This is a genomic window from Micromonospora cabrerizensis, from assembly GCF_022230955.1.
Classification (GTDB): domain Bacteria; phylum Actinomycetota; class Actinomycetes; order Mycobacteriales; family Micromonosporaceae; genus Micromonospora; species Micromonospora cabrerizensis.
The window spans coordinates 1-43,942 of sequence record NZ_JAKKFI010000061.1 but is presented as its reverse complement, the minus strand read 5'-3'; the positions used below and the strand labels follow the sequence as shown (position 1 = coordinate 43,942).

Below are 43,942 nucleotides of genomic sequence, written 5' to 3'. Positions count from 1 at the left end.
CCATCGGCTACGACTGGTACTCCATGTTCTCCCTCACCGGCAGCGGCACCAACCTCAACCTGACCATCCGCAACACCAGCGGCGCCGACCGGATCCGCTACGCCTGGGGCGACACCATCGGCGGCGACCCGACCACGCCCCCACCCACGACGGGCACGTTCTACCGCATCACCGTGCGGCACAGCGGCAAGACCATGGACGTCCAATCACCCAACACCAACAACGGCACGCGCGTCGGCCAGTACACCTACAGCGGCAACGCCTGGCAACAATGGCAGTTCCAGGACGCCGGCAGCGGCTACTGGCAGATCATCAGCCGGCACAGCGGGAAGTGCCTCGACGTGGTGAGCGCCTCCACCGCCGACGGCGCCGAACTCGTCCAATACACCTGCGGCACCGGCACCAACCAGCAGTTCCAGATCGTCACCAGCGGCAGCTACTTCCAGCTGCGCGCACGCCACAGCGGCAAGTGCGTGGACGTACCAGCGGCATCGACCGCGGACGGCGTGGTACTCAAGCAATATCCCTGCAACACCGGCACCAACCAACAGTGGTCCCGCACGGCCGTCTGACCGTGCGGATGGACCATCCGGCGCGCGATGACGGCGGGCGTCGGCGATGCTGTGGGCGTGGAATACGTGTCCAGAGTGCCGCGACCACCGCTGGACGGGCTGATCGACGACCTCTACTACCTGGAGGGTGCGCCGCCGTACGCCCGGCTGACGCTGCCGGCGAGTCCGGCGGCGTTCCTCATCGTCAACCTCGGGGCACCGTTCCGCATCCGCGCCGGCACCGACATCGAGGCGGCCGAGTACGTCGACGGCTGCGTGGTCACCATGCCCACCCGCGCCTTCGAGTTCGGCTATCCGCCGAAGACCCGGTCCGTCGGCGTGCACTTCAAGCCGTGGGGGCCGGCGCCGTTCCTGCCGATGCCCGCGGTCGAGTTGTGTGACCGGCCGGTGACGGTGGAGCAGGTGTGGGGCCGGCCCGCCGTTGCTGAGCTGCGGGACCGGCTGAACACGGCGGGCGGACCGCACGAGATGCTGACGCTGCTCGAGGAGGAGCTGACGCGGCGGCTGGGCGACGCGGCCGGCCTGGGGCTGGTCCGCCACACGAGCCGTATCATCGCGGCGACCAGCGGGGCGGTGGCTGTCGGCGACCTCAGGGTGGCGGCCGGTGTCAGCAGCACTCATCTGGCACAGCGGTTCAAGGAGCTCATCGGCGTCACGCCCAAGCGGATGGCCCGCAGCTACCGCTTCACCGCCACCGTGTTGTCGATCAACCCGGCTGATCCGATCGACTGGGCCGACCTCGCCAGGAGCGCGGGCTACTTCGACCAGGCCCACTTCGGCCACGAGTTCCGGGCCTTCACCGGGCTCACCCCGACACGGTACGTCGAAGTCCGGCGGCGGTTCCTGCGCGAACATCCCGGCCACGTGCTGGACGGCTGGCCGCTGCCGGCCGATTGATTCCTTACAAGACCGGCAGCCCGCGCAACTCTAATCTGAGGGCATCCCCCACGCAGAGGAGTGCCCATGGGCAGAGTGGTGATGTACGGCTCGGTGTCGGTGGACGGCTTCATCGCGGACGAGAAGGACCAGCCCGGGCCACTGTTCGACTGGTTGACCAGCGGTGACGTCCCGTTGGACGAGAGCGGCGCGCTGAAGGTGTCCCGAGAGTCCTTCGACCACACCCGGTCGTACTGGGACCAGATCGGGGTGACGATCGCCGGCCGCCACGTCTTCGACCTGACCGACGGCTGGGACGGGAAGCCTCCGAGCGGGATCGACCACGTGGTCGTCGTGACGCACCGGCCGCCGCCCGAGGGCTGGGACCCGGCCGCGCCGTTTCACTTCGTGGACGGTGTCGAGGCAGCCGTTGCCAGGGCGCAGGAGCTTGCGGGTGACCGCATCGTCGAGGTCGCCGCTGGCGACGTCGGTGGCCAGGTGCTGGCCGCGGGCCTCGTCGACGAGGTGCGCATGGACGTCGTACCCGTCGTGTTCGGGTCCGGCAAGCGCTACTTCGGGTCGGTCGACGCACAGCACCTGTTGGCGGATCCTGACGTGGTGATCCAGGGCAAGCGGGTGCTTCACCTGCGCTACCGGGTGCGCCGATGACCCCCGGTGTGTTTCCGGCCCCCGGGTTCGGGTAGCAAGCGGGACCTGCTTGTGGGAGGTACGCATGAGCGACACCGCACCTGACTATTTCAAGCCCGAGGGCGGGATCTTTCTTGCCACCCTGTTGATCGTCCGCGATATCGAACGGTCGCGGGAATACTACGAAAGGGTTTTCGGTGCGACCTGCGTACACGAGAGTGCGCCGTTGATCATGCGGTTCCACAACAGTTACATCATCATCAACGTCGAAGGCGGCCCGACCGACGACAAGCCCACCGTGCAGGCCAAGGCGCCGGTCGACTCCAACACGTTGAGCTGCGCGATGAACGTGCGCGTGACCGATATCCACGCCCTCTATGCGGAGTGGACGTCGCGCGGCGCGGAGTTCCTCACCGAGCCGAAGGACCACGGCACGGAGATTCGATGCTATCTGCGTGACCCCGACGGCTATCTGGTGGAGATCGGCCAGGGCCTGTGAGCGCTGCCCCCGAAGACGGGCGGCACGGCCTGTGGTCCGCGGCCCGTCACTCGTACCGGTACTTCAGCGCGTCCGCCTCCCTCTGCTCGATGTCGGCGATCGTCAGGTCCGGCATCCGCAGTTGGGCCAGCGTCACCTCGGCCGAGGTCGGCTGGGCGTCCGCCGGCAGCCACTGTTCCGGCTTCCAGGCCCCGCTGCGCAGCAGCGCCTTCGGGCAGTGCGGGTAGACCTCCTCGATCCCCAGCACCAGCGCACTGGCCGGTGGCTTGCCCACGGCGGTCAGCTGGGACAGCAGGTCGGGGCGGGTGGAGACGCAGGCCCGGCCGTTCACCCGGAGCGTCGTGGTGCGCCCAGGGATGACGAACATCAGCCCGGCCCGCCCGGTGGCGATGACGTTCTGCAGGGTGTCCAGGCGCTTGTTGCCGGTCGCGTCCGGTATCGCCAGCGTCCGTTCGTCCAGGACGGAGACGAACCCGGCGGGGCCGCCGCGCGGGGTGACGTCACAGTTGCCGTCGGCGTCCACGCTGGCCACCAGGACCAGCGACGAGCAGGCGATCAACCGCCGGGTCTGCTCGGTGAGTTCGGTCATCTGCTTTCGCACGGCCGCGTCGGTGGGGAGTTCGTAGACCTGACGCAGCGCCTCCTGGTCGGGCACGGCGTCGAGGCGTAGCGAGTCGAAGGCGGTGGTGGCCGGGGCTGACGTCATACCGCCCGATCCTAGGGCGTGCATCGACGTGAGCGCTGACTGATGAGTCTCCGGCCGGCCGTCCTTACCTAGACTGACCCCATGCGGCAGGCACTGAAGGACCTGACCTTCTCCGAGCACTCCGAGTGGTTCGGCCTGGGCCCACTGGCGGTCGCCGTCCTGGCCGGCATCCGTGCGAACGTGGCCGACGAGCCTTTCGCCCGCTGGGCCTGGGCCGCCATCGCCGTCCTCATGCTGATCGCCTGCGCCGTCCACGTGATCTGGACCAGGAAGAGGCGCTCCTGAGCCCGACCGGCGCCGTGCCCAGGGCGGGGTGAACCGGCCAACATACTGGCGCGCACGGGGGAGTGGGTCGCGCCAGTACTGGTCCCCGCCGCCAGACTGATCGACCCGGTCGGGTCTGCGTCTCGACAGACCCGGGCGAGGACGTGACACGCACCGGCAGCGAAGAAGGCCTAATCCGCGCGGGCCAGGCGACCCGCTGATCTGCTCGCTCGATCGCCGTCCGGCGGTGGCATCCCGCTGCGACTGCTGCCATCACCCCATCCCCTCAGACCGGACGCGGGGTTTCGAAAGGTCAGATCAGGATCGCGGCGAGAGCGCGGAACGCGTCGGCGGGAAACGCCGTGGCGTCACCGCCGTTGAGCACCTGGACCGCCACCTCGTCCGCGCCAGCCTGGTAGTGCTTCTCCAGCCCGGCCGCGACCTGCTCAGCCGTGCCCCAGGGGATCAGGGCGTCGACGAGGCGGTCGCTGCCGCCGCCGGCGAAGTCCTCGTCGGTCCAGCCGAATCGCCGCAGGTTGTTGGTGTAGTTCGGCAGTGCGAGATATCCGCTCGTGTACTGCCGCGCCGTGGCGCGCGCGGTGCCGGGGTCCGCGTCGAGGACCACCGCGACCTCCGGAGCGAGCAGCCGGTCCGGCCCGAGTGCCGCCCGGGCCTCGGCGGTGTGCTCGGCAGGGACGAAGTACGGGTGTGCCCCGGCCGAACGGTCGCGGGAGAGTTCGAGCATCCGCGGGCCGAGCGCGGCCAGGACCCGCCGCTCGGGTGAAAGCCCGGCGGCGTCGAGGCCGTCGAGGTAGCTCACCATCTTCGAGTACGGCTTGCGGTAGGCGGTGCCGCTGCCCTCCAACAGCACCGCGTGGCTGGCGCCGAGACCGAGCAGGAACCGGCCGGGATGGGCCCGCTCCGCGTCCTGGGCGAACGCCGCCACCTCCGGGGGCGACGAGTGCCAGATGCTCACGATCCCCGACGCGACGCCGATACGCGTGGTCCCGTCCAGGATCTCCCGGAAGCGTGGGGCGACGTTCTCCCCGAAGCCGCCCGAGAACCAGAGCCGTGCGTAGCCGAGCTCCTCCAACTCGGCCGCGGCGTCGACGGCCGCGCCCCGACTCTCGCTGACGAGGAAGAACGGTTGCCACACGCTGACGAGTCGTTGTGCCATAGCGAAAGACTAGCCATGCCGAGCGCCGTCGGTGGTGTTGTCCTCCGTGCCCCCCGGGTTCCCACCGCAGGAGCAGTCCTCCTGATCCTCCGGCAACGCCGTCACCGCCTCGCCGATCAGGCCCCGCAGGCGATCGACGTTTCGGGCGAAGACCGCGAACACCTCCTGCTGGGTCACGCCGTGACCCACCTCGACGCCCGAGTCGAGGTCGGTCACCAGTGACAGCGCGGTGTAACACAGTGCCAGTTCGCGTGCCAGTACCGCTTCGGGATGGCCGGTCATGCCGACGACCGACCAGCCCTCTCGGCCGTACCAGCGTGACTCGGCGCGGGTGGAGAACCGGGGCCCCTCGATGACGACCATGGTGCCGCCGTCGACCGGCTGCCAGTTGGCGCAGCGGGCGGCGTCGAGGACCGTGGCGCGTCCGACCGGACAGTAGGGGTCGGCGAACGGGGCATGGACCACCCCGGGCAGGTGCCCGTCGGTGCCGGGTGTTCCGTCGTAGTAGGTCTGCTCGCGGCCGCTGGTCCGGTCGACCAGTTGGTCCGGTACGACGAGGGTCCCGGGGCCCAGATCCGGTCGCAGGCCGCCCACGGCGCCCGCTGCGAGCACCTGGCGGACACCGACCGCTCGCAGCGCCCAGAGATTGGCCCGGTAGTTGATGCGGTGCGGCGCGAGGGTGTGACGGCGCCCGTGGCGGGGCAGGAACGCCACCGGACGCCCGGCGAGTCTCCCGATGGACAGCCCGTCGCTTGGTGGTCCGTACGGGGTGTCGACCGTGACGTCGGCGACGTCGTCGAGGAACTCGTAGAGACCCGACCCGCCGATCACGCCGATCGGCGGGCGGTCGGTCGTGCGGACCGGTCCTTCAGACATGCGAACTTCTCCTCAGAGTGGAACGGGGTGGAGTGCGGAGCGCTGGGGACCCGGTCAGGGACGGCTGACCCGTCGGTCCCTGACGCGGCGGCCGACCGTGCCGACGACCAGAGCCACCGCGACGACGGCCCAGACGACGGTCAGCCCGGCGGCGAGCCCCAGCGGATAGTTGCGGTCCGGTAGGCCCGGGTTCGGAGGTGCCGAGGGTGGTCGCCACAGCAGTGGCACCGCGATCAGCAGCAGTGTGGCGCTGGCCAGCAGGCCCGCAGTGATCCAGGCCCGGCGTGGCCGGTCTGTCACCAGTCGACCCAGCACCAGCCCGACCAGCCCGACCAGCGGTGCCACCAGGACGTCGTGCAGCAGCGGGCCGGCGATCAGCCAGGGCAGGGTGGCGCCGAGCTGGGGGAGGAGCAGCCAACCGCCGTACGTCGCCGCCGTGGCACCGAGTGCGAGCAGGAGCAGACGGACGGTTCTCACCGCAGCACCTCCAGTCGGGCCACCCACTTGGTCTGGAGGACACCCGGCCGGCTCGGAGCGATGAGACGGCAGGGGTATCCGTGGTCGGGGGACAGCTCTTCGCCGTTGATCCTCAGTGCCAGCAGGGTCAGCGGGTCGCCGGCATGGGCGGCCGGGAGGGTGCTCGCCGCGTAGAGGCCGTCGGTCTCCAACGAGGTGATCCGAACAGGTCGGTCGGTCGGGGCCCCGAGCCGTCGGAGCAGCTGGACGACGGGCACGCCGGTCCAGGAGGCGGAGGCGCTCCAACCCTCGACGCAGGCGATCGGTAACTCCGCCGTGCGTTGTGGCAGGGCGGTCAGTTCGGCCAGGGACAGGGTGCCCCGCCCGCCCGGCCAGATGATCTCCAGCCGCCAGTCCGGTGGAACGGCGATGCGAGCGGCTGCCGCCGTACGGTTGATCGGTACGCCCTGCGGTCCGGACGCCGAACGCCAGGCCAGCGGGGAGACCCGACGAAGCCACGGCACGGTGACCCCGGCGGTGGCCAGCACGGCGACGCCAGCGACGCCAGCCGAGGTGCGCAGGAACACGCGCCGTTCGGACGAGTCTCGACCGTCGCGCCCGGTGGTCGCAGCCTCACCACCATCCTGCTGGCGCCGCAGCGGCGTTCGCAGCGCCGCGCGGGCGACCGGGAGCTTCACCGCGACGTGCAGCAGCAACGCGCCCACCACCAGCCAGGCGACCGCGTAGTGCGCCGTCGGGAAGAAGAATCCCCACGGGTACGACTGCGCGACGTTGAACAGGCCCGTGACCAGTTCGAAGAAGGCGGCGCAGACCAGGACCAGGACGGAGACCCGTTCGAGGACGTGCGCGGTCAACCGGATCGGCTGGCGCAGGGGCGGACGGACGAACAGCCGGGGGTAGACGCTCCACAGTTTGCCGAGCAGCAACGGGACCGCCGCGATCCCGGAGAGCACGTGCACGCCCTGGGTGACCCGGTAGAGGTTGACCGGTCGGGTCGGCCAGGTGAACCAGCCCGGCGGGTGCTGGATGAAGTGGCTGAGCAGTCCGGTGACGAAACACAGCCCGAACGCCACCCCGAGCCAGAGGCCGAGCCGGGCGGCGACCAGTGGCGAGTGGGACGGCCCCGGAAAGTCCTCCGGGGTGGGAACCCGTGGTTCGAGGTTCATCGGCGTGCCAACTCGACAAACCAGCGCGGGCCGGACCGGAAGCCGTCGACGACCCGCAGACCGGCGGCGGCCGCGGCGCGGTCCATCGCCTCCACTCCGACTCGTGCCCAGCTGAACGCCGATCCCCGGCGCGAGCAGGACAGGACGTAGGCCTGTCCCTGCCACAGGCCGGCGCCGGGCGGGTCCACCTCGACCACCAGCGTCCCGTCGGCCGCGATCAGGTCGCCGCAGCGGCGCAGCAGTCGGACCGGGTCCCCGCCGATGCCGATGTTGCCGTCGGCGAGTACGGCGTGCGCCCACCGCCCCTCTCCGGGAAGCGGTCCGAGGATGTCGCGTCGCAGGGCTACCACTCCCCGGCCCTGGGTCAGGCGTACCGCCTCGGCGGAGATGTCCACCCCCAGTGCGACGAGGCCGCGCTGGGCGAGCGCCATGGTCAGCCGGCCGGGGCCGCAGCCGAGGTCGATCGTGGGCCCGCTGCACCGGGCGGCGACGGATTCGATGGCCGGTTCGGGCGGGCCGTGCCAGCGCCGTACCGGTAACAGGTCACGTCGCCCGTCGGCGTGCACCAGCCAGTGTTCGGGTTGCGCCGGGGGCAACGTGGCAGCCGGCCTGCGGCGTGCGTCCTGTTCCGCCGGCCACGCGTCGGGTCTGCCCAGCACCACATCGAAGCCGTCGAGACTGATCGTCGACGTCACCGCAGGTGTCCGTTCACCAGTTGGCCGCCTACCGACGCGACGGCATCCGCGAACCGGGTACCGGGCAGGTCGGCCGCGACCGTCAGCGCTGTCGGCCAGTCGTCGACGTCCCGCAGGACGGGCAGGATCGCCGGGTGTACGCCGTGTTCGCGGAGAGCGGCGAGGGTGCGTCGACCGGTCTCGTCGGTCGACATGGGTACGTCGCGCAACACGCCTGCGGACGCCGGATCGCGTAATCCGAGTGCCCACCAGCCGCCGTCGAGCGCCCGTCCGAACACCGCGTCGTGCTCGGCGAGTCGCCGCAGCGCTGCGGTGAGCAGGGCCGGCGTGACCTGCGGGGTGTCCATGCCGATCTGCAGCACCGGTCGGCCGGGGAAGGCCGCGCCGGTGTCGGCGTGCGCATTGGCGAGGCGGTCGGCGAACGTGTCGCCGCGCTGCGGGATCAGGTGCCAACCTGCCAGCGCGGCGGTCAGCTCCGCGCCGTACTCGGCGTCGGCGAAACGACCGGTGTGGGCCAGTACGGGAATGGTGGACGCGGTGGCGCGTACCGCCGCGAGGGTGTCCAACAGTGCCGCCGCGGCGATCCGGGCCGCCTGTGTGGGATCAGCGGGCGGGCAGAGCCGGGTCTTGGCCAGCCCCGGGACCGGTGCTTTCGCGACCAGGAGCAGCACATTCATCGGGCACCGCCGACGCCGGTACGCAGCACTCCGGCGAAGTCCCGGGTCGCCCGCACGGTGCCCCGGACCGACCCGGAAACCTTCGACCTGGTGCCGGCGGCCCGGGGCGCGTACGCGACGTCCAGCTCGACCATCCGCCAGCCCGCCCCGGCCGCGCGGAGCAGCAGTTCCAACGGGTAGCCGAACGCGCGGTCGGTGACACCGAGTTCCAGCAACGCCGCCCGGCGGGCCACCCGGATCGGGCTGATGTCGTACACCGGCACCCCACGGCGTCGGAGCAGCGCCGAGACCAGCGCGTTGCCCGCGCGGGCGTGCCACGGCCAGGCGTCCGCCGAGACCGGTCGCCGCCGCCCGACGGCGAGATCCGCCCGACCGTCGAGCACCGCCGCGACGAGCCTGGGCAGCTCGGCTGGGTCGAACGAGCCGTCCGCGTCGAGGACGCAGACCAGATCAGCGTCCGCCGCCAGCAGGCCGGTGTGCACTGCCGCGCCGTACCCGCGTCTCGGCTCGTGCACGACGCGGGCGCCGTACTCGGCGGCGACGACCGGCGAACCATCTGTGGAGCCGTTGTCGACCACGAGGGCGCGGTAGCCCGGCGGTAGCCCGCTCAGTACGGCAGGCAGTGCGGCCGCCTCGTCCAGACACGGCAGCACCACGTCGATCGTTGTGTGCATACCGGCGACGCTAGGCCTGCCACGCGCCGATCCGACCGCCGTACCGCCTTACGAATCGCTTACGCGGCAACGGGTCTTACGAGTCCCTGACGTCTCACCGTCGGGCCGTCGGATCCCTGGTCGGAGGTCGTATCGTCGGCCGTCACCATGACCACGATGACCCGGCCGGGACGATCCCGGCGCGCCGACCTGATCGTCCTCGGTGCCGAGGTGGCCCTGCTCGCCGCCGCCGTCACCGTCGGGGCACTGCTCAACCATCGGGGTGTGCGGCTGCACGCCGACGCTGCGCCGCTCTACGCCAGTTGGCAGCCCCATCTGGGTGTGGGCACCCCCGCCGCCCTTCTCGTCGCGGCACTGGTCGTCTGGCGGGGCGTGCGCTGGGCGACCGACACGCGGTGGCCGTGGCTGCTGGCGGTCGGCTACCTCGCCTCGGTGCTCTGGACACTGTCGCTGGCCCTGGTGGACGGCTGGTCCGCCGGGTTGACCGAGCGGCTCACCGTGCAGGCCGAATACCTGCACGAGGTGCCCCGGGTGACGGATGTCGGCGCCATGGTGTCCGGTTTCGCCGCCCGGATCCTCGACTTCCAGCCCGATTCGTGGTCCACCCACACCGCTGGTCATCCGCCGGGAGCGTTGCTGTTCTTCGTCGCGTTGGAGCGGATCGGCCTGGGCGGCGGGGCTGCCGCCGGGTTCGCCTGTGTGCTGCTCGGAGCAACGGTCTCGGTGTCGATCCCGGTGACGTTGCGGGCGCTCGGCGCCGAGGACGCGGCACGGGCGGTGTGGCCGTTCCTGATCCTCTTCCCGGGGGCGGTCTGGGTGGGCGCGTCCGCGGACGGGTTCTTCGCCGCGGTGGTCGCGGCCGGGCTGGCGCTGCTGGCCGTGGGTGGCCGAGCGGGTGCCGTACCCGGCGGGTTGCTGCTCGGTTTCGCGCTCTACCTGTCGTACGGGTTCGTCCTGGTCGGGGTGCTCGCCGTGACCGTGGTGCTGCTCCGGGCCCGGAATCGCCTCGGCGTGCTACTGCTGGTCGCGGCGGCGGTCGCGGCGGTTGTCGCCGGGTTCACCCTGGCCGGCTTCTGGTGGCTGGACGGCTACCACCTGGTGGCACGTCGCTACTACCAGGGCTGGGCGGCGGAACGCCCCTTCGGTTACTGGGTCTGGGCGAACCTGGCCGCTCTGCTGCTCTCGGCCGGCCCGGTGCTCGGGCCAGCGGTGCGGCGGGCGGTGGCCGCCGTACCGATCCGACCGCCGAGCCACCCGCTCACGGCGACCCTCCGGCAGCGGTTGGCCAGCGCCGGACCCGCGGTGTGGCTGCCCATCGCGGCGGCGGTGGCCGTGCTCGCGGCGGACCTGTCCGCTCTGAGCAAGGCCGAGGTGGAGCGCATCTGGTTACCGTTCACCGTCTGGCTGCTGGTCGCCACCGCGCACCTGCCCGCCAACCACCGTCGGTGGTGGCTGGCAGGACAGGCCGCCACCGCGCTTCTCGTCAACCACCTGTTGTGGACGGTGTCCTGACCGTCGCCGGTGCCCGCATCACCGCACTGGTGAAGTCGGCGATCCCAGCGGCGAAACCGGTCCGGGCCGTGAAACCCAGCAGCCGGGTCGCGCGGCCCGGATCGGCCACCACGTGCCGGACGTCCGCTGCCCGTCCGCCCCCGACCGTGACCGGCGTCGGCCCGCGCATCGCCGTGGCCAACTCGTGGGCCAACTCGCCGACGGTGTGCGGCTCACCCGAGCAGACGTTGACCGGGACCAGCGGATCCGGTGCCGGTGTCGTCAGCGCCAGCAGGTTCGCCGCGGCGACGTCGGTGACGTGCACGAAGTCGCGCCGCTGCCGGCCGTCCTCCAGGACGCGGGGCGGTTGCCCGGCGGCCAGCGCCGACCGGAAGATCGACGCGACCCCGGCGTACGGGGTGTCGCGGGGCATCCGCGGACCGTAGACGTTGTGGTAGCGCAGTGCCCAGACCGAGCCGCCGGTCTGCCGGGCCCAGGCACCGGCGAGGTGTTCCTGCGCCAGCTTGGTGGCGGCGTACGTGCTGTGCGGTTCCAGCGGTGCGTCCTCCGGCACGAGCCCGGGGGAGAGCGCCCGGTCACAGCGGGGGCAGGTCGGCTCGTACCGGCCCGCCGCGAGGTCGGCAGCGCGGCGGGCGGCGGGCCGGACGATGTCGTGCGTCGGGCAGTGGTAGCGGCCCTCGCCGTAGACCACCATCGAGCTGGCCAGCACGAGGCGGCGTACCCCGGTGGTGTGCATCGCCGCGAGCAGGGTGGCCGTGCCGAGGTCGTTGTGCGCGGCGTACCGGGGGGCGTCGCCGGGGTCGATGCCGTGGCCGACCATGGCCGCCTGGTGGCACACCGCGTCGACCCCGGCGAGCAGCCCGGTCAGTAGTTCCAGGTCACGGACGTCGCCGACCACGAGATCGTGTCGCTCGGCCCAGGGTGGTGGTGTGGCACCGTGCGCCTCCGGCAGGAGCGCGTCAACGGCCACCACCTCGTGCCCGTGGTCGGCGAGCAGATCGGCGACGTGCGAGCCGATGAATCCGGCCGCACCGGTGACAAGTATCCGCATTCCGGTCACCGTATGACCTCGTCCACGCCCGGGAGGGCCTGCTCGCGCAGCCGTAAGAACCTCGCAAGCTTTTGCGGGTTCGGGCGGACCGCACTGCGTGGCTACGCTGGGCCGATGGACGTGCGGGCAATGACGGGCCGGAACGGGGGAGGTTCGTGACACAGCGCGTGCTGGTGGTCGACGACGACCAGACCGTGAGCGACGTCATTCGTCGTTACCTGGAGAACGACGGCTTCCAGGTGAGCCTCGCCGCGGACGGGGAGGCGGCCCTGGCGGCGGTGCAGCGGCAGGCGCCCCACCTGGTCGTGCTCGACCTGATGCTGCCCCGGATCAACGGCCTACAGGTGTGCCGGGAGCTGCGAGCCCGTCCGGACGGCGTACCGATCATCATGCTGACCGCACGCGGTGACGAGTCGGACCGGATCCTCGGGCTGCAACTCGGCGCCGACGACTACCTGACGAAGCCCTTCTCTCCCCGGGAACTGGTGCTGCGGGTCCGTTCGGTGCTGCGTCGTGCCGGCAGCGAACCTCCCCCTGAGCGACCGGAGGCGCTGACCGACGGTGAGTTGGTGGTGCACCCCGGGTCCCGAACCGCCCGCCTCGGCGGGACCGAACTGGCCCTGACGCTGCGCGAATTCGACCTGCTTGTCCACCTTCTGCGGCACCCGTCCCAGGTGTTCGGGCGGGCCGAACTGCTGGAGCAGGTCTGGGGCTGGAACTTCGGCGACCACTCGACCGTGACCGTGCACGTACGCCGGCTGCGGGAGAAGATCGAGGCCAACCCGGCCGATCCGCGACGGATCGTGACCGTCTGGGGCGTCGGCTACCGGTACGAGCCCGCCCGTGCGTGACCTCCTGCTGATCTTTGCGATCTCTCTCGGCGCGGCGCTTGCCATCGGGTTCGTCGGCGCGGTGCTGCTCCGTGCGCTTCGGCGCAGTTCGATCACCGTGCACCTCAGCGTGCTGCTCACCACCACGGTGGTCGCCGTCACTGTCGGGGTGATGGCTGTCGCGGAGGCGATGTTCCTCTCTCCACACGATCTTGAAGTGGTGCTGATCACCGTCGCGGCGGCCGCGGTGGTCAGCCTCGCCGTCGGCGGGCACTTCGGCCGCCGACTGGCACTCGCCGCGGTCTGGCGGGATCAGGCCCGCGAGCGGGAACGACAGCTGGAGAAGGGGCGGCGTGACCTGGTCGCGTGGGTCTCGCACGACCTGCGTACGCCGCTGGCCGGGCTGCGGGCCATGGCCGAGGCGCTCGAGGACCGGGTGGTCCGTGACCCGGACACGGTCGACGAGTACCACCGACGGATCCGGCTGGAAACCGACCGGATGACGCGACTCGTCGACGACCTGTTCGAGCTGTCCCGGATCAACGCGGGAGCGCTGCGGTTGTCGTTGACGGCGGTGCCGCTCGGCGAGGTGGTCTCGGACGCGCTGGCCAGCACCGCCCCGTTGGCCGACGCTCGCCGGATCAAGCTGGTGGCCAGTGAGTCGGGGTGGCCGACGGTCGCCGCGAGCGAACCGGAGCTGGCCCGGGTCGTGGCCAACCTGCTGCTCAATGCGGTCCGCTACACCCCGGAGGACGGCACGGTCCGCATCGAGGCCGGTCGCGAGGGGGACCACGCCTGGCTGTCGGTTGCCGACACCTGTGGCGGCATCCCCCCGGCCGACCTTCCCCAGCTGTTCGACATCGCGTTTCGCGGCGAACCGGCCCGCACCCCCAGCCCTGGCAACGGTGGGGCGTCCGGAGGCCTCGGTCTCGCCATCGTCCGTGGCCTTGTGGAGGCGCACGGAGGTCGGGTCGACGTGCGCAACACCGCCGACGGCTGCCAGTTCATGGTTCGACTGGGCGCTGCCTGACGAGGTGGACGAGTCGGCCGCGGGGTACCGGACATGGGGGTGCAGCAGTCGGGCTGTGTGGGATCGGGCGGCCCGCGTTCAGAGATGGAGGGGACCGTCAGATCACTGGTCCCCGTGATTGCCCTCCCAGTAACCACCCCCGGGGGGAGTGTCTGCCTGGATGGCGACCTGATTGCCGTCGAGGTCGTTCTCCACGACACGGCAGTTGACGCAGCCACCCCGACCGGTGATCAGAATTCCGTGGGTCTGGGTGTGGGACTTGGTGTCGCGGATCAGGTTGCCACGGATGGTGACCGAGTCGGCGGCGGCGTTGATGGTGATACCGGCCCGGCTGCTGGGAGCGGCCGGCAGTTCGTACGCTGTCCCGGGCGGCGGCGTGTCCGCGCTCCAACTGTTGGCGCTGCCAGGGCGAATCGGGGTGAGGGTGAGGGTGGTGGCGTCGTTGGCGGCCACGACGGCATACCGGTGGCCGACGCGTAGCACCTTGCCGCGATGGCCGTCGGCCGGCCAGCTCATACGCTGGTCGACCAGGGTGGTTCGGCTGTAGCGGACCGATTCGCCGCCCCCCTCGGCTGCCTCGGCACACTGGCGGCCGTTGTTGCGGATCCGGTTGTTGATGATGACGGCGTCGGTCAGTGGCCGGTCGAAGCGGATCCCGTCGAGACTGTTGCCCCAGATGTCGTTGCTCTCGATGACGATCTCCTCGGCGGCGGCGGCCTGGTCACCGTCGCCGAGGTCCTGGTGGTGGTAGCCGTAGCGGCCGTTGCCGGTGATCCGGTTGCCCCGCACCGTGTAGGGCCCGGCGGTGTTACCGATGCTGACCCCGTCGCGCAGATTGCCGTCGAGGACACAGTCGGTGAGCAGGCCGCCCTTGCCGGGGATGCCGGTGGTGCCCTTCGCCGAGACCTGGAAGCCGGCCTCCAGGTTCCCGGTCATGGTGCACCCGGTGACGATGAGACCGTCGGCGCCCCAGTCGGAGATGCCGAACCGGTTGGCCTCGGCGTGGCAGCCGACGATCCTGATCCCGCGGGGCTGGGGACGATCGGGGTGCTGCATCTCCAGGAAGATGCCGTTGGTCGCGTTGCCGACCGCGACGCAGTTGGCGATGGTCAGCCGCTCAATCGCCCCCCACCCGCCGACGCCGATGCCGATGCCGGCGCCGCCCATCTCCATGCCGTTGTCCATCCGGCCGCACTCGAGCACCCGGACCGCCTGGATCAGGGTGTCCTGGAGGAAATCGCAGCCGAAGCCGGTGGCGGCGGTGTGGTGGATGAACAGGTTCCGGAACAGCCCGCCGGTCACGTACTGCAACCCGAGCCCCTTGGCCAGTGGGTCGTACGCCGACTGCGCAACCCCCGACCCGTCGATCTCGAAGTCCGCGAAGGTGCAGTACGCGAGATGACGGTCCGGACTCGCCCCGTGCAGTTGGGCGGTGTAGAAAGCCAGTGGTACCGCCTGAGACCGGTTGCCCTCGTTACTCAGCACGAACCGGGTGGCACCGGGTCCCGCGCCCATCAGCGACACCCCGCTGCGCCACACCGTGGCGGCGTCGCGGATGGCGTACACCCCGGGCGGGCAGTAGATCACTCGCGCTCGCCCGTCCGCGGCGAACGCGTCGCCCAGTTGGTCGACCAGCGCGGCGAGCGCGGGCTGGTCGTTGGTCGTGCCGTTGCCGGTCAGGCCGTGGTCCTGGGCGTCACACAGCAGCGGTGCCCCGGCCACGGGGTACGGACGCACTCCCGGGCTGGCCGGGGTCACCTGGCTCGGCACCGAAATCTCTCCCCTCGTGACCACCGGTCGTCGACCGGTCCCTCAGCCCGCAGAAGACCGCCGTGCGGCGTCATTCGAGAGCGTCCTTGACCTTCTTCACGACGTTGGTGAGTCCCTGCTGGTGGGCGCCGGCGGCGTTGCCGGGCTTGCCCGGCCCCTGCGAGCCGTCGTAGGTGACGAACAGTCATGCCCCCGATGACGGCCGCAAGCACCGGGTTGGCGGCCACGGCCTTCTCGGTGGTCTCGGCGGGGGCGCCTTCGAGCAGCCGGGCCAGCATCGTGGTGAGCATCTCGACGTGACCGATCTCCTCGGTCCCGATGTCCATGATCATGTCTTTGTACTTGCCGGGCACGCGGCAGGTCCAGCCCTGCCACAGGTACTGCATCATCACGGTCATCTCGCCGAACTGTCCGCCGAGAATCTCCTGGAGTTTCATCGCGAACAGGGCGTCGGGCTTCTCGGGCCTGGCCTGGAACTGCAGGTGCGGGTCGTGGCGGAACACTGCGTTCTCCGATCGTGCGCCGCGCCGCCCGGTGCGGCGTTGGGCTTCGTGTTCCTCAACCGGTGGCCCTTAGGTGCCGCTCGTGGCCTCACCGGGTCAGCACCGCTGTCCCGCACATTCGAGATCGGCTCCGCCGGGGCTGCCGGACCGAACGGTCAGACCCAGCGCCCGCTCCGGTTGGCGCGGTACCGATGTCGCGGGTGTGGCGAGTGGGTGAGCGGCGGTTCGGCCGAGCCCGCCCCCAGGTCCTGAGATGGGGTGGGGTGCGTGCCGGCCAGGCGTGACCAGAAGAGCGCCAGGGTGGCGGCACCGGCCAGTAGCACGTCCACGGCCACGCTCTCGTCGCTGTCGTGCCAACGGTCCTCGGGCAGGCTGGTGCCGAAGAACAGCACCGGTGCGTCGAGCTTGCGGGCCAGCAGCTCGGCGGGCCCGCCGCCGGCGTTATGGCGTCGGAGGTGCCTCGGCCGTAGACGCGCCCGCCGCGCTCGGCGGGCTCGAACGGGGGAGTCTCCTCCCACTGCTCGTCCTTGGCCGCGCGCACGTCGTGGTGGCTGTAGACCAGCACGGTGGGCATGGATGTCAGACGTCATGACCATGGCGCTCCCGCTGTCCATCGACTGCCTCCGTGCCGCACGAGGCGCGGCCGGAACGGCGGTGGAGGGCACATGTCTTGACCCGTGATCTGTCCCTACCCTACGAAGCTGATCTCACACCTGGGCTTCAGCGGGGCCGGCCGGAGATCGGGGAGGCGGCGGTCAGGCGCACGTCGGTCACGGCGAACCGGCTGCGGGGCAGCGCGGGGATGCGGCGCAGCGAGATGGTCAGGTCCTGCTCGGGCACCGTGTAGTCCAGCCGTGCCAACCAGCCCGCGAAGGCCGCGAGCAGGGCCACGGTGACATCCTCACCCGGGCAGCGGTGCCCGGTGCGCCGGTCGGCGCCGCCCTGGGGAACCAGCTCGTACGGGTCGGGGGTGCGCCCGACGAATCGCTGTGGGTCGAAGCGGTACGGATCCGGCCACAGCGCCGGGTCGTGGTTCTGGCCGTAGATGTCGAGCAGGACCAGTGACCCTTCGGGAACGTGCTGGCCCTGCCAGGTCAGGTCGGTGACGGCCCGGCCGCCCACGAACGGGGCGAACGGGTAGAAGCGGCGTACCTCGTGGGCGAAGGCGACCGCATAGGCGACGTCGCCGGCGCGCAGGTGGTCGCGCTGCTCGGGCCAGCGGTGCAACGCGTGTGCTGTGAACGCCACGAACCAGGACACCGCGACGGTGGGGCGGATGACGTTGAGCAACTCGACCGCGGCGAGCTGGGGGTCCAGGGGCTGGTCGTCGCGGTCGCGGTGTCCGGCGACCGCTTCGAGGACGGACCCGGCAGGTGCGATGACGACATCTGCGCGGACCTGCTCGACGAGCCCGGCCAGCCAGTCCTCCCGACGCCCACGGGCGCGCCGTGCCCGCCAGTGTCGCGGGCCCAGGGTGGCGAAGCCGTCGACCATGGCGGTCAGGTCGCGGGCCACCGGCGCGATGTCCGCGTCGTCGAGCGGAACTCCGGCCCAGCCGCAGACGCCCTTGGTGAGCACGCGGCTCGCCTCGTCGAAGAGCACGATCCGCCGCCCGTCGCCGCCTTTCGCGATCGCCTCGTTCCAGGCCGTGCCGACGTGGTCGACCAGGTCGGCGACGCCTGTCGGGTCGGTGAGCAGGGACAGGAACATCGCCTTGCGATGACGGTGGTCCGCACCGTCGAGCGTGTGTACGGCCCGGTGGCCGAACAACGTTCCCTGTACCGGTTCCGGAATGGCCCCGTGTCGACGCACATGCCGTTCGTCGTAGAAGAACCGCACCGCGTCGGGCCCGCGCAGCGTGAGTGCCGGCTGGCCCAGTATCCGGGTCCGTACGGCGGACCGACCGTCGCGTCGCGCCAGCGCGGGTAGCCAGGCGTAGCCGTTGAGCGGCAACCCGAGTGAGTCGTCCAGGTGTCGTCCGCGCTGGTCGGTCATGAGCGGGCAGTGCCCACTGTGTCCGGCCCGAAACCTCACCCCGACCGAGCCACCCGCCCGGCACCTCCGACGCGATGCCGACGGGTCCTGCGTTCAATGTGCCGGGGAGGGGGCGGGTGAGGGTGTGGTGACGACAGCTCGGGGGTAGCGGTAGGTAGGCAGGCAGGAACCCCGAGGAGGACGAGATGACCGATCCCAGGTACGTACCGATCGCACTCGCCGGCTCTGAACAGCTCATCGACGACGACGGCGTGGGCGCCGACGGCGGCGGGGAGATCGTCGGCGCGGACGACGCGGCGGCCGACGCCGCCCGGACCGGTGCCGACGTGGACCTGTCCCACGCGGCCCGCGACGGCGACGGCGTGCCGACCGGCGCGGCGGATGTCGAGGCCGACCGTGAGCGCGCCGCCGGCGACAGGTGACCCTGACGAGGTGCCGACGCCCGCCCCGCCGTCCCTGAGGGCGGCGGGGCGGCTTCGGGAGGTCAGCGGCGGACTAGCTCCGGGGCGGCGGTGTCCAGCGGCACGGCGGCGTCGGGGACGAGCCCGAGTTGCACGCTCGGCCGGGAGCCGACCGCCGCGAACAGCCAGTCGGCGGCGGTGCGGGCGCGGTTGGCGGGTAGGGACAGCAGGTGGTAGCCACGGGCCACGACCCGCGCTGGAAGCCCGGACAGGGGTACGTGCAGGGGGTTGGCGGTCGCCTGCCACCCGCCCAGGTCCACGACGAAGCCCAGGTCGCGGTGCCGGTACGGGCGGCGCCGGCCGACCCCGTAGGACGCGGCGATGTTGTCGGCGGCCAGCCGGCCCTGCCGTACGGCGTGCTGGGCGGTCATCGGGGTGATCTCACCGGGTCGGGCCGGGTCGGGCACGGCGGCGGCGTCGCCGCAGGCCAGGATCTCCGGGTGGCCGGGGACGGTCAGGTACTCGTCGACGGTGACCCGGCCGCGGGTCGTCGGCAGTCCGGTGGCCTCGACGAGCGGGTCGGGGCGTACGCCGACGCACCACACCAGCGTCCGGGACGGCACGAACCGGCCGTCGGAGAGGTGGACTCCGTCGGCGGCGGCCTCGGCGACGGAGGTGCCCAGGCAGACCTCGATCCCGCGCTCGCGCAGCACCCGCTCGGCCACCCGCGACATCCGGTCGGCGAGGCCGGGCAGGACCCGGTCGGCGGTGTCCAGCAGCAACCAGCGTGGGCGGATCCCGTCGAGCCGTGGATGGTGGCGGACGATCTCGTCGGTGAACAGTTGCCCCTGGGCGGCGACCTCGGTGCCGGTGTAGCCCGCGCCGACCACGACGAACGTGCAGCGCGCCTCCCGTTCGGCCGGGTCGTCGGTGGCGTCGGCCAGCTCGATCTGCTGGATCAGGCGCTCCCGCAGGTACACCGCCTCCGGGATTCCGCGGAAGCCGTGTGCGTGGTCGGCGACCCCGGGAATCGGCAGCAGTTTGTTGACGCTGCCGGCGGCCAGGACGAGCCGGTGGTACGACAGGCGGCTGGAGCGCCCTTCGGGGTCCACGTAGGAGAGGGTCCTGCCGTCGACGTCGATGCCGTCGACCTCACCGAGGATCACCTGCACGCCGGGCAGGGTGTCGGCCAGCGGCACGGTGACCCGGCGCGGGTCGAGCACCCCGCCGGAGACCTCCGGCAGCAGTGGCAGGTACAGGAAGTAGTCGGTCGGGTTGACCAGCACCACGTCGGCGGCGCCGCGCGAGACGCGGGCCAGGCGGCGGGCAGCGTGGAAGCCGGCGAATCCCGCGCCGACGATGACGATCCTGGGTCGGGCCATGACGTTCCCCTCGATGCTCGACTGTCGTGCGCGTCTCGTTCAGGAGGTAACCCCACGCCCACGGGGGAAACGTCCGAATGCGGTACGAGGTCCGGCCGAGGGTGGGGCCTGGGCCAACGCCACCAGGCAGCGGGCGCCCGTCGATCCAGGGGAGTGCCGACGACCGGGCGCTCGGGGTCGTTCGGGCGACGGCATTCGCGCAGGTGAGCCCGCTTGGTCCACAGATGGCGGTGATGGAAGATAGGCGAATGCGCGTTCGGAACCGCAACAACGTGGTGCTGGCCGGCCGTGAGGACGGCCCTACCGTGGTGCTCGCCCACGGCTTCGGTTGTGATCAGCACATGTGGCGTCACGTGGTCACCGAAATCGGACAGTGGGCCCGGCTGGTGCTGTTCGATCACGTCGGATCGGGCAAGGCCGACCCGGCGGCCTGGGACGCCGACCGGTACGCCTCCCTGGACGGCTACGCCGACGATGTGCTGGGCATCTGCCAGGATCTCGACCTCCAGCAGCCGATCTTCGTCGGGCATTCGGTCAGTTCGAGCATCGGGGTCCTCGCCGCCAACCGCGAGCCGGACCGCTTCTCCGCGCTCGTCCTGGTCACCCCGTCACCGTGCTACATCGACGACGGAGACTACCGAGGCGGTTTCACTCGCGACGACATCGACGACCTGCTCGATTCGCTGGAGAGCAACTACCTCGGCTGGTCGTCGAGCATGGCACCTCTGATCATGGGCAATCCCGAGCGGCCGGAGCTGGGTGAAGAGCTGACGGAGAGCTTCTGCCGGACGGATCCCGCGATGGCGCAGGTGTTCGCCCGGGCGACGTTCCTGTCCGACAACCGTGCGGATCTCGCCGCGGTGAGCGTTCCCACCCTGATCCTGCAGTGCGCCCAGGACGCCATCGCGCCGCCCGAGGTCGGCGCGTTCGTGCACGCCCAGATCCCCGGAAGTCGGCTCGTCACCCTGGATGCGACCGGGCACTGCCCGCAGCTGAGCGCGCCGGAGGCGACGGCCGCCGCGATCACGTCGTTCGTCAGGGCCGCCTACCGATGACCGCCACCGCGGGGCGTGACCCGGACGGCCAGGGTCGAGGCGACGACGGGAGTGCCCAGCCGGGTGAGGTCGGGTTCCCTGCCCTGCTCGAAGACGACCTCGAAGACCTGTACGAGAACGCGCCCTGCGGGCACCTGTCCACCCTGCTGGACGGCACCATCGCGAAGATCAACGGCACTCTGCTGGCCTGGCTCGGCTACCGCCGCGAGGAACTCGTCGGCCGGCGCCGCTTCAGCGATCTGCTCACCGGCGGAGGCCGGATCTACCACGAGACCCACTTCGCGCCGATGCTGGCCATGCAGGGCGAGATCGGCGGCGTCTCCCTCGAACTCCGTGCCAGGGACGGCTCCCGGATGCCGGTCCTCGTCACGTCGATCGTCAAGGCCGGCAGCGAGGGTCAACCCCAACTCATCCGGACGGCCATCTTCGACGCCAAGATGCGCCGCGCCTACGAACGAGAGCTCCTCAACGCCCGCAAGGCCGCGGAGCGCGAGGACGAACGGCTACGGCATCTCGTCAGCAAACTGCAGCGCAGTCTCCTCCCCGCCGTGCTGCAAACCCCACCCGGGTTGGAGAGCGCCGCGTACTACCGGGCGGCCTCCACCGACCAGGTCGGCGGTGACTTCTACGACCTGTTCCCCCTGGTCGACGGCCGGTGGGGGTTCTTCCTCGGCGACGTCAGCGGCAAGGGCGTCGAGGCGGCCGCCGTCACGGCCCTGGCCCGCTACACGTTGCGCGCCGCAACCGTCTACCACCCCGACCCCGCTGCCGCGCTGTACAACCTCAACACCGTGCTGTGGCAGGAATACCGCGAGGATGCGCGCTACTGCACCGTCGTGTTCGGCATCCTCACACCCACCTCGGCCGTCGGCGGTTTCACCGCGGTCATCGCCAGCGGCGGGCACCCGGAACCACTGCTGCTGCGGGCCGACGGCTCGGTTGACTACCACCCCACCAGGGGCCGCATCGTGGGGGCCTTCCCGAACACCCGGTACACCAACACCACCATCGTGGCGAACCCCGGCGACACGCTGCTGCTCTACAGCGACGGGCTCACCGAGGCTCGTACCACCGGGAGTGGGACCGCCGACGGCCGTTACGGAGCGGCGGCCCTCGCCCGGTTCGCCCGCTCTCTCGCACCCACGACCGCCGCCACCGCCGTCACGGCCGTCACCGATCTGCTCGGCACCTTCGGCGACGGGCTCACCGACGACACCGCTGTCCTGGCCATCGGCGCCCCGCCCGAGCGACGCTGACGGCTCCGACCGTCATCCGGTCGCCTTGTCCGCCGCCGCGAGGAAGTCGTCCACCAGGTCGGCGGTGTCCTCGATGCCGGTGGAGACCCGCACCAGGCCGTCCCCGATGCCGGTCGCGGCCAACTGCTCGGCGTCCACGATGCCCGCCCACATCGACCGGGGGTGCACCACCAGCGTGCTGACGCTGCCGAGGCTGGCCGCGCGTTTGGCCAGCCGCAGCCCGTCCAGCAGTGCGGCGGCCCCGGCCCGGCCGGCCCTCAGGTCGACGCTGAGCACCCCGCCGAAGCCGGTCATCTGTCGCTGCGCCAGCGCGTGCTGCGGGTGCGACGGCAGCCCTGGGTAACGGACCCGGGCCACCGCCGGATGTTCCTCCAACGCGCGGGCCAGGGCCAGGGCGTTGGCGTTGTGCCGCTCCACCCGCAGTGGCAGCGTCCGGATGCCGCGCAGCAGCAGCCACGCGTCCACCGGGCCGAGGGTGGCGCCGGTGACGATGGCCGTCTGCCACACCCGCTCGACCAGCTCGGCGGAGCCGACGACCACCCCCGCCGACACGTCGGAGTGGCCGCCGAGGAACTTGGTGCCGCTGTGCCAGACCAGGTCCGCACCGAGGGCCATCGGACGCTGGTTGACCGGCGTGGCGAAGGTGTTGTCGACCACCACCAGCGCGCCGGCCGCGTGGGCCAGCTCCGCGACGGCGCTCAGGTCGGTCAGCTCCAGCAGTGGATTGCTCGGCGTCTCCACCAGCACGAGGCGGGTCTTCTCCCGGATCGCCCGTGCGAACGCCTCGGTGTCGGTCTGGTCGACCTGGGTGTACGACACCCCGAACCGGGACAGCAGGCCGGTGACCAGCGAGGTGGTGCCGCCGTAGGTGCTGCGCTGCACCACCACGTGGTCGCCGGCGCAGAGCAGGGCCAACGCGATGGTGCTGATCGCCCCCATCCCGGAGGCCGTGACCAGCCCCGTCTGCGCGCCTTCCAGCTCGGCGACGACGGCGGCCACCTGGGCGTGGTTCGGGTTGCCGTAGCGGGTGTAGAAGGCGCTGCCCCGCGTCTCGGTGGCGATCGCGGTGAACTGTTCGTCGGAGTCGGCGCTGAAGGTGACGCTCTGCACGATCGGCGGCGCCACGGCCCCGCCCGGGACCAGTCCGTCGTCGCCGTGCACGGCGGAGGTGCTGAGACCGGTCATGAGCGGGCCACCCGGTCCACCAGCGCGCCGTAACTGCCCAACGTCACGAACTCGGGCAGCGTGAGGTCGCTGCCGTGACGCTGCCGCAGCATGGTGACCAGGCGCAGCGCGCGCAGTGAGTCACCGCCTGCGGCCGACCAGCCGGTCGCCGGGTCGTGCGGCGCGACCCCGAGCACCTCCTGCCAGGCCGCCGCCACCCGCGTGGCCCACGCGTCGCCGGCCGCCTGCCCTCCGCTGGCAACGGCGGGCAGCGGCGCGTTCGGGTCGACCGCAAGCAGGCGTCGGAAGCCGTCGGCGAACGTGTCGACCCGGTCCCCGGCGACGGTGCGGTGGTCGTACTGGACGGTGAGGGCGAGGCGGCCGGTGTCCGCGTCCAGTTCGGCGTCGACGGCGAGGCTGAACGCCACGTCCACGGTGATGCCCCGACTGTCCACGATGCGGGGTCCGCCACCGGTCGGGTCGTTCGCGAAGTGCGTCCAGTTGAAGAAGTGGTCGAACCGGGGCCCGCCCCCTCCGGCCCGGATGATCTCCGCCAGCGGGAAGCGGTGGTGTCCCATCATGTCCCGTTCGTCCCGCCACACCTCGGCCGCCAGCTCGGTCAGCGAACGGGTGCCCAGCCGCACGCTGACCGGCAGGGTGTTGAGGAACAACCCGAGGGTGGCGTCGCTGCCCTCGCCCTCCGGCCGCCCACCGACCACCAGTCCGCTGACCACGTCGTCGCGACCGGTGAGTTCGCCGAGCATTCGCAGGTGGATGGCGAGCAGCCAGGACTTGACGGGCACACCGGCGGCCCGGGCCGCCTCGGTGACCGCGTCGGTGCTGCCGGCTCTCAGCGGCACCTGCTGGGTGGTGGTGGTCCGGGGGGCCGCCCCGCCGAGCAGCAGGGGCGGCACCGCGCCCGGACCGTCCAGCCAGAACCGGCGGCTGGCCTCATCGGCCCGGGCCCGTCGCTCGGCGGCAACGTACTCCCGGAACGGCAGGCCGGGGCGGGCCGGATGAGAGGCGCCGGCCCGCTCCCGGTCGTACGCGGCCAGCAGGTCGGTGCGGAGCAGGTGCAGACTCCAGCCGTCGAGGATGGCGTGGTACTCGGCGATGATCAGGGTGAACTCTTCGGCGTCCTCCCGGACGGCGTGCAGCTGCAGCAGCGGCGGGCGGGCCAGGTCGAAGGGACGGACCCGTTCGGCCGCCACGAGATCGTCGATCCGGGCCCGGCGGGTCTGTGCGTCGACACCGGTCAGATCGGTCACCGGCACCTCGACCGGCACGTCGGCGTGCACGAGCTGCAACGGCTCGGAGTACGCGCCCAGCGCGAACCCGGTCCGCAGCACCGGATGGGCGGCCACCAGACCGGCCAGCGCGCGCCGCAGCGCGGGCGCGTCCAACGGCGCGGCGATCCGGTGCGCGGTGACGTTGTGGTACATCGCCGGGTCGCCGGTCAGCTCACAGTGGTAGACCATGCCCTGCTGAAGGGTCGTCATCGGGTACGCGTCGGCCAGCCCGGTGGGCAGCAGCTCCCGGTCGACGGCGGTCACCAGCGTGAAGCGCCCGGCCGCCGGGACCGACGCCGCGCCGGCACCCGCGGAGTCGACGGTGATCTCGCCGTGCGTGACCAACTCCCGGATCGTCTGGTACGTGAAGATGTCGCTGAGCCGGAAGGACAGCCCCCGCTTGTTCGCGGCGACCTGCATCTGGATGCTGCGGATGGAGTCGCCGCCGAGCGCGAAGAAGCTGTCCGTCACGCCGACGGCCGCCACCCCGAGCACCTCGCGCCACGCCTCGACCAGGATCTCCTCGGCCTGGTCGGCCGGTGCCACCACCGTGCCGCCCTGCGGCCGGTCGAGGCGGGGCGCGGGTAGCGCCGCCCGGTCCAGCTTGCCGTTGCGGGTCAGTGGCAGCTCGTCGAGGAGCACCACCGCGGACGGGACCAGGTGGGCCGGGAGCCGGTCGGCCAGCCAGCCGGTGAGCCGCTCGCCGAGGGGCCCGGCCGTCGGCCCGGCCGGAACGACCACGGCCGGGCGCGGATCGGCGGCGTACTCGGGGCGCACGGCGTGCAGGGTGTGCCGGTCGGTGCCGGTCAGCAGGTCGTCCTGCCGGGTCACCACGTCGAAGCCGCGCGCCTCGAAGGTGGCGACCAGCTCCGCCAGTCGACCCTCGGTGTCGGTGCCGGGCGCGTCGTGCACCTCCATGGCGACCTGCGCGACCAGCGGCCAGTGCCGGTCCTCCAGCCCGGCGAGCACGTCCGCCTCGGCCCGCTGTACGTCGATCTTCAGCAGGTCGACCCGTTCCGGGGCCAGCTCGTCGAGGACCGCCGACAGCGGCCGGACCGGCACGGTGAGTTCCCGGCCGGCGAAGCGTTCCGCCAGCAGTTCGTCCACCCGGCCGAGCAGCACCTCCCGGTCGGCGCCGGCGTCGCGTTCGTTGGCGAGGAACCGTTTGATCACCGCCACCTCGGCGTCCGGGTCGGCGTACGCGGCGTGACCGGACATCATCGAGTAGCCCGGGTAGTAGGTGAAGGACATCTCCCCGGCCGCCCGGGACAACCCGACCGCGTGCACGGTGGCCGGCACGCCGAACTCGGCGACGTTGCGGCGCAGCAGGTCGGCCACCGACGGCACCGGCTCGAACGCGTGGATCGTGGCGTCCGGGCAGACGGCACTCACGAACAGCGAGAACATGCCGATGTTCGCGCCGACGTCCAGGACGGTGGCCCCGGGCCGCAGCACGATGCCGTCGCGCAGGTAGACCTGCTGGACGAAGATCTCGTCGTACAGGTAGCGGGTCTCGTGGGGGTTGACCCCGGCGACCCGGTCGACGTCCACTGCGGCCGGTGCGGTGCCCGGGCGGACGTAGGCGACGAGCCGGTCGCCGTGCCCGTCGTCGTCGCGGGCCACCACGGCGGCGTCGGCCACCTCCGGGTGCTCCCGCAGGGTGGCCGCGACCTCGCCCGGCTCCACCCGGAACCCGTGGATCTTCACCTGGTCGTCGAGCCGGCCCAGGTAGCGCAGCCGCCGGTCGGCGTCGAAACGGACCCGGTCACCGGTGCGGTACACCCGCTCGGTGTGCCCGGACGGCAGCGCCACCGTCACGAACCGCCGCGCGGTGGCCTCCGGGTCGCCCCGGTAACCGTCGGCGAGCTGCGGGCCGCCGACGCAGAGTTCCCCGGCCACGCCCGGTGGCAGCGGCCGCAGCTGCTCGTCGAGCACCCACACCGTCACGCCGGGCAGGGGCCGGCCGATGGTCGGGGCCTCGCCGGCGCGCACCTGCGCCGCGCTGGTGTCCACAGTGCACTCCGTCGGGCCGTACAGGTTGATCGCCCGGACGTCGGGCAGCGCCGCGACCGTCTCCCACAGGTCGGGTGCGATCGCCTCCCCGCCGAGCAGCAGCAGGCCGGACAGCCGGATGTCGCCCGCCCCGGCCAGCAGGATGCGCAGTTGTGAGGGGGTCAGGTCGAGCACGTCGACGTCGTGCTCGGCCAGCGTGGCGGCCAGCGCGGCCCCGTCCCGGCGGACCTGCTCGGGCACCAGGTACAGGCTGCGGCCGTGGCCGAGCTGCACGAGCTGCTTCACGCTGGCGTCGAAGGTGAGCGGGGCGTTCACCGCCACCCGCAGACCGGGGCGGCTGTCCGCGTACACGGCCTGCTCCAGGGCGTCGGCCAGGTGCGCGGCGGCGCCGTGCGACACCTGCACCGGCCGGGGCGCGCCGGTGGAGCCGGACGTGAAGATCACGTACGCCGGGTCGGTCGGGGTCGGCACCGCGGCGGGCAGGCGCTCGCCGGCCGCGACGAGGTCGGCGACCGTCACGGTCGCCGCACCGCCGTCGCCCACGACGACCTCCGCGCCGACCGCGCGGACCTGCGCGGCGAGCCGCCGCGTCGGCGACTCCGGGTCCAGCGGCACGAAGACCGCACCCGCGCGCAGCACGCCGAGGAACGCCACGACGGTGTCGCGGGACCGGTCGGCCAGCACGCCGACCGGGGTGCCGGACAGGCCGCGCGCGGCCAGGGCCCCGGCCACCCGCGCGGCCCGTTCCCGCAGCTCACCGACGGTGTACGCGCCGTCCGCGTCGGCCACCGCAACGGCCCGCTCATCCATCCCCGCCAGGCCCGCGTCGAAAAGGTCCACGAGGGTACGCGCCGACGCCTGCGACGGTTTCCCCGCCGCGTCGGTCAGCCAGCGGCCCTCGGCGTCACCGAGCACCGACGGCGCGACGACGCCGCAGAGCGCGGCGGGCAGGGTCCGCAGGATCGTCAGCAGCGCGTCGAGCAGCCACTGGCCGCCGACCACGTCCAGGGTCACCCGGTCACCGTCGGCCAGCACGGTCAGCTGCGGACCGGCCGCCGCGGGTGGGGTGGTGACCTCCACGGTGCCGCCACCGAGTCCGGCCACCGCGGCCGGGGCGGCGGCCGGGGGCACCGCGAAACCCGCGACCGCCCCCGACTGTTCGTCCACCGGGTCGACCAGGTGGAACGTGTCGTCGGCGGTGGTCTGTGCGGCGCGGACGAGGGCCAGCAGGTCGGCGGGCGCGGTGGGCAGCGGCAGGGCCAACCGGAGCGGGCCGTAACCGCCCAACGGGCCCACCACCTCGGCCGTGCCGGCGGCATGGCGGCCGTCGCTCCACCGGGCCAGCACCAGGTCCACCTCGTCGGCGCCCTCCGGTGCCTCGGCGCGGCGGGACACCGCGAGCGCCCACGCGGCCAGCAGCACGGTCTCCGGCTCGACGCCGGCGGCCCGCGCCACGTCGGTCAGCTCGGCGGCGGAAACGGTCGCGGACACCGCGGCGGTCGGGTCGTCCCCGTGCGGGGTGACCAGCCGGGCGGCCGGCGCGGCCGGCGTGGCGGTGGCCGGTGCCTGCTCGCGCTCCTCGAGCTGCCACTCGGCGACGTCGAGGAACTGCAACGCCTCCGGGTCGTGCGGCAACGCCTCGCCGGCGTACGCCCGAGCCAGGTCGGTGAGGACCAGACGCAGGCTGGCCGGATCGGCGACCAGCGGGGTGGCGGTCAACTCCAGCGCCTCGTCGGTGAGGGTCACCGACAGCTCGCCCTGCGCACCGACGGTGACGCTGCGGTCGTCGTCGACGTCCTGCATCGGCACCCGCAGACCCGGGTGGTGCACCAGGGTCAGGCGCAGCGCCTCGTGCCGGGCCACCACCACGTCCAGGGCGGCCTGCAACCGGGCCCGGTCCAGCGGGCGGTCCAACCGCACCCGCGCCCGGACCAGATCCTGCTTGGCGGACCAGGCGAGCCGCTGGACGGGGGACAGACGGTAACCGTTCACAGAACGCTCCGGTTGACGTAGAGGTCGGACATGGCGACCAGGATCTGCCGGTCGCCGCTGAAGGGTTCGCGACCGTGGGTCGCCAGGAAGTTGTCCACCACCAGCACGTCGCCGCGCTGCCAGGGAACCGACACCGCGTGTTCCCGATACAGCTCGCGCAGCCCGGCGACCACCTCGTCGGGGATCGGCCGCCCGTCACCGAGATACGCGTTGCGGGGCAACCCGTCCGGGCCGTACTCCCGCAGGAGCGCGCCGGACACCTCCGCCGGCATGTTGGACACGTGGAACAGGTGGGCGTGGTTGAACCACACCGTCTCCCCGGTACGCGGGTGCGTGGCGACCGCCTGCCGTCGGGCCCTCGTTCGCAGGCCGTCGGCGCCGAGCCAGCTGAACTCCGTCGCCGACGCGTGGCAGTACGCCTCCACCTCGGCCCGGTCGGTGGTCTGGAACGCCTCCTGCCAGGGCAGGTCCAGGTGCGGGCCGTAGTTGCGCACGTAGTAGACCCCGGAACGGAGGAAGAGGTCCCGCACGTCGGCGGGGATCAGCGGGGTGATGACCCGCTCGCTGGCCAGCGGGGTGGCCCCGCCGCTGCCGGTGGCCGGCTGCGCGCACCAGAAGTAGAGATAGCTGGGCCAGTTGTGCGAGTACGACATCTCGTGGTGCAGCGGGATCCACTGCTCGGCGTTGAACTCGGTGGAGGTGAAGACCCGGTCGGCGACCTCGTGCCGGGGCGCGGCCCGCTCCAGATAGCCGAGCAGGTCCGGGCTGACCGCCCGGGCGGCCTGGCTGAAGTCGTCGGGGGTGCGCACCTCGAAGTTACGGAAGAACACCGCCCCGTACTGGTCCAGGTCCCGGAGCAGCTCCTCGCGCCGGCCGGTGAGCCAGCCGGCCAGGTCGAGGTCGGGCACGGCAGCCTCGACGAGCAGCACGAACCGATCGTCCACGAGCACCCGCCGGGACACCGGCGAGCTGACCGTGCCGGTACCGCGTCGACGCGCCGGCCCGCTCATGCCCGGTCCCCGGTCGACGCCGGCATCGCGTGGCTCGCCTCGGACAGCTCGGGCGCGGCGGTCGGATCGGACATGGCGGTGAGGATCCGCCGGGGCGGGGTGAACGGATCCCGGGCGTGCGCGGCCAGCATGTTCTCCACCAGCAGCACGTCGCCGCGCTGCCAGTCGAAGGAGCGGGTCTCGGCCGCGTACGCGGCCCGCAGCTCGGCCAGCACCTCGTCGGAGATCGGCGTGCCGTCGCCGTACGCGGTCTGGTAGGGCAGGTCCTCCTCGCCCAGGGCGGCCCGCAGCCCCGCGCTGACGTCGTCGGGCAGGGAGGTCACGTGGAAGAACAGCGCGTGGTTGAACCAGGTCCGCTCGCCGGTGACCGGGTGGCGGCGCACCGCCGGGCGAACCTGTCGGGTACGCAGCTGCCGTTCGCCGACCCACTCCACGTCGATCAGCGCGCCGGCGCAGTACGCCTCGACGTCCTCGCGTCGTTCGGTCTGGAACGCGGTCTGCCAGGTCAGGCTGATGCCGGGCAGATAGTTGCGCCGGTAGAGCACCCCGCGCCGTTCGAACTCGGCGACGGTCTCCGGGCGGAGCCGGGCGAGCACCCGGCGGCTGTCCGCGAGGGGGGTACGCCCACCCGCGCCCGGCGCCACCTCGCAGTGGAACACGATCCGCAGGGGCCAGTTCACCGTGTACGACTGCTCGTTGTGCAGCACGATCGGCTGGTCGGCGGGGTGTTCGGTGGAGGTGTACACCCCCTCGGTGACCTGGCTGCGCGGCGAGGACCGTTCGCCGTAGCTGAGGACCTCGTCGGAGAGCGCGGCCATCACGGTGCGGAAGTCGTCGGCGCCGGCCACGGCGAAGCCACGGAACAGCACTGCCCCGTGCCGGCGGGCCAGGTCGTCGATCTCGTCGCGGCGTCCGGCCAGCCAGCCGGCCAGATCCACGTCGGGTGTGTTCGCCTGGACCAGCGCCGGCAGCGGGCCGCCGGGCCAGTCGGGGCGGACGTCCACCAGGTTCCGTTCACGGCCGCGACGGGGAATGCTCCGCGCGACCCGGGTCTGCTCAGTCATCTCTCGCTCCCAGGGTGTCGACGCAGTCGGCCAGACTGCGTCGGGGGTCGGCGGCGGCGGTCCGCAGCAACGCCGTGAACCGGCGGTGCCACGCGACCACCCCGTCGTGGTCGAACAGGTCGGTGCGGTACGTCCACAGCGCCGCCAGCCCGTCCCGCCGCTCGTCGAGCCAGAGGGTCAGGTCGAGCCGGGCGGTGTCCGGGGTCAGTTCCACGCCGGTGAACTCGACGCCGGCCGTGGTGCGGTGCCGGGCCGGTGGGGCGTTCTGCACACCGAAGGCGACCTGCACCAGGGGTGTGCGGTGCGGGCGGCGGGTGGGCCGCAGCCGTTCCACCAGCAGGTCGAAGGGCACGTCCTGGTGGGCCGCGGCGAACAGGGTCACCCGCCGGGCCTCGGCCAGCAGGTCGGCGAAACGGCGTTCGGGCGCTGGGCGCAGCCGCAGCGGCACGGTGTTGACGTGGCAGCCGACGCTTCGTTCGGCGGCGACGCTGGTCCGGCCGGCGAAGGCCACCCCGACCAGCAGGTCGTGCCGGCCGGTGGCCGCGCCCAGCAGGGTCGCGAAGGCGGCCAGCCCGACCATGTGCAGGCTGACCCGTTCGGCCCGGGCCAGCTCACGTACCGCGTCGGCGGTGGCCGGGTCCACTGTGGTCCGCAGTGCCGTGCCGGACGGGGGCCGGTCCGACCCGGCCTGCGCCGCACGCGGGTCGAGGCGGCCTGTCGTGCCGGCGGGCAGGTCGAGCAGGTCGGGTGCGCCGCGCAGCTCGTCGAGCTGGTCGGCCAGCGCCCGCTGCCCCGCCGGCCCGGCCAACCAGTCCCGCTGGGCCAGGGCGAACGCCGCCGGGCCGGCCACCGGCGGCTCCGGGGCCGTTGCCGCGCCGCCGTCCTCGCTGTCGTACGCCTGGGCCAGCTCTCGCACGATCAGGCCGAACGACCAGTCGTCGCAGACGATGTGGTGCACGACCAGCAGCAGCGCCGCCGCACGGCCGGTGGTGTCCGGCACCAGGTGGGCGCGCAGCAGCGGCCCGGTGGCCAGGTCCATGGGGGCCCGGGTGGCCTCGGCGGTGAGCCGGGTGAGCCGCTCGTCGAGCGGGGTGCCCGGTTCGGGCGGCGCGACCAGCGGCGGCGGCCCGGCGGTGGGGCGGACGTGCTGCACCGGCCCGTCCGGCCCGGACGGGAACACGGTGCGCAGGGCCGGATGCCTCTCGACCACCCGGCCCAGCGCCCGGGCCAGCCGGTCGGGGTCGACCGGCGCGTCGAACCGCACCGCGAAGGCCAGCAGGTACGAGGTGTCCGTCGGGTCGAGCCGGTGCAGGAACCACAGCCGGGTCTGCGCGGACGACAGCGGCGACGGGCCGGCCGGTGTCGCGCCGACCGGGGCCCCGACCGGCGTCGGGTCGGCGGCCAGCCCGTCGAGGTGGGCCGCCAGCGCGCCGACGGTGGGGTGCGCGAAGAGGTCGCCCGCGTGGACCGGCCGCCCGGTCGCGGCAGCCAGTCGGGTGGCGCAGCGGACGGCGAGCAGGGAGTCGCCGCCGAGAGCGAGGAAGTCGTCGTCGGCGGTCACCGGCACGCCGAGCACCTCGCGCCACACCGCCGCCACCACGGCGACCATGCCCTCGAACGCCCCGGAGTGGGCCCCGGCGTCGCCGCCGAGGGTGGGGGAGGGCAGCGCCGAGCGGTCCACCTTGCCGTTGGGCAGGGTCGGCAGCCGGTCCAGCCAGACCACTGTCGCGGGGACCAGCGGCGCGGGCAGCACCCCGGCCAGCCGGGACCGGACGTCGTCGCGCCGCTCGCCCACCAGGTAGCCGACCAGCAACGGGTCCCCGCTCGGTCCTTGCCGCACGGCGGCGGTCGCCTCGCGTACGCCGGGCAGGGCCGCGAGGCGGGCGGAGACCTCACCCAGCTCGATCCGGTAGCCCCGCAGCTTCACCTGGTCGTCGAGCCGGCCCAGGTAGGCCAGTTGCCCGTCCGGGCGCAGCCGGACCCGGTCGCCGGTGCGGTACATCCGCTCGCCGGGGCGGAACGGGTCGGGCAGGAACCGGGCCCGCGTCTCCGCCGGCCGGTCGAGGTAACCCCGGGCCAGGCCCGCCCCGGCCAGGTGGAGCTCGCCCGGGTCGCCCGGCGGGACCGGCCGCCCCTCGGGGTCGAGGACGTAGGCCCGGGTCTGCGGCAGGGGCCGGCCGATCGGCGGGTCGCCGCTGTCCGGCGGCACCTCGGCCCAGGTCGAGTAGGTGGTGTCCTCCGACGGGCCGTAGAGGTTGCAGAGCCGGCGCACGTGCGGGCGCGCCCACACCCGAGCTGCCAGCGCGGCGGTGAGCGGCTCACCGGCGAGGCAGACCGTTCGCACACTCTCCGGCAGGGCGCCGGCGGTGAGCAGTTCCCCCATCGCGGAGGGAACGGTGTTGACCAGGGTGACGGGCAGCCGTTCCGCTCCGGGGGCGGCGAGGGCCAGCACGTCGTCCACCAGCAGCGCCCGGCCGCCCCAGCACAGCGGGCCGAAGATCTCGAAGACCGACAGGTCGAAGCAGACGGAGGTGGCGGCGAGCAGGCCGCCCAGCTCGGCGTCGCCGAAGGTCTGCCGGACCCAGTGCATGAGCACCGAGGCCGAGCGGTGCTCGATGGCCACGCCCTTGGGCCTCCCGGTGGAGCCGGAGGTGTAGATGACGTACGCCAGGTCCGCCGGGGTCGTCGGCACCGCCGGGTCGGTGCCGTCCCCGGGCAGGTCCAGTCGGTCGATCGGGACGGCCAGGTCGGGGAACCGGTCGGCGAGGTCGGCGTGGGTCAGCACCAGCCGCGCCCCGGAGTCGGCGGCCATGAAGGCCACCCGGGCCGGCGGGTAGGCCGGGTCCAGCGGAACGTAACAGGCGCCGGCCTTGAGGACGGCGAGCAGGGCGACCGCCAGCTCGGGTGTCCGGGGCAGGCAGACGCCGACACGGTCCTCCCGGCTCACCCCGCGCGCGAGAAGGACCCGGGCCAACCGGTTCGCCGCCTCGTCCACGTCCCGGTACGACCACGTGCCGTCGGCGTGCCGTACCGCCTCCGCCTCCGGGGTCCGGGCGGCCTGCGCGGCCACCATCCGGTGCAGACAGTCGACGTCGGCTGGCACGCCGGTGGCGCGCCGGTCGACGGTCCGGCGGGTCGGGCCGGCGGGGCGGGCGGGGGCACTCATCGACGACCACCGCGTCCGCCCACCGGGACCGGTTCGGCCTGCTGTGTGCCCGCGGCGCGGTGTGCCGCGAGCCGGCGGTCGGCCTCGGCCTGGAGGCGGTCCTTGTCGGCGACGATGACCGTGCCGGGGTCGTTGTCGGGCAGCTCGTCCTCGACGTGGCGGATCGGCCGGTAGGCGATGCCGACGGCGGCCAGGGCGAGCGAGCAGAGGCCGGCGACGATCGCCGCGAGGGCCATGCCCCGGCCCGGGCCGCTGCCGACGACAGTGGACAGCAGGCCGTCGGGCGACACCATCGGGGCGAACACGTGCTCGGCGAGCGGACCGGCGGTGAGGAAGCCGGCCGGCACCATCAGCCAGGACAGCATCTGCCCCATCGAGAGCACCCGACCCTGTAGCTCCAGCCCCACCTTGGCCTGCACGATGGCCAGCCAGTGCGTGTTCACCAGGGCTGTGGCCAGGCCCATGCCGAACAGGCCGAGTGCCGGGAACAGGGGGCTCGGGTGCAGGCCGACGGTGACCAGCGACGCGCCGAGGAGCACGACGCTGGCCAGGATTCCGGTGGTCCGCCGGGCCGTGCCGCCCCACACTCCCATCAGGACCGAGCCGACGACCATGCCGACGCCACTGGCGGCGAGCACCCGGCCGAGGACCGCCGGGTCACCGAAGGACAGGGTCAGCGGGGTGACCAGGACCTCGACCATGGCGAAGAAGTAGTTGAGCGACGCGGTCAGCACGACCAGGGCCACCAGGCCGTGCCGGCGGACGATGAACCGCCAACCGCCCAGGACCGCCCGCCGGAAGGTCTCCTCGCGCCGGACGAACAGGGTGTTCGGGAACCGGACCGACAGGGTGACGGTGACCGCGACGGCGAAGGTGAGCAGGTCGATGATCACGACGCCGCGCAGCCCGACCGCGATGACCAGCGCACCGCCGAGCAGCGGCGCCAGCACCGTGCTCGTCGCGGTGCCGAGGGAGACGATGCCGTTGGCGCGCCCGTAGTACCGCTTCGGCACGAGTTGCGTGACGGCCGCCAGGTAGGCCGGTAGCTGGAAGGCGGTCGCCACGGCGGTGACGGTGATGGCGGTGAAGACGTGCCAGAGCTGGAGCTGGCCGAGCCACAGCAGCAGGGCGAGGCTCACCGTGCCGGTGGCGGCCACGCAGTCCGCGACGATCATGATGTGCCGCCGGTCCCACCGGTCGGCCAGCGCCCCCGCGACGGGGGACAGCACCACGGCGGGAAGCAGCGCCAGGACGGTGGCCGTGGCGAACAACGAGACGGACCCGGTCTGCTGGTACACCCACAGGCCCATGCCGAACCCGGTCAGTCCGCTGCCGATCAGCGAGACGAGCTGCCCCAGGGCGATCAGGTAGAACACGGTGAGGCTGGGCATCGGACGGCGTACGCCGGGCGGGGTCGCCGGCCTCCTGGGTGCCGGCGCGGCCACGACGGCGTCGGCCGGCGGGGGCCCGGCGTCGCCCTGGAGGGTCGCCGCGTCGGTCGACGACCGGACCGGCGTCGCGGTGGACGGATCGCAGGTCGCCAGGATGATGCGCGCCACCTCGGCGGGTTGGTGTTTGGCGAAGTAGTGGCCGGCGCCCTCGATGACCTCCAGGGAAACCCGGTCGGAGAAGAACTCCCACTCCAGGTAGCGCTCCTGGTACAGCTCGGTGGCCCGGTCGCCGCCACCGACCACGCAGACGATCGGGGCCGACAGTTTCCGGGACAGGCCGCTGTCGTAGACGTCGGTGTAGTAGTCCTCGCCCATCGCGGCGTCGGCCAGGACCACGCGCATCACGAAGTCCTTCTCCCGCTCGTCGAAGACCTCGGTGAAGAAGCCCATCGCCCGCAGTGACTCCAGGGTCCGCCGCTTCGACGTCCACCGCTCCGTCGGGAACCACTGCCGGAGCCAGCGGAACACCCGGCCGGGCAGCCGAGGGGCGGGGAAGTGGGCGCCGATGACCACGCCGGTCAGCTCCACGCCGGCGGCCTCCAGCCGACGGCCCAGCTCCACCGCCTCGGCGCCGCCCATGCAGTGCCCGTACACCGCCACCGGACCGCTGATCCCCGCGACGACCTCGGCCACACAGCCGTCCACCAGCTCGTCCATGCCCAGCAGGGGATCGTCCGGGCGGTTCACGTCGTGCCCGGGGCGCTCCAGGGCGTACAGCCGCACGCCGGGCGGGAGGGCGTCCGCCAGCGGCTGGAAGGTGATCGCGCTACCGGCGGCGAACGGTACGCACACCAGCGTCAGTCGCGTCGGCGTCGCCGGTCGCGCCGGCGTCAGCTCGTGCAGCAGCCGGCCGGCGGACCCTCCCGTCGCGTCCAGGTGCTCGGTCAACGAGCGGATCGTCGGGTGGCGGAACAGATCGAGGACGCTGATCGCCGGGTCGTTGCCGGCCAACGCCTTGATGGCCTTGAAGGAGTCGCCGCCGAGGTCGAAGAAGTCGTCGTCGATGCCGACGGTGTCGTAACCGAGCACCGCCGCCCACCGCCGGGCCAGTGCCGCCCGCAGCGGGGTGTCGGGCGGTGCCGCGCCGACGCCGGCCCCGCCGCGTACCGGTGCCGGCAGGGCGGCCCGGTCGACCTTGCGGTTGGCGCTCAGTGGCATCCGGTCGAGCACCACGAACGCGGACGGGACCATGTAGTCGGGCAGGTAGGTGCGCGCGAACGCCCGCCAGGGCGTGGGGTCCGCGTCGAAGTCGGGTACGGGTTGCGCCGCCGTACCGCCGTCCGGTCCGTCCCCGTCGGTCGCCGTCGCGGTGGTCAGCGTCAGGTAGGCCACGACGCTCTTCTCGCCGTCGTCCTCGCGGACCACCACCGCGGTGTCGCGGACCTCCGGGTGGCGGCGCAGCACCGACTCGATCTCGCCCAGCTCGATGCGGAACCCGCGCACCTTGACCTGTGAGTCGCTGCGGCCGGCGAACTCGATGCGGCCGTCGGCCAGCCACCGGCCGAGGTCGCCGGTGCGGTACAGCCGGCCGGCGGAGAACGGGTCCGACACGAACCGTTGCGCCGTGAGGTCGGGGTCGCCGTGGTAGTCACGCGCCAGCCCCGCGCCGCCGAGGTACAGCTCGCCCAGCACACCCACCGGGGCCGGTCGGAGTTGCGGGTCGAGCACGTAGGCGCGCACGTTGCCGATCGGGCGACCGATGCTGAGGCGCGTCACGTCGGGTTCGAGGCGTTCCATGGTGGACCACACGGCGGCCTCGGTCGGGCCGTACAGGTTCCACAACGCGTCGACCCGCTCGGCGAGCTGCCGGGCCAGCGGCGCGGACACCGCCTCGCCGCCGCACACCGCCGTCAGGCCGGGCAGCCCGGCCCAGCCGGACTCGATCAGCAGCCGCCAGGTCGCCGGGGTGCCCTGGGCCAGGGTGACCCCCTCCGCGGCGAGCAGCGCGGCCAGTCGCGGCGCGTCGTAGCCGACGTCGCGGCCCACCAGCAGCATCCGCGCGCCGACGACCAGGGGCAGGAACAGCTCCGGTACGGACATGTCGAAGGCGAAGCTGGCCATCGCGAGCATCGTGCCGTCGCTGGTCAGGCCGGGCCGCTCCCGCATGGCAGCCAGGGTGTTGACGACCGCGCCGTGCGTCACCCGGACCCCCTTGGGGTGGCCCGTCGACCCGGACGTGTAGATCACGTACGCGAGATGGTCCGGACCGGCCAGCGGCTCGGGGTCGGTCTCCGGCCCGGTGGCCGCACTCGCGTCGCTGCGCAACACCTCACCGGCGTACCCGGTGAAGCGGTCGGCGAGGCCCGGTTCGGTGACCAGGACGCCCGCGCCGCTGTGCGTCAGCACGTACCGCTGCCGCTCGATCGGATACTCGGGGTCCACCGGGACGTACGCGCCGCCGGCCTTGAGCACACCGAGCAGCGTGACCGGCAGCGCCTCGGAGCGGTGCAGGCAGACGGCGACCGTGTCGTCGGGGCCGACGCCGGCCCGGCGGAGCCGGTGCGCGAGCCGGTTGGCCCGGGCGTTGAGCTGGGCGTAGGTGAGCGTGGTCGCGCCGAACGTCACGGCGGGCCGGTCGGGGTTCGTGGCGACCTGGTGTGCGATCAGCTCGACCAGGGTCGGCGTGCCCCCGTCGCGGCCGGGTGTGGCCCACCCGGGTGGGGTGGCGGTGTCGTTCCACTCGCCGACGCGGGTCAGCTCGGCGGGGGTGAGGACGGCCAGATCCGTCAACCGGACGTCGGGGTCGGCGACGGCGGTGGCGAGCAGCGTCTCCAGGTGCCCCATCATCCGCTCGGCGGTGGCCGTGTCGAACAGGTCGGTGTTGTACTCCAACCGGAACCGCAGCCCCTCGGTCACCTCGTACGCGTACAGGGCGAGGTCCTGCTGGGCGATGCCCGGCTCGACGGCGAACTGGACCATCCGCAGCCCGGCCGTGCCCAGGTCGCGCCGCTCGGGCAGGTTCAGCAGGTTGAACATCACCTGGAACAGCGGGTTGCGGCTGAGGTCGCGGGGCGCGTCGACGAGATCCACCAGTCGCTCGAACGGCACCTCCTGGTGGTCGTACGCGCCCAGGGCGGTGCGCCGGACCTGCTGGAGCAGCTCCTCGAAGGTCCACTGCCCGTCGAGCGTGGTCCGCAACGGCAGCATGTTGACGAAGAAGCCGACCATCGGTTCGAGCTCGGCGCGGACCCGCCCGGCGACCGGCGTGCCGATGCAGATGTCCCGTTGACCGGTGTAGCGCCACAGCAGCGCCTTCAGGGCGGACAGCACCGTCATGGCCAGGGTGGCGCCCCGGGCCTGGCTGAACCGGCGCAGCTCGTCGGCGGCGTGCGGGGACAGGACCCGGGTGTGCACCGCGCCGTGGAACGTCTGCACGGGCGGTCGGGGCCGGTCGGTGGGCACCTCCAGGACGCTCGTCACCCCGTCGAGCTGGCCGCGCCAGTACCGCATGTCGTCGCTGTCGGCGTCCGCAAGCCGGCTGCGTTGCCACCGGGCGTAGTCGCCGTACTGGACGGCCAGGTCGGGCAGCGGTGCGGCGCGACCGTCCAGGGCGGCGCCGTACAGGGTGGCCACCTCACCGGCGACGATGCCGAGTGACCAGCCGTCGGAGACCGCGTGGTGCATGGTCATCGACAGCACGTGCCGGTCGTCGGCGAGGCGCAGGAGCACGGCCCGGAACAGCGGCCCGCGGGCCAGGTCGAACGGGCGTCCGACGTCGGCGGCCAGCGCGGCGTGGGCCCACGGCGGCACCGCGTCGGCGACCGCCGGCTCCACGATGCTGCGGGCGACCGGGGCCGCGTCGCCCGCGCCGGTCGGGGCGGACACGATCGGCAGGTCGACCGGGCCGGGCGGCAGCACCTGCTGCACCGGGTCGCCGTCGGGTCCGAGCGGGAAGACGGTCCGCAGCGACTCGTGCCGCCGGGTCAGCTCCCCGAGGGCCCCGCGCAGCGCGTCGACGTCGAGGATGCCCTCCAGCAGCAGTGCCGTGCCGACGGTGTAGGCGCTCTGCTCGTACGCCTGGTCCAGGAACCACAGCCGGTGCTGCCCGGAGGAGAGCGGCGCGGGCCCGGTGTCGGGGTCGGCGCGGGGGATACTCGGCGCGGCGCTGGGCTGCGGGGCGACGGTGGTGGTGGGTACGGGGCTGGTCTCCGGCAGCGTGGCGGCGATCCCGGCGACGGTCGGAGTCGCGAAGATTGTCTCCAGTGGCAGCGCGACGCCGAGTCGGGCCCGCAGCCGGACGACGAACTGGGTGGCCAGCAGCGAGTGCCCGCCCAGCTCGAAGAGGTTGTCGAGCGCCCCGATCGGTGAGATCCCGAGCAGCTCGCTCCACAGCTCCGCCACGATCTCCTGCCCGGGCGTGCTCGGGGCGACGTAGGCCGTGCTGACGGGCGGGCGGTTGCCGGCCTCGTCCTGCCCGGGTGCCTCCGACACGGTCGGCGCGACCTGCGCTGACGTCGCCGTTTCGGGGCGCGACACCGCGTCCACCCAGTGGCGGCGTCGCTCGAAGGGATAGCCGGGCAGGGCCAGGCGGCGGCGTGGGCCACCGTGGAACGCCTGCCAGTCGAGCTGCGCGCCGGCCAGCCACATCCGGCCCACCGCGTCGAGCATCGTGGTGAGGTCGTCGGCGTCGCTGCGCGGATGCCGCATCGCCGCCACCACCTGACCGGGGCGTACCCCGGCCAACCGGGCGAGGCCACCGAGGGCGTGCCCGGGGCCCAGCTCCGCGAGGACGACGTCCTGCTCGGCGAGCAGCGTGGCCGACTCGGCGAACCGGACCGGCTCCCGCATGTGCCGCACCCAGTACGCGGGGTCGGTGACCTGCCCGGGGGTGACCGGGCCGCCGGTCAGGTTGGACAGGTACGGGCGTTGCGGCTCGTGGTAGGTCACCCGGCGTGCGTGATCGGCGAACTCGTCGAGCACCGGGTCGAGCAGGGCCGAGTGGTAGCCCCGGGTGACATGAAGCGGCCGGCACTCGACCCCGTCGGCGGTCAGCCGCCGGCGTAGCTCCTCGATCGCCTGCGGTGCGCCGGACAGCACACACAGCTCGGGCGCGTTGACGGCGGCCAGCGACAGACCGTCCACCGTCAGCGCGGCCATCGCCGTCTCCGGCAGGCTCACCGCGAGCATCGCACCGGCCGGGGTCCGTTCGACCAGCTCACCGCGGGCGCTCACCAGCCGCAGCGCGTCGGGCAGGGAGAAGACGCCGGCGAGGCACGCCGCGACGTACTCGCCGAGGCTGTGTCCCACCATCAGGTCCGGGGTCACCCCGCGGGCGAGCAGCGACCGGGCCAGGGCGTACCCGGTGACGAACAGGGCGGGTTGGATCAGCGCGGGCCGCGCAAGCAGCCGCTCCGCCTCCGGGTGGCCGTCGGGGGCGGGGCACAGCAGCGTACGCAGGTCGAGGCCCAGGTCGTCGCGGAGCAACTCGGCGCACTCGTCCACCACCGCCCGGTAGGTCGCCTCCGCGCGGTACAGGCCGGCGCCCATCGCCACGTGCTGCGCGCCGTGCCCCGGGAACGCGAACACCAGCGTCCGACGGCCAGCGGGATGAACGCCGCTGAACTGCCGTTGCGGCGCGTCGAGGGCGACCAGCGCGTCGGCGTGGTCCGCCGCGACGAGAAAGCGGCGGTGGGTCATCGGCTGACGCCGGCCCAGGTTCGCCGCCACGTCGGCGAGGTCGATCTCGGGCTGGGCGGCAACCCAGTCGCGGAGCTGACGCGTCTGCCGGTCCAGCGACTCGACCGTACGCGCCGACACGACCAGCAGGTGCGGCCCGGCCGGCGGGGCCGGCGGCGCGGCGGCCGTTGTCGGCGGCTCCTCCAGCACGAGGTGCGCGTTCGTGCCGCCCATGCCGAACGAGCTGACCCCCGCCCGGCGCGGCCCGTCGTCGCCGGGCCACGGTCGGGCGGTGTCGTTCAGGTAGAACGGGCTGCTCTCGAAGTCGATCGCCGGGTTGGGTCGGCTCACGTTGATGGTGGGCGGCAGCGTACGACTGTGCAACGCCATGATGGTCTTGAGCAGACCGGCCACACCGGCGGCGGCGTCGGTGTGCCCGATGTTGGCCTTGGCCGAGCCGAGGGCGCAGAAGCCCTGTTCGTCGGTGCCCTGCCGGAACGCCTCGGTCAGGGCGGTCACCTCGATGGGGTCGCCGAGGCTGGTGCCGGTGCCGTGCGCCTCCACATAGCTGACCGAGCGGGGCGGCACACCGGCCGACGCGAGGGCGCTGCTGATCACCGCGACCTGGCCGTCGACCCCCGGCGCGGTGTAGCCGGTGCGGCGCGCGCCGTCGTTGTTGATCGCGGAACCGCGGATCACCGCGTAGACGGTGTCGTTGTCCGCCACCGCGTCCTCCAGCCGCTTCAGCGCGACGATGCCGACCCCGCTGGAAGCGATGCTGCCCCGCGCGTCGGCGCTGAACGGGCGGCAGTGTCCGTCGGGGGAGTAGACCCCGCCGTCGTGGTAGAGGTAGCCGCGTCGCTGCGCCGGGAAGACGCTGACCCCACCGGCCAGGACCAGGTCGGACTCGCCGGTCAGCAGACTCTGCCGGCCGAGGTGCACGGCTACCAGGGAGGTCGAGCAGGCCGTCGCCACGGTGACGGCGGGGCCGGTCAGGTCGAGTTTGTAGGCGACCCGGCTGAGCAGGAAATCCTTGTCGTTGTTGATCGACAACTGGTGTTCGCCGATGGTGTGCACCAGCTCCGGGTGGCTGCTCAGGTTGTCGAGCAGGTACGTGCTGCGCCCCGAGCCGGCGAACAGACCGATCCGGCCAGCGTGGCCGGACGGGTCGTAGCCGGCGTGCTCCAGCGCGTGCCAGGCGCACTCCAGCAGCATCCGGTGCTGCGGGTCGAGGGTCTGTGCCTCCCGGGGCGTGACGCCGAAGAAGGCCGCGTCGAACTCGTCGATCCCGGGCAGCCAGGTGCCGGAGCGGACGTACGCGGGGTCGCCGAGCCGGGTCGGGTCGGCCCCGTCGGCCAGCATCTCCTCGACGCTGAACTCCCGCACCGACTCCACGCCGGTGCGGATGTTGTGCCAGTACTCGTCGATGGTCCGCGCGCCCGGGAAGCGACACGCCATGCCGACGACGGCGATCAGGCCGCCGGGCTCGCCCGTGGTGCCCGTCCGGGGCCGGGTGCGGCGGGCCGGGGCGGCCGGGGCCTGCGCGCCGGTGGTGGCCGTGGTCAGGAACGTCGCCAGGGACTCGACCGTGGGATTGCGGAACAGGTCGGTGACCGTGACGACCTCGCCGAGCCGCTCGTGCAGTCGCCTGAGGACAGCCAGCAGGCGCATCGAGTGCCCGCCGAGGTCGAAGAAGTTGTCCCGCGTCCCGACCTGCGCGACGCCGAGCACGTCCCGCCACACGTCCACGACCAGCCGTTCGAGCCCGATCCGAGCGGTATCCCAGTGGGCCGGCCCGGGCTCGACGGTGGCCGCCGCCGACTGTCGTGGCGTCGGGTGATCCGGATCCGCCTCGGCGCGCTGCCGGGGCACCTCCCGACCGGCGGGGGGCAGCGCGGCGACGTCCACCTTGCCGTTGCGGGTCAGCGGCAGCGCGTCGAGGAAGACGACGGCGGCGGGCACCAGGTAGGACGGCAGTTCGGCGGCGAGCGCCGTCCGCAGGGCCGCCGCGTCGGTCTCCACCCCACCGGTGCTGCTGACTCCACCGGCTCCACCGGTGACGTACGCGACGAGGCGCGGGTCGTCGGGGTCGTCCCGACGCAACTGCACGGTCACGTCACTGTCCGGCCGGCACCGTCGGACGGCGGCCTCGATCTCGCCGCACTCCACCCGGTAGCCGTGCAGCTTGACCTGGCTGTCGGTGCGGCCCAGGTATTCCAGGTTCCCGTCGGGGCGCAGCCGCACGAGGTCGCCGGTGCGGTACAGACGTGCGCCGGGGACGGACGAGAACGGGTGTGGGACGAACCGCGCCGCCGTCAGCGTGGGCTGGTGCAGGTAGCCGCGCGCCACGCCCGCTCCGCCGACGTGCAGCTCCCCGGTCACGCCGACCGGGACCGGGTTGCCCCAGGCGTCCAGTACGTACAGCTCGGTGTTGGCGATCGGCCGGCCGATCGGGACCGACCCGTCGACGGGAGTGGACGACTCGACCTCGTACGCCGCGCAGCCGACCACGGTCTCCGTCGGCCCGTACTCGTTGACCAGCGCGGTGCCGGGGGCGTGCGCCCGCCACGGGGCCACCTGGTCGGCGCGCAGATTCTCGCCGCCGATGACGAAGCACCGGGTGCGGTCGGCCATCTCGGCGGGGCTGAGCTGATGGTTGACCAGGTCGAGCTGGGCTGGCGTGATCTTGACCAGGCCGAAGGCCGGCCGCTGGTGGCGCAGCGCCTCACCGAGCGCCTCCGGGCCGAGGTGTTCGCCGAGCATCAGCACGGTGGCGCCGCTGACCAGCGGAACCAGCAGGCTCGTGACGGTCAGGTCGAAACCGACCGACGAGTGCAGCGGGACGGTGTCCCCGGGCCGCAGCCGGTAGGCCTGGGCGGCCCAGCGCACGTAGTTGCAGACCCCCCGGTGGGTGACCATGACGCCCTTGGGGCGGCCGGTGGACCCGGAGGTGTGGATGACGTACGCGAGGTCGTCCGTCGAGGGCTCCGGCCGCCGTCGCGGTCGTCGCCGAGGGCCGGCCGCCGTGCCCCCGGCCGCCCGCCCGGGCTGCGCCGCAGCGGCGAGCGCTGCGCCGTCGGGCGCT

31 protein-coding genes are annotated in these 43,942 nt (G+C 72.8%); 11 read left to right on the top strand and 20 right to left on the bottom strand.

Annotated features, from left to right (window positions below; genetic code table 11):
- The 4 genes from LADH09A_RS14670 to LADH09A_RS14655 all read left to right on the top strand — a co-directional run.
- The coding region (locus tag LADH09A_RS14670) for an RICIN domain-containing protein (protein WP_238645657.1) at positions 1–572 on the top strand (572 nt) is incomplete at its 5' end.
- Positions 573–629: 57 nt separating this feature from the next.
- Positions 630–1,469 (top strand): helix-turn-helix domain-containing protein, encoded by an 840-nt coding sequence (locus LADH09A_RS14665; RefSeq protein WP_238645656.1) that lies wholly within the window; start codon positions 630–632, stop codon positions 1,467–1,469.
- Between the two features lie 66 nt (positions 1,470–1,535).
- Positions 1,536–2,117 (top strand): dihydrofolate reductase family protein, encoded by a 582-nt coding sequence (locus LADH09A_RS14660; RefSeq protein WP_238645655.1) that lies wholly within the window; start codon positions 1,536–1,538, stop codon positions 2,115–2,117.
- A gap of 64 nt (positions 2,118–2,181) precedes the next feature.
- On the top strand, positions 2,182–2,595 hold the full coding sequence (locus LADH09A_RS14655) for a VOC family protein (RefSeq protein ID WP_238645654.1): 414 nt from the start codon (positions 2,182–2,184) through the stop codon (positions 2,593–2,595).
- Between the two features lie 46 nt (positions 2,596–2,641).
- On the opposite strand, the gene LADH09A_RS14650 is transcribed toward LADH09A_RS14655, so the two are convergent.
- A complete protein-coding gene (locus LADH09A_RS14650) occupies positions 2,642–3,301 on the bottom strand; it encodes an MSMEG_1061 family FMN-dependent PPOX-type flavoprotein (protein WP_238645652.1) in 660 nt (219 codons plus the stop codon).
- Positions 3,302–3,382: 81 nt separating this feature from the next.
- On the opposite strand from LADH09A_RS14650, the gene LADH09A_RS14645 reads away from it, so the two are divergent.
- A complete protein-coding gene (locus tag LADH09A_RS14645) occupies positions 3,383–3,586 on the top strand; it encodes a hypothetical protein (RefSeq protein WP_238645650.1) in 204 nt (67 codons plus the stop codon).
- A 292-nt stretch (positions 3,587–3,878) separates the two neighbouring features.
- Here LADH09A_RS14645 and LADH09A_RS14640 read toward each other — a convergent pair whose 3' ends face one another.
- From LADH09A_RS14640 to LADH09A_RS14610, 7 genes are read right to left on the bottom strand one after another with little or no spacing between them, the layout of a single operon-like run.
- A complete protein-coding gene (locus tag LADH09A_RS14640; RefSeq protein WP_238645649.1) occupies positions 3,879–4,742 on the bottom strand; it encodes an LLM class F420-dependent oxidoreductase in 864 nt (287 codons plus the stop codon).
- Positions 4,743–4,751: 9 nt separating this feature from the next.
- Positions 4,752–5,618, bottom strand: a complete 867-nt coding sequence (locus LADH09A_RS14635) for an S-methyl-5'-thioadenosine phosphorylase (protein ID WP_238645648.1) — start codon at positions 5,616–5,618, stop codon at positions 4,752–4,754.
- A gap of 54 nt (positions 5,619–5,672) precedes the next feature.
- A complete protein-coding gene (locus LADH09A_RS14630; protein WP_238645647.1) occupies positions 5,673–6,095 on the bottom strand; it encodes a hypothetical protein in 423 nt (140 codons plus the stop codon).
- Positions 6,092–7,261, bottom strand: a complete 1,170-nt coding sequence (locus tag LADH09A_RS14625; protein ID WP_238645646.1) for a molybdopterin-dependent oxidoreductase — start codon at positions 7,259–7,261, stop codon at positions 6,092–6,094. Before LADH09A_RS14625 ends, LADH09A_RS14630 begins: the two co-directional genes overlap by 4 nt.
- The gene (locus tag LADH09A_RS14620; RefSeq protein ID WP_372492270.1) at positions 7,258–7,956 is read right to left on the bottom strand and encodes a methyltransferase domain-containing protein; all 699 of its coding nucleotides are present in this window, start codon (positions 7,954–7,956) and stop codon (positions 7,258–7,260) included. The genes LADH09A_RS14625 and LADH09A_RS14620 overlap by 4 nt, the downstream gene beginning before the upstream one ends.
- Entirely contained in the window at positions 7,953–8,633 is a 681-nt protein-coding gene (locus LADH09A_RS14615) for a TIGR04282 family arsenosugar biosynthesis glycosyltransferase (RefSeq protein WP_238645645.1), read from the bottom strand. The genes LADH09A_RS14620 and LADH09A_RS14615 overlap by 4 nt, the downstream gene beginning before the upstream one ends.
- Positions 8,630–9,307, bottom strand: a complete 678-nt coding sequence (locus LADH09A_RS14610) for a glycosyltransferase family 2 protein (protein WP_238645644.1) — start codon at positions 9,305–9,307, stop codon at positions 8,630–8,632. Before LADH09A_RS14610 ends, LADH09A_RS14615 begins: the two co-directional genes overlap by 4 nt.
- 156 nt (positions 9,308–9,463) lie before the next feature.
- On the opposite strand from LADH09A_RS14610, the gene LADH09A_RS14605 reads away from it, so the two are divergent.
- Positions 9,464–10,819 (top strand): hypothetical protein, encoded by a 1,356-nt coding sequence (locus tag LADH09A_RS14605; protein WP_238645642.1) that lies wholly within the window; start codon positions 9,464–9,466, stop codon positions 10,817–10,819.
- Here the strand turns inward: LADH09A_RS14605 and LADH09A_RS14600 are convergent.
- Positions 10,791–11,870, bottom strand: coding sequence for an NAD-dependent epimerase/dehydratase family protein (locus tag LADH09A_RS14600; RefSeq protein ID WP_238645640.1), 1,080 nt, complete (start codon positions 11,868–11,870; stop codon positions 10,791–10,793). The two genes, LADH09A_RS14605 and LADH09A_RS14600, sit on opposite strands and share 29 nt — an antisense overlap.
- Before the next feature lie 155 nt (positions 11,871–12,025).
- Here LADH09A_RS14600 and LADH09A_RS14595 point away from each other — a divergent pair, with 155 nt between their 5' ends.
- On the top strand, positions 12,026–12,721 hold the full coding sequence (locus tag LADH09A_RS14595; RefSeq protein WP_238645639.1) for a response regulator: 696 nt from the start codon (positions 12,026–12,028) through the stop codon (positions 12,719–12,721).
- Entirely contained in the window at positions 12,714–13,730 is a 1,017-nt protein-coding gene (locus tag LADH09A_RS14590; RefSeq protein ID WP_238645638.1) for a sensor histidine kinase, read from the top strand. The genes LADH09A_RS14595 and LADH09A_RS14590 overlap by 8 nt, the downstream gene beginning before the upstream one ends.
- Positions 13,731–13,832: 102 nt before the next feature.
- Here the strand turns inward: LADH09A_RS14590 and LADH09A_RS14585 are convergent, their stop codons facing one another.
- From LADH09A_RS14585 to LADH09A_RS14565, 4 genes are all read right to left on the bottom strand, one after another.
- Complete coding sequence (locus LADH09A_RS14585; RefSeq protein WP_238645637.1) at positions 13,833–15,500, bottom strand: right-handed parallel beta-helix repeat-containing protein; 1,668 nt, start codon at positions 15,498–15,500, stop codon at positions 13,833–13,835.
- Positions 15,485–16,003 carry a manganese catalase family protein gene (locus LADH09A_RS32180; protein WP_238645636.1) on the bottom strand — a complete coding sequence of 173 codons (519 nt, stop codon included), beginning with the start codon at positions 16,001–16,003 and terminating at the stop codon, positions 15,485–15,487. Before LADH09A_RS32180 ends, LADH09A_RS14585 begins: the two co-directional genes overlap by 16 nt.
- Positions 16,004–16,158: 155 nt before the next feature.
- Positions 16,159–16,395, bottom strand: coding sequence for a hypothetical protein (locus LADH09A_RS14575; protein WP_238645662.1), 237 nt, complete (start codon positions 16,393–16,395; stop codon positions 16,159–16,161).
- Between the two features lie 328 nt (positions 16,396–16,723).
- Positions 16,724–17,998, bottom strand: a complete 1,275-nt coding sequence (locus LADH09A_RS14565; protein WP_238645635.1) for a cytochrome P450 — start codon at positions 17,996–17,998, stop codon at positions 16,724–16,726.
- Between the two features lie 185 nt (positions 17,999–18,183).
- Between LADH09A_RS14565 and LADH09A_RS14560 the strand changes: the two genes are divergently transcribed.
- Entirely contained in the window at positions 18,184–18,420 is a 237-nt protein-coding gene (locus tag LADH09A_RS14560) for a hypothetical protein (RefSeq protein WP_238645634.1), read from the top strand.
- A 62-nt stretch (positions 18,421–18,482) separates the two neighbouring features.
- Here the strand turns inward: LADH09A_RS14560 and LADH09A_RS14555 are convergent, their stop codons facing one another.
- On the bottom strand, positions 18,483–19,781 hold the full coding sequence (locus tag LADH09A_RS14555; protein ID WP_238645633.1) for an NAD(P)/FAD-dependent oxidoreductase: 1,299 nt from the start codon (positions 19,779–19,781) through the stop codon (positions 18,483–18,485).
- A gap of 224 nt (positions 19,782–20,005) precedes the next feature.
- On the opposite strand from LADH09A_RS14555, the gene LADH09A_RS14550 reads away from it, so the two are divergent.
- Together LADH09A_RS14550 and LADH09A_RS14545 are read left to right on the top strand one after the other, a co-directional pair.
- Positions 20,006–20,836 carry an alpha/beta fold hydrolase gene (locus tag LADH09A_RS14550; protein ID WP_308194563.1) on the top strand — a complete coding sequence of 277 codons (831 nt, stop codon included), beginning with the start codon at positions 20,006–20,008 and terminating at the stop codon, positions 20,834–20,836.
- On the top strand, positions 20,833–22,092 hold the full coding sequence (locus LADH09A_RS14545) for a PP2C family protein-serine/threonine phosphatase (RefSeq protein WP_238645632.1): 1,260 nt from the start codon (positions 20,833–20,835) through the stop codon (positions 22,090–22,092). The genes LADH09A_RS14550 and LADH09A_RS14545 overlap by 4 nt, the downstream gene beginning before the upstream one ends.
- A 12-nt stretch (positions 22,093–22,104) precedes the next feature.
- Here LADH09A_RS14545 and LADH09A_RS14540 read toward each other — a convergent pair whose 3' ends face one another.
- The 6 genes from LADH09A_RS14540 to LADH09A_RS14515 all read right to left on the bottom strand — a co-directional run.
- The gene (locus LADH09A_RS14540; RefSeq protein ID WP_238645631.1) at positions 22,105–23,277 is read right to left on the bottom strand and encodes a trans-sulfuration enzyme family protein; all 1,173 of its coding nucleotides are present in this window, start codon (positions 23,275–23,277) and stop codon (positions 22,105–22,107) included.
- Positions 23,274–28,550, bottom strand: coding sequence for a non-ribosomal peptide synthetase (locus LADH09A_RS14535; protein WP_238645630.1), 5,277 nt, complete (start codon positions 28,548–28,550; stop codon positions 23,274–23,276). The genes LADH09A_RS14540 and LADH09A_RS14535 overlap by 4 nt, the downstream gene beginning before the upstream one ends.
- Entirely contained in the window at positions 28,547–29,560 is a 1,014-nt protein-coding gene (locus LADH09A_RS14530) for a TauD/TfdA family dioxygenase (protein WP_238645629.1), read from the bottom strand. The genes LADH09A_RS14535 and LADH09A_RS14530 overlap by 4 nt, the downstream gene beginning before the upstream one ends.
- On the bottom strand, positions 29,557–30,624 hold the full coding sequence (locus LADH09A_RS14525) for a TauD/TfdA family dioxygenase (RefSeq protein ID WP_238645628.1): 1,068 nt from the start codon (positions 30,622–30,624) through the stop codon (positions 29,557–29,559). Before LADH09A_RS14525 ends, LADH09A_RS14530 begins: the two co-directional genes overlap by 4 nt.
- On the bottom strand, positions 30,617–33,790 hold the full coding sequence (locus LADH09A_RS14520; protein WP_238645625.1) for a non-ribosomal peptide synthetase: 3,174 nt from the start codon (positions 33,788–33,790) through the stop codon (positions 30,617–30,619). The genes LADH09A_RS14525 and LADH09A_RS14520 overlap by 8 nt, the downstream gene beginning before the upstream one ends.
- On the bottom strand, positions 33,787–43,942 hold a 10,156-nt coding region (locus LADH09A_RS14515), incomplete at its 5' end, for a non-ribosomal peptide synthetase/type I polyketide synthase (protein ID WP_274529525.1). The genes LADH09A_RS14515 and LADH09A_RS14520, both read right to left, overlap by 4 nt.

Excerpts from the sequence above, each read along its gene's own strand:
- LADH09A_RS14660 (WP_238645655.1), top strand. The coding sequence starts at position 1,536 with ATGGGCAGAGTGGTGATGTACGGCTCGGTGTCGGTGGACGGCTTCATC.
- LADH09A_RS14655 (WP_238645654.1), top strand. The coding sequence starts at position 2,182 with ATGAGCGACACCGCACCTGACTATTTCAAGCCCGAGGGCGGGATCTTT.
- LADH09A_RS14650 (WP_238645652.1), bottom strand. The coding sequence starts at position 3,301 with ATGACGTCAGCCCCGGCCACCACCGCCTTCGACTCGCTACGCCTCGAC.
- LADH09A_RS14645 (WP_238645650.1), top strand. The coding sequence starts at position 3,383 with ATGCGGCAGGCACTGAAGGACCTGACCTTCTCCGAGCACTCCGAGTGG.
- LADH09A_RS14640 (WP_238645649.1), bottom strand. The coding sequence starts at position 4,742 with ATGGCACAACGACTCGTCAGCGTGTGGCAACCGTTCTTCCTCGTCAGC.
- LADH09A_RS14635 (WP_238645648.1), bottom strand. The coding sequence starts at position 5,618 with ATGTCTGAAGGACCGGTCCGCACGACCGACCGCCCGCCGATCGGCGTG.
- LADH09A_RS14625 (WP_238645646.1), bottom strand. The coding sequence starts at position 7,261 with ATGAACCTCGAACCACGGGTTCCCACCCCGGAGGACTTTCCGGGGCCG.
- LADH09A_RS14615 (WP_238645645.1), bottom strand. The coding sequence starts at position 8,633 with ATGAATGTGCTGCTCCTGGTCGCGAAAGCACCGGTCCCGGGGCTGGCC.
- LADH09A_RS14610 (WP_238645644.1), bottom strand. The coding sequence starts at position 9,307 with ATGCACACAACGATCGACGTGGTGCTGCCGTGTCTGGACGAGGCGGCC.
- LADH09A_RS14605 (WP_238645642.1), top strand. The coding sequence starts at position 9,464 with ATGACCCGGCCGGGACGATCCCGGCGCGCCGACCTGATCGTCCTCGGT.
- LADH09A_RS14600 (WP_238645640.1), bottom strand. The coding sequence starts at position 11,870 with ATGCGGATACTTGTCACCGGTGCGGCCGGATTCATCGGCTCGCACGTC.
- LADH09A_RS14565 (WP_238645635.1), bottom strand. The coding sequence starts at position 17,998 with ATGACCGACCAGCGCGGACGACACCTGGACGACTCACTCGGGTTGCCG.
- LADH09A_RS14560 (WP_238645634.1), top strand. The coding sequence starts at position 18,184 with ATGACCGATCCCAGGTACGTACCGATCGCACTCGCCGGCTCTGAACAG.
- LADH09A_RS14555 (WP_238645633.1), bottom strand. The coding sequence starts at position 19,781 with ATGGCCCGACCCAGGATCGTCATCGTCGGCGCGGGATTCGCCGGCTTC.
- LADH09A_RS14550 (WP_308194563.1), top strand. The coding sequence starts at position 20,006 with ATGGCGGTGATGGAAGATAGGCGAATGCGCGTTCGGAACCGCAACAAC.
- LADH09A_RS14545 (WP_238645632.1), top strand. The coding sequence starts at position 20,833 with ATGACCGCCACCGCGGGGCGTGACCCGGACGGCCAGGGTCGAGGCGAC.
- LADH09A_RS14540 (WP_238645631.1), bottom strand. The coding sequence starts at position 23,277 with ATGACCGGTCTCAGCACCTCCGCCGTGCACGGCGACGACGGACTGGTC.
- LADH09A_RS14530 (WP_238645629.1), bottom strand. The coding sequence starts at position 29,560 with ATGAGCGGGCCGGCGCGTCGACGCGGTACCGGCACGGTCAGCTCGCCG.
- LADH09A_RS14525 (WP_238645628.1), bottom strand. The coding sequence starts at position 30,624 with ATGACTGAGCAGACCCGGGTCGCGCGGAGCATTCCCCGTCGCGGCCGT.
- LADH09A_RS14520 (WP_238645625.1), bottom strand. The coding sequence starts at position 33,790 with ATGAGTGCCCCCGCCCGCCCCGCCGGCCCGACCCGCCGGACCGTCGAC.